The sequence below is a fragment of the Lysinibacillus sp. GW823-FHT06C08 genome (assembly GCF_058795135.1).
On the sequence record NZ_JBXAHN010000003.1, the window covers coordinates 115,344 to 173,014 of the forward strand.

The window sequence follows — 57,671 nt, forward strand, 5'->3', positions numbered from 1 at the left end:
CAGCAGGGTACGTTTGACATTCAAGATTTTATCGTAGCAAATTATTCAGCAGAACAAGCTATGTGGCGTTACATGACATCTCATGCAGCGAGTGTCAGTAGTATGAAAGGGGTTACTTCCAATCATAGGCCATTTGGCTTTTATTTCGAAGAGCCACAATTTAAAAAGGAAGTTAAACAGGATGTGATGGTCAGAGTAGTAGATGCTCATGCATTTATGAAGCAATATCCATGGAAGGATATTCAAGAAACATTGTATGTCTGTATTGAAGATAAGTATTGTCCTTGGAATGAACAGATCTATCAAATAAATAAAAGTGGCCATGTCTCAATAATTGAGACAAATTCGATCAGTGACATGCATATGTTAACATTACCTATTAATCTTTTTTCTGCAATGATGGTTGGCTATCTGTCAGTAAAAGATGCTGTTATATATGCCAATCAACCTATAGAAGAGAAGATTATCCAGCAATGGCAGTGGGCATTACCTACTGAAAAACCAGCGTTTTATGAGTATTTTTAAGGAATGAATAGTCAGGAAAATTAAAATTTTTTTGAATTCTTTTGTGGACTATACCAGTTAAGTAGAATCGTTTATTTTTCTATAAAAGTGCAATAGCCCAATTTTGTAAACACTTTCATAAGGAGAAAATTACTGTAAAAAATATATTGTGGTATATACCAATAGGTGCTATTCTCAGATTAAGTAAGCGATTACACTGTTGGAAAATGAAAAAAAGGAGTGTTTGAAATGAAAAATATTATGTTAGTGTGTGTAGCTGGTATGAGTACTAGTTTATTAGTATCCAAGATGCAAAAAGCTGCACAGGAGCAAAATATTGAGGCAGATATTTATGCAATTGCAGAAGGCGAGGTTGAAAAAGTACTAGCGACTAAAAAAGCTGATGTGCTGTTATTAGGTCCTCAAGTACGCTATTTAAAGGGCTCATTTGAAACAAAATTCAAGGACATGGATTTCCCAATCGATGTTATTAATATGGCAGATTACGGCATGATGAATGGCGAAAAAGTCTTACAGCAAGCATTACAATTAATAGGTTAAAGGAGGCTCAAGGGGGATGGAAGAAACTGCATTAATGGAATCCATTATGGGGCTTATCGTTCATAGTGGACATACAAAAAGTGAATGCATGGAAGCTCTACAATTGGCAAAAAAGGGACAGATAGACGCAGCAAAGGAAAAAATTAAATTAGCGAATGAGGCATTAATCGAAGCACACCATTCTCAAACAGGTTTATTATCGCAGGAAGCAAGGGGAGAAAAAGTCGAAGTATCGATGTTATTAATTCATGCGCAAGATCATTTAATGAACGCTATTACATTTCGTGATCTAGCGCAGGAAATGATCGAATTATATGAACGAATCAAAGGGGAGTAACATCAAATTTTGATGTCACAATAAAAAGCAAAGGGAGTGTATGAGAATGTTCCGTTTTTTAGAAGAAAAATTTGTACCGGTTGCTGCTAAGGTTGGGAATCAGCGTCATTTAGTTGCCATTCGTGATGGATTTATTACGATCATGCCTTTGACGATTGTAGGATCACTGGCTGTACTTATTAATAATTTGCCTATCAAATTTTATCAAAATGCACTCGATGCCATTTGGAAACATGAGACATGGACACAGTTTGGAGGCAATGTCTGGGGCGCAACATTTGGAATCATCTCACTATTATTAGCGTTTTCCGTTGCCTACCATTTGACAAAAAGTTATGACAAGGATGCATTATCCGGAGGGGTTATCGGACTTGCCGGTTATATGACATTTGGTACGTTTGGGGAAGGTGGTTTAACGGGATTAACGACAGGTACGGGAGGAATATTTGTTGCCCTCATAACGGCCTTAATTTCCGCGGAGTTGTTCTCACGATTATCTGGCAACTCTAAACTATTGATTAAAATGCCTGCAGGTGTACCATCGGCTGTATCCAAATCTTTTGCTGCTTTACTGCCTGCAATTATTACGATTGGATTATTTGCATTAGTTCGGACGATCATTTCGGCTGGCTTTGATGTACCAGATATTATTGGATCGTTTTATTCATCAATTCAAGAGCCATTTATGGGCTTAACAAATACATGGGTAGCTGGTCTTATTTTAGCTTTCATTCCTACGTTTTTATGGTCATTTGGTATACATGGCGCAAATATTATCGAGCCATTTATGCAATCCATTAATCTTCAAGCAATCGATGCGAATGTTGCAGCTATTTCTGCTGGCAAAGTAGCACCGTATATTATTAATAAACCGTTCTTTGATGCATTTATTAATATGGGTGGTTCAGGTACAACGATTGCCTTAATTATTGCCATCTTCATTATTGCTCGTAAAAACAAACAGTACAATACAGTAGGTAAGCTATCAGCTGCTCCTGGATTATTTAATATTAACGAGCCATTATTATTTGGTTTACCAATTGTATTAAATCCAGTTTTATTTGTACCATTTATTTTAACACCAATGGTCAATGTGACGATTGCATTCTTTGCAACAAAATGGGGGTTTGTGCCTGCAGCAACAATTGCGGTCCCATGGACGACACCACCGATTATTAATGGTTTCTTAGTAACACAATCTTGGCGTGGAGCAGTATTGAGTATCTTATTAATCTTAGTAGCTATATGCATTTACCTGCCATTCCTGTCTATGGCAAATCGCATGGCGAAGCAAAACGAGCAAAAAGCTGCTTTAGCGGCACAGAATGAACAATCAACTGTAGCCCAATCAGAAGGTCAAAAGGTAGAAGTATAAGCGTTTACTAACGGAGGGTTTGAAGTGAAGAGATTAGGTATTTCGCTGTATCCACAGCATAGTACATTAGACGAAATGAAGCGCTATGTTCAGCTAGCTCATGACAACGGTTTTGATCGTATTTTTACATGTTTGATGTCATTAAAGCAGGAAGAAGAACGGCAGAAATTACAGCAAATTAATCAATTCGCACAGCAGTTAGGGTTTGACATCTCTGCCGATATTGCGCCAGCCGTTTTTCAAGAGCTAAATTTAACCTATAGAGATATAGGGTATTTGAAAGAGCATTACCATTTGGCAGCATTACGTTTAGACATGGGTTTCTCAGGTCAGGAAGAAGCATTCATGTCACTTGATGAAAGTAATCTAAAAATTGAATTAAATATAAGCAATGGTACGAAATATGTAGACAACATTTTATCCTACCGTCCAAATAAAGAAAATATTATCGGCTGTCATAATTTTTATCCAAGACAATTTACAGGCTTATCTCGTCAGCATTTTTTACAAACCTCTCGACAGTTTAAAGCAAACAATATTCGAACGGCTGCAATGATTTCCTCACAGTATGGAAAGTTTGGACCATGGGAAGTAACGGAACAAGGTTTACCAACATTGGAGGAGCACCGTCACCTTTCTATTACGGTGCAAGCAAAAGATTTATGGCACACGGGGTTAATCGATGATTGCATCATTGGTAATATGTATGCATCGGAGGAAGAAATACGAGCTTTAGGACAATTAAATCGCCATAAGCTTGAATTAAAACTTGTTCAGTCAGCTGACACGAGTATTTTAGAGGAAACAATCCTTTATAAGGAACCACATTTTAATCGAGGGGATGTATCTGAATATGTGATTCGGAGTACACAATCTCGCGTGAAATATAAAAATGGGGACTTTCCTGTACATGATACACGACCATTAAAGGTGGGCGATGTCACGATCGATAATAATTTGGATGTTCGTTATAAAGGAGAGCTACAAATTGTACGAAAGGAAATCCCGAATGCTGGGTCAAGTAATGTTGTTGCAAGTGTTGTGGAAGAAGAACAGTTTTTACTAGCACACATTCAACCGTGGTCGTCATTTGGGTTTACGAAATGAAAATAAGAGAGGAAGGGATTGAGTCATCAATCTCTTTTTCTTTATGAGAAAGGATATGGTGTTATGTATGTTTTAGCCATTGATGGTGGTGGCACAAAAACGGCGGCGGTTATTTGTGATGAAAAAGGTCAATGTTTTGCCCAAATCGAAACGACTCGCAGTAACCCTACAGCTATGGATCAACCATATTTCGAAGCAACTATCCATTCAATCATGCAAAGCTTGCAGCAACAAAACCATCAAATAGTGGCAGAGATTACTAGCTGCTTTGCGGGTATGGCGGGTGTCAAGGAGCTTCAAGCCGAGAGCATTGTGGAATCTATATTGCGGCAATATGTATGTAGCTCCGCGTCCATTACAGTCGATAATGATGCGTTGATCGCTCTTTATGCGGGTACACTTGGAAAGGCAGGAATTGTGCAAATCGCGGGGACAGGCGCTATAACGATGGGATATGATAAGCAGCAGCATTTTCATCGAGTAGGTGGCTGGGGGTATCTTTTTGATGATGAAGGAAGCGGCTATGATTTAGGCGTCCAGCTACTAAAGGCTGTGCTACAAAGCTATGATGGCAGAGCACCAAGTACTATATTGACAGAAGCTGTGCTGAAACATTTCTCTGTAGAACATGTGCCACAATTAATCGCCTCTGTTTATGGAGAAGAGCATCCACGCACAATTATCGCGCCATTGAGTGCCTATATTGTTGCAGCGGCTGAGGATGGTGATCTAGTAGCTAAGAGAATTATTGAAGAAGCCTGTAAAAACTATTTTAAGGCCATTAAAGCATGTTATTTACGAATGGTGTGGGGGCAGGAAGAAGTGCCTGTCGTCCTATGTGGGGGCGTGTTTACGAATGAAAATTATTTTGTTCCAAGGCTTCAAGCGATGGCAAGGGAGGAAACATTACCGTTCCGTTTTAAGACCCCTGTATTACCCCCAATAGGAGGAGCTGTTATTGCGGCACTTCAACAAATGAACGTCCAATTTAGTAGTTCTTTTGTAGAGACCTTTCAAAAAAATTATGTATAATGAAGCATAGAGCAATTGAATCGATTCAATTGTTCTATTTTTTTCTTTATAATTTTCACTTGATGAATAACATGATAAAATGTAATATAGGTTTTGATTTTATCTTAGTATTTAACTAGGTTTACTAATAAAATTTCATAGATGGAGAGTGTCAGGATGTTACATCAATTTTCACGTAACGAGCTCGCTATAGGAACAGAGGGTCTCGAAAAATTAAAAAATACAACGGTTGCTATTCTTGGTGTAGGTGGCGTCGGTTCATTTGCTGCTGAAGCATGTGCACGAAGTGGTATCGGCCGAATTATATTAGTCGATAAGGATAATGTAGATATTACTAATGTGAACAGACAATTAGTGGCGTATCTATCTACAGTTGGACAATCTAAATCAGCTATTATGAAAGAGCGCATTGCAGATATTAATCCTGACTGTGAAGTCATTGATATGCATATGTTTTATACGGAAGAAACGTATGAAGAATTTTTTGCACAAGGCATTGATTATGTAATCGATGCAAGTGATACAGTCATGTATAAAATTCATATTATGAAGGAATGCTTAAAGCGTAATATTCCTATTATTGCTAGTATGGGTGCAGCGAATAAGATGGACCCTACTCGCTTCCAAATAGCAGATATTTCTAAAACACATACAGATCCACTAGCAAAAATTATTCGTACAAAGTTACGTAAAGAAGGCATTCATAAAGGTGTGACGGTTGTGTTTTCAGATGAAAGTCCGATTGTTGTACGTCCAGATGTTGTTGAACATGTAGGGAAGCCGGATGCTGCAATTCGTAAAGCGAAGATGCCGCCTTCTTCCAATGCCTTTGTGCCATCAGTAGCTGGATTAATTGCAGCAAGCTGGGTTGTTAATACGATTTTAAAAGATGTGAAAATCACACGCGTACAAGGTTATTAGTCTATAGGATTTCACAAAACAGCATAATGAATCAAATTCATAGAAGTAGCCGCCTTTATTGTTTGTAGGGGGGCTACTTTTTCTATGTTACAATAAGACCGTTATAAAAAGGAGGCGTATACAGATGGATAAAATTTATCAAATGGAGTATAGAGGTTTAAACCTTTTCGATGAAATAAGCACTGTCGAGTTAGCTATAGATGAAGAAAAGCAAACGATACATATTTATGATATTGGACAGGTTGTAAGCCCCATTTTTAATTTTGATGTATCTGCCTATGAATTGTCAGATGGCTTTTATAAAATGGCCGATATTTTGCGGCATAAGAACATATTAACGAATCAACAAGCTGATAGCGACCTAACATTAAGTGAATGGTTAATAAAAAACAATGCTTATTTTTATATCCCTAATAAGCGTATTAAAAAATATGTCCAGGGAAGCATTGTGGAAATTGTTGATCGAACTATGGAACAAGCGTTATTTGACGATTATGTACAAAGGGTATAATTTTACCAAAATAGTTCTTCTTATGTGCATAAAATGCTATTAATTCACGAAATTGTCTTATTTTTTTCATGTCTCCACTACTCTAATTGGTTTATTGCTATAATTTGAATAATTCCAATAGATAATCGATCAGTTTGTTTGGGATGCTTTGAGCTAATCAAAAATAGCCATTAAGTGCGGAATCAACAAATGACAAATGGGAGAGTGGGAAAATGGAAATTCAAATTATTCGAGATCATTTAGATATTGTCAAGCTTCAAGAGAAAATGAATGCCATTGTATTTGATTACTTAGACACATCTGATAATTATCCGAAAGCGATGCGAGAATTAAATCCTTTATATATACAAGTAACAACTTTTTATAAGGAATATATCGATCATCGGGCAGGGGAGATTCCTAGTGCAAATACGTATTGGCATTTGTTTATCGACTGTAGTGCCAAGTTATGTTATTTTTTAGCGGCTTCAACGTTCTATTCATCTAATGCTTTACAAAAGACGCCAGACAAAATCGAGAAGTTATTACATATTGCTGCTACTTCTTTACCTAGTATCGATCAAGAGGAAAATGAGCAATTATTAACAGATATTTTTGCCCTCATGTCTGAAGTCGTAGAGGATAAAGAAAAAGTGACTACGTTGCGCAATGAAGTGCTTGTACAAAAGGGTGATGTGAAGCAATGTCTTCAACAGTTTAAATTATTTGTTGATCATGAAATGAATGTCTAGACAGTGGAAGACACTCTATTGTCTGAAAATAGACTATACAAATAGGAATCTACGTGAACTTTTGTAATTATTTCTAGTTTTTCAACCGTGGTAAGTGTTGGAAAGTGGATGTATTTGCCCATTAAAGTTTCGTGGGTTCTTTTTTTATGGTATCGCTAAAAAAAGCAAAGTCTCTTCTAATGGTAGAAGTAATGACTTTGCTCTAGGAAAACTACTTTATATTTTGATGAAAAGATTTAAGTTTTTCATAGATACTAGCCATACGTTTTTCCTCACCAGCAATAACGGGTTTATAAAACTCGGTTCCTACCAGCTCATCAGGTAAGTATTGCTGATCTACCCAGCCGCCAAAAGTCCCGATTGGTGTGTTATGAGGATATTGATATCCAACATGACCTAAATCTGTTGCCCCAGCGTAGTGAGCATCACGCAAATGATGAGGTATATCACCCGTTTTACCATCATGAATCGCCTTTATCGCGTCATCGATTGCCAGGATAGCTGAATTAGATTTTGATGCTAAACACATTTCAATAACTGCACTTGCAAGTGGGATGCGTGCCTCTGGTAATCCAAGACGTTCTGCTGCCTGTATCGCGGCGAGCATATGAGAACCCACCTCAGGGTTGGCAAGGCCAATATCTTCATACGCCATGACAAGTAAACGTCTGCTGACAGCCACTAAATCACCCGTTTCTAATAAATGTGCTAAATAATATAGCGCGGCATTCGTATCACTGCCACGGACAGACTTCTGCAAGGCAGAAAGTAAATTATAAAAATGTGAGCCCTTTTTATCACCATAAACACCAATTCGACTAATTAAGTGATCAATAATATGGTCGGCTGCAATCGTTTGCCCCTCTACTTCATCACTTGCGTAGTAAATGGATTCAAGTAACGTTAATGCCTTTCGGGCATCTCCGTTAGCTGCCTCTGCAATATGCTCAATTTGTGAAGGTGTTAAGACAAAATGATATTTACCTAAACCTCGTTTTTCATCTGCAAGTGCTTTTTCTACAAGCTCCATTAGATTTTCCTTCGTTAATCGTTTAAGTTGATAAATCTCACCACAGCGAGAACGAATCGCTGGATTGACATCGTGGTAAGGATTTTCAGTTGTTGCACCGATTAAGACAATCGAGCCATTTTCCACATGTGGTAGCAAAGTGTCTTGCTGTAATTTATTGAAGCGATGAATTTCATCTAAAAAAAGTAGAACTTTTCCTGAGATTCTAGCTTCTTGGACAATATCTTCCACATCTTTTTTGCCAGCTCGTGTCGCGTTGAGTGCAAAGAAAGGGAGCTGAGAGCTTCCTGCAATTGCATTTGCAATAGAGGTTTTGCCGATGCCGGGTTCTCCGTAGAGCAACATGGAAGGGACATGTTCATTTTGAATCATTTTATATAGAGCTGTGTTTGGACCAATAAAATCTTGATGACCTACAATTTCATCAAGTGTTAAAGGACGCATTCGAAAAGCAAGTGGTTCATTGTGCAAAATAAATCCCCCTTTCAGTCGTTGTCATTTTTTATTTATCCATTTTTTTGCACTTAAATTCAGCGCTACTAGTGGATCGTTGAACAATGTTGAATCGCATTATTTAGTATATCATATCCTTCTAGGTGTATTTCCGAGTTCATCAAGAGGAGATTATGATATACTGTTGGTAGTAATTTTGACTAGACTAATTGAGGGTGATAAAATGAAAATTTCAACAAAGGGCCGTTACGGGCTTACGATTATGATTGAATTAGCAAAGCATTACGGAGAGGGTCCTATCCCTTTACGTAAAATTGCTGCCGAAAAGGAGCTTTCAGAGGCGTATTTAGAGCAATTAGTGTCACCGCTTCGTAATTCAGGCTTAGTAAAAAGTGTACGTGGCGCTTATGGTGGTTATATGCTAGCAAATCCACCGAGCGAAATTTCTGCAGCCCATGTTATTAGTGTACTAGAAGGGCCAATTCAACCAGTAGAGGGTATTGAAAACGAGGAAGCACCACAACGTGAGTTATGGTTGCGCATTCGTGACGCAGTAAAAAATGTGTTAGATACAACAACAATTGAAGATTTAGCACAATACACAGAAGAAAATGTAGCGGAAGGCTATATGTTCTATATTTAAAATGTTTAAGCTAAAGCGCTGCTCCCCATACGTATCATAGTTGAGTTGAAAAATAAACGGTGAAATCAAACACTTAGCTGTTTGTATTGAATTTCATGCTGAATGTTTTTCATAAAATTATGATAAATAATGTGGGTTCCAGCGTTTTTTATTAAAAAGGAGTTTTCAACATGAATTCATATATCTATCTCGATCATGCTGCCACATCACCGATGAATGGCCAAGTTATAGAAGCGATGACGTCTGCTATGCAACACGTATTTGGCAACGCATCCAGTATCCATGGGGCAGGTCGAGAGGCGCGCAAATATCTTGATGATGCTCGCGACATTTTAGCCAAGTCTATTGGTGCTCATGCGGGAGAAATAATCTTTACAAGTGGTGGTACTGAAGCTGATAATACGGCCATTCTGGGGACTGTCTATGCACGAGCTAAAGAGGGAAAGCACATCATTACAACACAAGTAGAGCATCATGCGGTGTTACATACATGTGAGAAACTTGAACGAGATGGCTTTGATGTGACTTATTTACCCGTGGATAAGGCAGGGCGTGTAGCTGTAGAGGATGTCCAAAAAGCACTTCGTGATGATACGATTTTAGTGACAATTATGTATGGGAACAATGAAGTGGGTACTATTCAGCCTATTGCAGAAATTGGTGAGCTATTACAAGGACATCAAGCTACCTTCCATACAGATGCCGTTCAAGCATATGGTTTAGAACAAATTGATGTGGCTCAATTAAAAGTAGATTTATTGAGTGTGTCCGCTCATAAAATTAATGGGCCTAAAGGAGTTGGGTTCCTTTTCCAAAAGGCTGGAACACCTTTAGCTACTTATGCATTAGGCGGTGCACAAGAAAAAAAACGTCGTGCAGGAACTGAAAATATACCAGCAATTATTGGCTTTGCGACGGCTATACAAGTTGCAAATAAGTTGCGTGAAGAAAAGCGTTCACTATACAATCACTTTAAGCAAATTATGCTGGATGTATTTTCACAGGAAAAATTAGCGTTCCATGTTAATGGTGATGAAGAGCAGTCATTGCCACATGTTTTAAATATTAGCTTTGAGGGCATGGAAGTAGAATCATTTTTAGTGAATCTTGATATGGCAGGAATCTGTGTATCTAGTGGTTCTGCATGTACCGCTGGGTCGATTGATCCATCACATGTGTTAGTAGCGATGTTTGGGCAAGGTACAGAGGAATTACGAAACTCGATCCGATTTAGCTTTGGTCAGGATTTAACGGAAAAAGATATACGTGACGCAGCTGAAAAAACAGCACAAATCGTGAAAAAACTAGCTAAAAGATAATTTGTGAAGAACATGTTAGGTTTCTACAATTTATGAAGCATTAACTGTAAATAGATAAAAGAAAAGGTGACCACAATGAAAGAAACACGTGACCCCTCTCAAATTCGCGTTGTTGTCGGCATGTCTGGTGGGGTAGATTCGTCGGTGGCTGCGTATTTGTTAAAACAACAAGGGTATGAAGTAATCGGGATCTTTATGAAAAACTGGGATGATACTGACGAAAATGGTGTTTGTACAGCAACAGAAGATTATGATGATGTCATAAAAGTATGTAATCAAATCGGCATCCCCTATTATGCTGTGAATTTTGAGAAGCAATACTGGGATAAAGTTTTCACATACTTTTTAGAAGAATATAAAGCAGGACGTACACCAAATCCTGATGTAATGTGCAACAAAGAGATTAAATTTAAAGCGTTTTTAGAGCATGCGATGAGCCTTGGCGCTGATTATTTAGCAACAGGTCATTATGCACGTATCGATCGTAGCGGTGATGGAGAAGTGCAAATGTTACGCGGTGTGGATAATAACAAAGACCAAACATACTTTTTAAATCAACTATCACAGGAGCAATTGGCTCATGTGATGTTCCCGATTGGCGATATTGAGAAAAAAGAAGTACGTAAAATTGCTGAAGAAGCAGGATTGGCAACAGCGAAGAAAAAAGATTCTACAGGGATTTGTTTCATTGGGGAACGTAATTTCAAAGAATTTTTAAGTCAATTTTTACCAGCTCAACCAGGCAATATGGAAACAATGGATGGCGTTGTCATGGGAAAACATGACGGTTTAATGTATTATACACTTGGGCAACGACATGGTCTTGGTATTGGTGGAGATGGTGAGCCGTGGTTTGTGTTAGGGAAAGACTTAGAGCGTAATGTTCTACTTGTTGGACAAGGTTTTGACAATGAGCATTTATATTCTACTTCATTATCTGCTGTAAAAATGAACTATACTTCGACAAAAAAATTGCCTGGGAAATTTTCTTGTACGGCGAAATTCCGTTATCGTCAAACGGATACACCAGTAGAAGTTGAAATATTAGCAGATGGACGTACTCATATTACATTTGCAGAGCCTGTCCGTGCTATCACTCCAGGACAAGCAGTTGTTCTCTATGATGGAGAAGAATGTATTGGTGGCGGAACGATTGATGAAGTCTTTAAAAGTAATGAAAAACTAACATATGTTGGATAACTTGCGCTAAGACTGCTTTTATTGCCGTATGGCTTCATGGAAGCAGTCTTTCGCTACATAGAGGTGAAGAAATAATGAATTATAATGAACAGGGCATTCAAGCATTTCAAGATAAGCGTTATGAAGAGGCTGCACAACTATTTACAAAGGCGATAGAAGCTGAGCCAGAAAATGCTATTGGTTATGTAAACTTCGGCAATTTATTAGCAGTCTTAGAGGATACAGAACGTGCAGAGCGTTTTTTCCAAAAGGCTATTACGGTAGATGAGACAGCAGCTACAGCTTATTATGGCTTAGCAAACCTTTATTACAATGCGGAACGCTATGCTGAGGCTGTAAAGCTTTATGAACAAGCACTTAAGCATCATATCGAAGGCGCAGATGTGTACTATATGATGGGGAAATGTTTTGAGCGTATGGAGAATCCAAAATTAGCATTGCCTTATTTACAAAGAGCCGTGGAAATTGCTCCCGAAGATACACAGATTCGATTAGCCTATGCAATTGTACTATGTGCATTAGAGATGTTTGAGCAAGGGAAGAAGGAACTGGATCTTTTAATTGAACAGGACTGGAACAATGCAGATGCCCACTATAATTTAGGTGTACTGTATGCAGTGTCTACAGAGCAAACAGAGGATGCGATGTATCATTTAAAACAGGCCTTTACCTTACAGCCAGAATACGATCAAGCTCGTTATATTTATGATATGATTGCTCAGCGATTTAACTAATAGATAAAAGCAGCAAGTGTGATTGGATGAACTTGCTGCTTTTTTATGCAGTTCTATAGTAGGGTGTCGATGTATTGTGGATCAAATTTTTATGATCATTCGATATTTTTTATAAAAATTATCCCATCCTCTTTTATTTTCAGGTTAAATTTGTTAGTGTATGTCATGCAGGAAAGGAATAGGTGACACGATGAATAAAGTATTTATGGCACTATTACTTGTAACAGCGCTTGCGGCAATTGAAGGAACGATTGTTAGTACAGCTATTCCAAGTATAACGGCAGATTTGTTAGGCGTAGACTTAATAAGCTGGATTTATTCCGCTTATTTATTAGCCTCTGCTATCGCTGCGATTATTTTTGGTAAGCTAGCCGATTTATTTGGGCGTAAACGGATGATTATTACGGGTATTATTATTTTTTTATTAGGTTCCATGTTATGTGGGTTAGCACAGTCAATGGAACAATTAATTGTCTTTCGTGCGATCCAAGGGATAGGTGCAGGCTCGATTTTACCAATTACATTAACGATGGTTGGTGAACTATTTACGACTGAAAAAGCACGTGCTAAAGGACAAAGCTATTTAAGCATGGTATGGGGCGTATCAGGCGTAGTTGGACCACTATTTGGAGGTTTTATTGTTGACCAAGTATCATGGCACTTTATCTTTTTCATTAATGTACCATTTGGTTTAGCTTCTATTTATCTAATTGTTAAACATTACAAAGAACAGCTTGAAGCAGTGAAGCGGAAAATTGATTATTTAGGTGCTGGCCTATTTACGGTCGGAATGGTTTCGCTCTTATATGTCATTATCGAAAACAGTAAGACACAAGCATGGTTATCGAGTCAATCGCTCATTATGTATGCCGTTGCAGCTGTATTTTTAGGCGTTTTTATTTGGGTGGAGCTACGTGCAGAAGAGCCAATTATTCCGTTAACATTGTTTAAAAATGGTCGTCTTATGGTGATTAATTCACTCACATTAAGTACGATGTCAATTGTCATTGGTGTGACGGTCTATATTCCGATATATGCGCAAAGTGTTCTTGGAAAAAATGCCACGCAAGCTGGCCTACTTCTAACTCCCATGTCCATTTTCTGGACGATGAATTCCATTGCAGCTGGCTATTTAATCGGACGTTTAACGAATAAACGAATTATCCAAATGGGGACGATTTTATTAGTTACGGGAACGATTATGCTGGCTAGACTATCTTCAGGCTCTAGTGATTTAAGCGTGTATCTTGGCTCTTCATTAATCGGGCTTGGTATGGGCTTTATAATGCCAATGTTGATGATTTCCATTCAAAAGGTGGCTAATCCGAAGCAACTTGGTATTTCAATTGGCCTCAATTCCTTCACCAATACATTTAGTCAAGCGGTAGGTGCAGCGCTATTTGGTATGGTTTTTAACCTTGCGACGAGTGAAAAAATGGCTTCATTAGGCAAAGGAGAAATTCAGCTTAATGGTGAGTTTGCAAAAGGTGGCTTTAGTCTAGAAGAAATAAGCTTTTTAAAGGGAACCATTGCGAATGGTGTAAGCTATGTATATATAACAACTTTAGTATTTGCCATTTGTGCCCTTATTTTATCTTTCTTTATTGTGACGAAATCCAAAGAAAAGGCTTGATTATGAATGAAAATCCACTTTGCTTCCAAGCAAGGTGGATTTTTTTGTTCAAGAGGATTTAATCATTATGATTCAGGTTTGGAAGTTGTGCAAAATATTTAGCTAGCTGTGATATAGGTGTACTATCTAATAAAGTGGGCTCGGCCTCATTTTCCTTTAATATATTAATCTCTTTATTGAGTCGCTCCATTTTTCGATCTAACTCAGCAGCTTGTAGTGCGGCTTCTTTTAATTCAACACGAATATGTTCTGGCACTTCTTTATTATATTTATAATAAATTTTATGTTCCAGGCTGGCCCAAAAGTCCATCGCAATGGTCCTGATTTGAATCTCTGTATAGACCTTCTCCATATGATCTGACATGAAAATAGGGATTTTTATAATAAGGTGTAAGCTTTGATAGCCATTGTCTTTAGGACTAGCAATATAGTCCTTCACCTGTACAACCTCAATGTCATGCTGTGCCTGCAACATGGCACTAACTTTATAAATATCCTCGACAAATGAACAAGTAATGCGAGCACCTGCAATGTCACGAATGTTTTCGCGTACGTCTTCCATCGTAGGAGGAAGTTCCTTTTTTAACATCTTTGTTAAAATGCTTTTTGGTGACTTTACGCGTGTTGAAATATGCTCAATGGGATTATATTCATGAATAAGCTTAAATTCTTCTTGCAAAATATTAATTTTAGTTTCCACTTCCTGTAAAGCAAATTTATAAGCTAAAAAGAAGCGTGTTAACTCAGTTTGAAATGATTTTAAAGAGTTTACTTCGAGTTCGGTTTTCATATTTAAAAAATCCTTTCCCTTATGTCTGTCGATACTTAATTATGTTCCACTTCTCATTCTATGTAGAATAGTCCTTCATCTCAATAAAATAGCAGCCAAAGAATTGGCATGGTTTAAATGTTAGGATAGTTTTTCATAAGGATAAAACCTTTCTACATCATATATAACTCACATAAGAGGTAAAAGGTTTCAAAAAGGCTAAAATGGATTGTAAAAGGTGAAGGAGGGGGAGTATTGTTGCAAACAAAGGGGAGAAAACTACCCCTTTGTGTTAACTAATAATTTCAGCATTTAAGTTATACCGTTTATTAAACTCATCCACAAATATTTGTAAGTCAATAGAGGTTCCTATATAGGGCTCTGTTTCTTGATCGCGTAGGAAACCACAAGTTGCCTTTAACGATTTAGAAAACTCTAGTAGCATTTGTTCATTATCAAGTTGAACATGAATTGCAAGAGAATGATCTTTTTTATTTACTTTGAAATACTTGCCATCAATGATACGTTCTAAATTCGTTTCTTGAAATGGAAAAACATAATCTTTATAAATGAGGTTCACATAATCCCGCCTTTTTTACAATATTTCACGACATCTGTATAGGGCAACTCTCCTCCAAAAATAGAGAGAGCACTCCCGATTGTGATATGAAGCTTTCCGTTGGCTAATTGTTTAAACTTTTCTAAGTCTTCTATTGAACGAATGCCTCCTGCATAAGTGGTTGGGATGGAGGTCCAGGCTGCAAGATCACGTACCAAACTTTCCTGCATCCCCCCTTTTTTTCCTTCCACATCGACTGCGTGAATTAACAGTTCATCACAATAATTTTCAATATCTTGAATAGAGGCCGCATTGACTTCGAAGTGACTAAATTTTGTCCATTTATCCGTCATGACAAACCACTTACCATTTCGCATTTTGCAGCTGAGATCAATGACAAGATGTTCTTTACCGATCAATTTGTTTAAATGTTGTAAACGTTCTAAATCGAGTTTGCCATCATGAAAGATATAGGAAGTGACAATCACATGTGAGGCACCAGCATCAATATATTTTTGGGCATTTGCAGCAGTAATGCCACCACCGACTTGTAACCCTTGTGGAAATGTAGCTAAAGCAGCTAGGGCAGCATCTTCATTTCCCTGACCAAGCATGATGACGTGTCCACCTGTTAAGTGATCCTGTGCAAACATTTGTGCATAGTAGCTAGAATCATAACTAGAAATAAAATTCTCAACGACTGTTTGATTGGTAGTACCTAAAGTACTCCCGACAATTTGTTTTACTTTGCCTTCATGTAAATCGATGCAAGGTCTAAATTCCAATAACTTCACGATCCTTCCGTGCCACTAATTCTTATTTATCATAGCATGGAAATATGGATAAAAGCTGAGAATTGTCATTTGTCGAAATAATGTAAAAATAATAAAGAGGAAATATTTTTATCAACGATATTTCGAAAGGTCTATGGTAAAATAAAAAGATTGAAAACAATTAGAAAGGGCGGACCGAATATGACAGATCATCTCGATTTATTTGAACTCAATAAATTTTTTATTCTCGGACGTCCGATTGTCTCTATTTTTCATAACACACAAAATATGTATTCCATTATACGAGTAAAAATTCAAGAGACAAACTTACAGTATGAAGATAAAGAAATTATTGTTGTTGGCTATTTTCCACCGTTACAAATGGATGAGCAATACCGTTTTACAGGTATATTAAAACAGCATCCTAAATATGGTGCACAATTCCAAATCGAGACATTTACAAAAGAGGTACCCGCTACTGAACAAGGAATTATTCATTATTTATCTAGTGACTTATTTGTAGGAATCGGGAAAAAAACGGCTGAAACCATTGTTGAAAAACTAGGTGCTAATGCATTACGTCTTATATTAGAAGATCCGAGTGCACTGGATGCTGTTCCACGTTTATCATCTGAAAAAAAAGAAGTGATCCATCGCACGATTGAGCAAAATCTTGGTTTAGAACGGGTAATGATCCAGCTAAATGAATGGGGCTTTGGTCCACAGCTTGGAATGAAAATATATCAAACCTACCGAACTGAAGCCATTGAATTACTAACCGAAAACCCATATCGCTTGATAGAAGATGTGGAAGGGGTAGGGTTCTTACGAGCAGATGAGCTTGGTGCCAAATTAGGCATTACCGGAAAACATCCTGATCGTGTTAAAGCAGCGATTTTCCATATTTTAAATACGGCTGCACTATCTGACGGGCATGTTTATCTAGATGCGGAGCATGTTCTACCACTTGTAAAGGAAATGCTTGAACAAAGCCAACGTCAGGAAATTCCGTTTGAAGACATCTCAAAAGCATGTATCGAGCTACGAGAAGAAGGCAAAATTTGTGGGGAAGAAACAAGATTATATTTACCCTCTCTTTATTTTTCAGAGGTTGGAATTGCCTCCAAAATATTGACGCTTGTTGAACGAAATAGCAAGGCTGAACATTTTAGCAAAGATGAGATTCGTAAAGCGATTGGTGAAACTGAGGAACTACTCCATGTGACTTATGCTGAAACACAAGCAAATGCCATTGAACAGGCTTTAAATTCAGCCGTAATGATTTTAACAGGTGGCCCTGGTACGGGTAAAACGACTGTTGTACGTGGGGTTGTTGAAGTTTATGCGAAGCTTCATGGCTTATCATTAAATCCAAAAGAGTATGCTCAAAAAGAGGAGCCTTTTCCTATTATCCTTTGTGCACCTACTGGTCGAGCTGCTAAGCGCTTAGCTGAATCGACTGAACTACCAGCTATGACTATTCATCGTTTACTCGGCTTTACTGGTCAAGAAAAAGAAGAAGAGACTGAACGAGAGGTCACAGGTAAGCTTATTATTGTAGATGAAATGTCAATGGTGGATACGTGGCTTGCTCATCAATTATTAAAAGCTTTACATGAGGATGTACAGGTTGTCTTTGTAGGGGACCAGGACCAATTACCGCCTGTAGGACCAGGACAGGTGTTAAAGGATTTATTAGCATCCAAGCAGCTTCCAACGGTGGAATTGACAGATGTTTACCGACAAGCAGAGGGCTCTACAATTATTGAACTAGCCCATCAAATCAAAAAAGGAACCATTCCGAAAGATTTAACATCGAAAACTACTGATCGCTCGTTTATTAAATCATCCGTCAATCAGGTTGGAAATGTTGTGACACAGGTAGTAAAAAGTGCTGTTGCTAAGGGGCAAGAAATTCGTAATATACAAGTATTAGCGCCGATGTATAAAGGTCCTGCTGGCATTGATAATTTAAATAAAATGATTCAAGAGCTTATTAATCCTAATGATACAGGGACAAGAAAGGAACTTGTCTTTGGGGACGTAACATATCGAATAAAGGATAAAGTTCTGCAGCTCGTTAATCAACCTGAAAGTAATGTTTTTAATGGTGATATGGGAGAAGTCATTAGTATTATTAAGGCAAAAGAGACAGTAGAAAAACAAGATTTACTGATTGTCTCCTTTGATGGCATTGAAGTGACCTATCAACGAAGTGACCTCAATCAATTAACCCTAGCTTATTGTTGCTCCATTCATAAATCTCAAGGTTCAGAGTTTCAAACCGTCATTATGCCTGTTGTCAAAGGGTATTCAAAAATGCTGCGGCGTAATCTTTTATACACAGGGATTACAAGAGCGAAAAACTTTTTGATTTTATGTGGGGAACCAGATGTCCTGGCAGAGGGCTTGCAGCGCACAGACGATTTACAGCGTTTTACTTCGTTGCGCGCTCGATTAAATCCAATGGATGTCGAAGAAGTCATTGTTGAAGTCGAGGCAGTTCTAGTAAAACAAGAGATTGTGCAAGAAGCGGCTATCGAGGACCATAAATTAACAGTAGAAACAGCTCCTTATATTCATCCAATGATTGGTATGGATGATGTCTCCCCTTATGATTTTTTGGAAAAGTAAAGATTGTACCCGATTAGATTTGTTGCTAATCGGGTTTTTCTAATTAACAGTATCGTCACCTAATATTTTGACATTTCATATACTACATAAGTACAAAAACATAGGAAATGTTTAGGAGTGACAACATGCCAATAATGACAGGACAGCAGTATATGGAACGTATCGATGCTTTAAACACGTATATTTCGATTGATGGGGAAGTTGTGACGGGCAAGGTGTCAGAACATCCTGCATTTAAGGGAATCATGCAAAGTCAGGCAAAGCTTTTTGATTTACAACATCAAGAAGCATATCTTGAAAAAATGACATATGAATCGCCAACTAGCAAAGAGAGAGTCGGCATGTCTTTCCTTCAAGTCATGAGTCCTGAGGATCTAGTAAAAAGACGTATGGCCGCAAGAGAATGGGCTTTACAAACAAACGGTTTGATGGGAAGAAGTCCTGACTACATGAATACGACATTGATGGCTTTGGCATCAGCATCGAACTTTTTGAAAGATAAGCCAAATTGTTTTCCAGACCATTTGCTGAAGTTTTATGAATATGCCCGTGAAAATGATATTTCCATGACACATACCTTTATAGAGCCGCAAGTAAACCGCAAGCGTTATTACTATGAGGATGAAGAAGTAACAATAGCTGCTAAAATTGTTGCAAAAACGGGCGAGGGCTTAGTCATTAAAGGAGCTAGATTACTAGCCACACAGGGAGGAATAACGGATGAACTTCTTGTTCTATCAACAAATGGCTATGATGAAGGAAAAGGTTTTGGCTTTTCTATACCGAGTAACACAAAGGGCTTAAAGTTTTTATGTCGGCAATCTTTTGTCGGAGGGGATTCTAAGTTTGATCATCCTTTAAGTGCACGCTTTGAAGAAATGGATGCAATTGTTGTTTTTGATGATGTAGTTGTTCCGTGGGAGCGTGTATTTTATTATGAAAATGTTGAAGTAGCCAATCAATTTATGAATGTTAGTGGCTTTCAAGCGTATACATTGCATCATGTGCTGTCACGTCAAATTGCTAAGACCGAATTCATCCTAGGGATTGTACAAACGATTGTGGATACCATAAATATCGGGGATTACCAGCATGTCCATCAAAAAGTGGTAGATGTCATCGTAGCATTAGAAACGATGAAAGCACTGCAATTAAAATCAGAGATTGAGGCACAAAGGGATTCCTTTGGCTTTATAAGACCAGACCTATCGACATTACAGGTTGCTATTCATATTTTTCCGAAAGTATATCCTACCTTTACAGATATCATCCAGTTACTTGGAGCAAGTGGATTAATGTCCATCCCGAGTGCAAAAGCTTTTGCAACGGATAATGGAGATCTTGATCATTATCTGCAATCATTTCAAGATAAAGGGGAGGAACGAGTTAAAAAGTTCCGTTTAGCTTGGGATTTAACGATGAGCAATTTTGGCACAAGGCAAACTCTATATGAACGATTTTTCTTTGGCGATCCTGTTCGTCTGTCAAGCCTACTCTATCAATCGTATAAGCGCGATCATTTAGTACAAAGAGTAGAAGACTTTTTGAAAAATGATTGATTAAAAGTTTGACAGTTGTGAAACTATCCGTTATTATGTACAGGAATAAAAAAATAAGACTCCCTTCGTTAGGTGAGGCTCCTATGTGGAGATACGCTACTACCCAAAAATGTCGAGAGACGCCAATGGGTCAACAGAAATCATCGAAATAAGGTGTTTTTTAACGTAGCTGGATAATTTCCTATGCCGCATAGTGCTAAAACTCAACGTTTGAAGGTAACAAATATGCAAAGTTTTTTTGCTATTTTTTGATATGTGTATTCAACACGCCTTCATTCGTAGAAGGCGTGTTTTTGTTATGAAAGGAAGGTGATGAGAAATGGATAGTAGTCCTGAACCGAGTAAGCATGGGGTAGATAGTCAGCATTTATGGAGACAGCCGTCGTTTCTTATCGCCGGCACCGACAGAAGGTTTTAAACAATGACCTTTTGTTACTTTTTATAATAAAACACGAGGTGAAGTAACATGATTAAAATTCATTATTTCAATCACAATAGCAAAACAGTTCAACACGATTTCAAAATGAATGATTTAAGACTTCCCATTCATAGCGAGGATTTATTATGGGTGGATTTATATGCGTATAGTCATAATGAATTAAATAATATAGCAGATGTATTTGGCTTTCATCCACTAGCAGTGGAAGATTGCTTACATGAAGGCTCACGCCCGAAAATGGATAGTTATGGGGATTATAAATTTTTCGTTTTCCATGCACCTATCTACAATGAAAAAAGTAACAATGAAATTACAACGGTCGAGTTAAATATTTTTATGGGACCCAATTATATTGTTACCGTCCATAAACAAAAATTACAATGGCTTGGCCATATAGAAAAAGTTTGTTTAAATAGTGCGAAATATTTGGAAAAAGGCACTGATTTTTTATTGCATACGATCATTGATGGAATTACAGACGAGTATTTCCCTGTATTAGAGCGAATTCGGGCACGGATTGATGAGCTAGAAGAAGAAGTTTATGATTATCAACCGAAAGTAGTTACAGAAGAATTCCTTTCATTAAAACGAACAATTATTTTAATTCGTCAGGCTATCATGCCGCAACGAAGAATTTTTTCTACAATTAATGGACAATGGAAATTTGATATACAAGAGGAAAATATCCCTTTCTATAAGGATTTAAATGATCATCTTGAACGGATTGTCGACTCCACTGAAACGTATCGAGACTTAGTTAATAGCACATTAGATACGTATTACTCGATTATTAGTGGCAAGTCTATTGAAAAGCTGAACTTATTAACCGTTATTTCTACAATTATGTTGCCTTTAACTGTTATTACTAGCTTCTTTGGCATGAATGTACCATTACCTTATCAAGATTCACCTATTACAACGATTGCACTGAGTGCCTTTTTAGTGTTATTTACTTGGGGAATGTGGGCATACTTCAGAAGAATGATTGCTTAGTTATGATTTGTCGTATTAGTGCCAATTGACAGGTGAATAGATTTTTCTTATAATTTCGTTAGAAAAAGTAAACACGACGATGGAAAAAGTACGTAATTGCACGTGTAGAAGAAAAGGATTTCTTGGCTGAAAAAATCCTCACAGTGCAAATACCGAAAGCTACTCCGGAGTGCAGTTAATCCCTGCCGTTCACTGACGTTACAAGTGCTAAAGAGGTAAGTAAGAATTTTTACTTACAACTAGGGTGGTACCGCGAGACAGATGATAAGTCCTCGTCCCTTTTTGGGGATGAGGGCTTTTTTATTTTCATTTAGTAAAATAATTCCATTTATAGTGGTTGGTACCAATCTTTGTTTGCAGAGAATAGATGGGGCGTCAAGGTCTGATTCATATCGTGATTTTACAATATAAACTAGGAGGAATTTATCCAATGAAAGCAGTAGATATTCGTCAAATGTATTTGGAATTTTTTAAAGAAAAGGGGCATCACCATGAACCGTCTGCGCCTCTAGTGCCAATCAATGATCCATCCCTACTTTGGATTAACTCAGGTGTTGCTACACTTAAACCGTATTTTGACGGTCGTGTTATTCCTGACAATCCTCGAATTACAAATGCACAAAAATCAATTCGTACTAACGATATTGAAAATGTAGGTAAAACGGCGCGTCACCATACTTTCTTTGAAATGCTAGGAAACTTTTCTATTGGGGATTACTTCAAAAAAGAAGCTATTCATTATGCTTGGGAATTTTTAACGGATAAAAAGTGGATGGGCTTTGATCCTGAATTACTATCTATCACAATCCATCCTGAAGATCAGGAAGCGTATGATGTTTGGCATCAAGAAATTGGTATTCCTGAAGAACGTTTAATTCGTTTAGAGGGGAACTTTTGGGATATTGGAGAAGGTCCATCTGGTCCAAACTCAGAGATTTTCTATGACCGCGGCGTAGAATATGGCTCTGACGAAAATGACCCAGAAATGTATCCAGGCGGGGAAAATGAACGTTATCTAGAAATTTGGAACCTAGTGTTCTCTCAATTCAACCATAATCCTGATGGAACGTATACACCACTACCAAAGCAAAATATTGATACTGGTATGGGACTAGAACGTATTGTTTCCGTGGTTCAAAATGTACCAACGAATTTCGATACGGATTTATTCATGCCTATCATTGAAAAAATTGAGGAATTTGCCAACCGTAAATACAAACGCCCAAGTGAAGTAGATTTAAATGAAATCTTCGGCTCTGAAGAAGATATAAATACGCCATTTAAAGTTGTTGCAGACCACATTCGTACGGTAGCGTTTGCTATTGGTGACGGTGCCCTTCCTTCAAACGAAGGCCGTGGCTATGTATTACGCCGCTTACTACGTCGTGCTGTACGCTATGCAAAACAAATTGGTATTGAGAAACCATTTATGTTTGAATTGGTCCCAACAGTGGGCAAAATCATGGAAGGCTTCTATCCAGAGGTAACGGAAAAAAGTGAATTTATTCAACGCGTTATTAAGAATGAAGAAATTCGTTTCCATGAAACATTAGATGGTGGTCTTGCAATCTTTAATGAAGTAGCAGAATCACAAAAAGCGGCTGGTCATGATTTTATCCCAGGAGCAGATGCTTTCCGTTTATATGATACTTACGGTTTCCCAATCGAGTTAACGGAAGAATATGCAGAAGAAGTAGGAATGAAAGTCGATCATGAAGGCTTCGAAACGGCGATGGAGGAACAACGTGAACGTGCGCGTGCGGCTCGTCAAGATGTTGACTCTATGCAAGTACAAAATGAAGTATTAGCAAACTTAACGGTTGCCAGTGAATTTGTTGGCTTTGACACATTAGTAGCTAATACTGAAATTGCTGCAATGATTGTGAATGGTCAAGTAGAAAAAGTAGCATCTGAAGGCCAAGAAGCTTTAGTTATTTTAGCTCAAACACCATTCTATGCTGAAATGGGTGGTCAAATTGCCGATAGCGGTATCATTTCTAATGATAGCTTCACTGCTGTAGTAAAGGATGTTCAAAAGGCACCAAATGGTCAGCCGCTCCATACAGTAGTTGTTGAATCAGGTGAAATGCATGTGGAAGATGCTGTCCAAGCAATTGTTAATCGTGATGATCGCAATTTAATTATTAAAAACCATACAGCGACACATATTATGCAACGTGCGTTAAAAGATGTATTAGGTGATCATGTCAACCAAGCTGGATCATATGTAGGCCCTGATCGTTTACGCTTTGACTTCTCTCACTTTGGTCAAGTGACTAAAGAGGAATTACAGCAAATTGAACGTATTGTAAATGAAAAAGTGTGGGATGATATAGAGGTCGTTATTGAAGAAATGGCTATCGATAAAGCGAAAGAAATGGGTGCAATGGCGTTATTCGGCGAAAAATATGGCGATGTTGTACGTGTCGTTTCAATCGGAGACTATTCCATCGAGCTATGCGGTGGTATCCATGTAAAACGCTCTTCTGAAATTGGTTTCTTTAAAATTGTTTCAGAAGGTGGAATTGGTGCGGGTACTCGTCGTATTGAAGCAGTTACAGGTAAAGTGGCTTATGAAGTAGTCAAAGAAGAAGAAGCTCTTTTAAATGATGCGGCAGCATTGTTAAAAGCAAATCCTAAAGATATCGTAACAAAAGTACAAGCCTTACAAGGTGACTACAAAGAATTACAACGTGACAATGAAGCATTATCTCAAAAAATTGCCAATGCTCAGGCTGGGGCAATTGTTGATGCAGCACAAACAATTGGAGATGTCACAGTTCTTTCTACAAAGGTAGAAGCAAAAGACAATAACCAACTGCGTCAGATGATGGATGATTTGAAGGTGAAAATGCCAAAGGCTGTTATCGTTCTTGGAGCAGTGGATGGTGATAAGGTTATGCTATGTGCTGGAGTATCCAAAGAATTAGTTGGTGGCAATTACCATGCTGGAAATATCGTGAAAATGGTTGCAGAAGCTTGTGGTGGTAAAGGTGGCGGTCGTCCTGATATGGCGATGGCAGGAGCAAAAGAAGCTTCAAAACTTGATGAAGCACTACTTTCTGTGTATGATTATGTTAAATCCATTTAATTAATTCACCAAAACATGTTATAATAAAGAGAAATTGGAGATGAGCTTGTTCGCACATCTCCTTATTTCTGAAAGCGAGGTGCTGGTCATGAGTTCATTTGATCAAACGATGAAATTTAATTTTCCAGAAGAATCAATGGAACAGGAAGTCAAGCAGGTAATGTTGAAAGTTCATTCTTCATTAGAGGAAAAGGGATATAACCCTATCAATCAGATTGTTGGTTACTTACTTTCTGGTGATCCGGCGTATATTCCTCGCCATCAGGATGCTCGTAATTTAATTCGCAAGCTTGAGCGTGACGAAATTCTAGAAGAGCTTGTTAAATTTTATATCAAAAAGAATAACGAGGATTAGAAATGAGAATTATGGGATTAGACGTTGGGTCGAAAACCGTTGGCGTTGCTGTCAGTGACGCACTTGGCTGGACTGCCCAAGGTATTGAAACCGTAAAAATTGATGAGGCTAATGGCGAGTTCGGTATCGATCGTATCGCTGAGCTAGTAAAGGAATATGCAATAACAGAATTTGTTGTAGGCTTCCCGAAAAACATGAATAATACGGTTGGACCGCGTGGAGAGGCTTCTGAAAACTATAAAACGTTATTGGAAGAAACGTTCTCACTACCGGTTAAATTATGGGATGAACGTTTAACAACGATGGCAGCAGAACGTATGCTAATCGAAGCAGATGTGAGTCGCAAAAAGCGCAAGCAAGTCATTGATAAAATGGCAGCTGTGATGATTTTACAAGGCTATTTAGATAGCAAAAATTAATTGAAGAGGTGACTATACATGGCAAACGAGCATAACCATGAAGAAGAATTACACGTTCAACACATTACAGTGATTGATGAAAACGGAAATGAACAGCTTTGTGAAGTGATTCACGTACATGAATCTCCAGAGTTTGGAAAATCATACGTATTTTACTCAATGGTAGGCGCAGAAGAGGATGAAGATGGCTCAGTTGAAATTTTCGTTTCTTCATTCGTACCGTCTGATAACGGTGAAGATGGTGAACTAACACCTATCGAAACGGAAGCAGAATGGGATATGGTAGAAGACGTATTAAACGCTTTAGAAGATGAAGACGAAGAATAAGAATAATCTTCTTTCTTAAAGCTTGGAACAAGGATCGCAGCTTGCAGTCCTTGTTCCTTTTTTATTGAAAGTATGTAAATATCCGAATAATGGTGAGAATCTGCTCGAAGATATTTAGTACGTGTAGAAGTAACTACTTAGTATATGACATTATACTGTCAGAAGGAGATAATCGAATGAATGAAGAAACACAAGAATTTATGATAATTGATGAAAATGGAAAGGAACAACGTTGCCATGTGGTCTTTACATTTGATGCAGAGGATAAATCCTATGTGCTATTCTCTTTGTTGGATGCCAATGGTGAAGAAATTCCAGGAGATCTATCAGCGATGACTTTCGATTATGACGATAACAATGGCGAAATGACCAATCTACAGCCTGTCGAAACGGATGCTGAATGGGAAATGATTAATGAGGTGGTATTAACACTTCTAGATGAATTTGAAGAAGATCCGCAGCTTATTACCGTGACAAATGAAGATGGAACGGATCAAGTTTGTGAGGTAATTCATACTTTTGCATCCGAGCAATTTGGTAAATCGTATGTATTATATGTGCCTGCAACAGATGAGCCAATGGATGAGCGTGAAATTTTCGCGGCTCAATATCTGGCTGGAAATGACGGTTCCATCGAAGAGCTATTACCAATAGAAACAGATGAAGAATGGGTGTACGTTGAAGATATATTAAACGAACTATAAGAACGCTGAGTGGTTAGGAGCCACTCGGAGTTTTTTAGTTTTAGTAAAGAATCTTTCCATCAAGTTTAAACATTTCTATTACAATAATCGAACATCTTAGAAGAGCAATAATTACAGTCTGATAGTATTGTAAAGTAATGATATTAAAGCTATTTCACAAAGCTTTTAGCAAGACAATCTGCTGGCAAAAATAGCTGGCAGATTTTTTTATTTATGCAAATTCTCCTGAATTGTCGATTTCTGTTTGTCGTGATAGTTGATTTCTAGTATGATATTGGATAGTGATAGGGGGGAAACCCGTGGATAACGGTACTAAAAAACAAGAAATGTTTTCAAAAATGCAAGAAAAAAAATCAGAGGTAAAAATCGTGAGAAAAATCGTTGCCATTGTGGCAATTGTTTTTGTCCTCGTTATAGGGATTGTCGGTTTATTTGGGTACAATTATGTTAAGGGTGCTTTAAAACCACTGGATCCTGACGCGACAAAAGCAATTGCAGTAGAAGTACCAATCGGTTCTAGCTTGAGTTCAATTTCTACATTATTAGAGAAAAAAGGTGTTATTAAAGATGCGCGTGTTTTTAAATACTATGCAAAATTTAAAAACGAATCTCAATTCCAAGCAGGGAATTACGATTTAACGCAAGCGATGACATTTGATGAACTTATCGAAAGCTTAAAAACAGGGAAGGTATACCGAAAACCTGTCTTTACAATGACGATTCCTGAAGGCTTAACAATTGAGCAAATTGGGAAAGTTATTGAAAAGAAAACGCCATATACACAAAAGGAATTTATGGATTTAGTAACAAGTGACACATTTGTTCAACAAATGATGGCCAACTACCCTGAGCTAGTAACGGATGCAGTGTTAGCTGACAATATTCGCTATGATTTAGAAGGCTATTTATATCCAGCTACTTACTCGTACTATGAGGAGAAACCATCTCTAGAAGCGATTGTTGAAGAAATGATAGGGGCTATGAACAATGTGGTGAAAAATTACAGTGATGTTTTAGTGGAAAAACAAATGTCCGTTCACCAACTGTTAACATTTGCATCATTATTGGAAGAAGAAGCTACGGCTCAAACAGATCGAGAGACAATAGCAAGTGTCTTCTATAATCGTATTGATGAAGGGATGCCACTACAAACAGACCCAACTGTTTTATACGCGCTTGGTGATCATAAAGATCGTGTGCTGTATGAAGACCTAGAAGTAGATAATGCCTATAATACTTACAAAAATAAAGGCTTACCACCAGGCCCAATTGCGGGTGCTGGAAAGACTTCTATTGAGGCGACATTAAACCCTAGTCAAACAGATTATTTCTATTTCTTAGCAGATAAAGAGGGTGTCAACCACTTCTCGAAAACATATGATGAACATTTACAGAAAGTAGCAAAATATTTACGAAAAGAAGAATAAGCGTTAGCAAAGAGTAAATGGCATAGAGCAAACATAGGGAATAGAAGGAAAGAAAAATAGCTTTCCTTCTATTTTCATGCTATTATAAAGTGTGATTTTTGATCAATCCGTTTATTCGGGACAAATATGCGTGGTGGCAATTGTTTGAGCATGTCAAAAACAATTGCTCATTTTTGTATGGCAAAGTACCAAGACATCACGTTTGGTCTTTTTCTTTTTGTTGATAAATGATGAAGTACGGACAACGGCTACATGCGCACGTTGCCTTTTAATTGAGGGTGGAACAATGGAATTATCAGATGCATATATACAATCATTTATACAGCCACGTAATGAATTGCTTTTAGAAATGGAAGCATACGCGGAGGAGAATCATGTACCGATTATGCAACTTGCAGGTATTGATGCTTTAAATCAATTGTTGCGCATTCAAAATCCGCAAAAAATTTTAGAAATTGGCACGGCAATTGGTTATTCTGCTATTCGCATGGCAGAAGCTTTACCAAATGTCCATATCGTTACGATTGAACGCGATATAGAGCGTGTGACAAAAGCTAAAGCCTATATTGAACGGTCAACCGTATCTGATCGAATTAAGGTCATTGAAGGCGACGCTTTAGAGGTAGAAGATAAGGCCATTGACACAGAGTTCGATGCAGTATTTATCGATGCCGCAAAGGGACAATATCAGCGCTTCTTTGAAAAGTACGCGCCTCTCGTAAAATCAGGCGGAGTCTTGTATATCGACAATATGTATATGCATGGCTTGTCAGATCTAGATTTGAAGGATGTCCCACGTCGAAAACGTACAATGATCCGCAATTTAAAAAACTTCACAGAATGGATAATGCAGCACCCAGATTACACTAGTGCTTTTTTACCAGTAGGTGACGGTTTATTACTATGTTTGAAGAGGTGACTACTATGAAAAAACCAGAATTGCTTGTGACACCACAATCATTAGAACATATTAAAGCACTTTTAGACGCTGGAGCGGATGCTTTTGTTATTGGTGAACAACAATTTGGTCTACGTCTAGCAGGAGAATTCTCAGTAGATGAGGTGGAAGAGGCAACGAAGCTCATTCACGCGGCAGGTAAAAAAGTTTATGTTGCAGTGAATGGCCTTTTCCATAATGAAAAACTGGAGGCGCTTGCCGACTATTTAAAAGAAATGCAACGTATCGGTGTGGATCGTTTAATTTATGGCGACCCAGCAGTATTAATTATTCGTCGTGAGCAAGGCGTAACAATTCCATTGCATTGGAATCCTGAGACGACTGCAACAAACTGGTTTACGGCTAATTATTGGGGAAAACGCGGCGCGACTCGTGCAGTGTTAGCACGTGAGCTTTCTCTTGATGAGGTTTTAGAAATTAAAGAAAGTGCAGAATTAGAAATTGAAGTACAAGTACATGGTATGACTTGTATGTTCCAATCAAAACGCCCGCTTCTTGGCCATTATTTCTTATATCAAGATAAAGTGATGGAAATTGAAAATCGTAAAGATAATCGTAACATGTTCCTACATGATGATGAGCGCAATAATAAATATCCAATTTACGAAGATGTAAACGGTACACATATTTTTAGTCCTAATGACATGTGTGCTATTGATGAACTTGGCGAATTATTCGAAGGTGGCATCGATGCCTTAAAAATTGAGGGTGTGCTACAAACTCCAGAATATGTGGTAACTGTGACGGAGGCCTATCGCAAAGCCATCGATGCATATTTTGACTTATCCGAAGAAGCATATGATGACATAAAAGATGAATTATTAGCAAAAATTGAAGATATTCAACCAGCCATTAGACCATTAGATACAGGCTTTATCTTCAAGGAAACTGTTTACTAAGAGGGGGCAATAACATGGCATTAGCGTTAGAACAAAATGACAAAATCCGTGACATTGTCGACGGTAAACGTGTCATTACAAAAAAACCAGAGCTACTTGCCCCAGCGGGTAGCTTAGAAAAATTAAAAGTAGCCGTGCATTACGGAGCGGATGCTGTATTTATTGGGGGACGAGAGTTTGGTCTACGTTCCAATGCAGATAATTTCTCTATAGATGAAATGCGTGAAGGGGTAGAGTTTGCTAATCAATATGGTGCGAAAATTTATGTAACGACAAATATATTTGCACATAATGAAAATATGGCAGGCTTGGAGCGATATTTAAAAGATATTGAGTCGGCAGGTGTGACAGGTATTATCGTTGCAGACCCACTAATTATCGAAACATGTCGTACAGCTGCCCCTAAACTTGAAATTCATCTTTCTACACAGCAGTCATTGTCCAACTGGAAGGCAGTGCAGTACTGGAAGGAAGAGGGCTTACATCGTGTTGTATTAGCACGTGAGGTAGGCGGAGAAGAAATGAAAATGATGAAGGAAAAAGTCGATATTGAAATCGAGGCTTTCGTTCATGGCGCCATGTGTATTGCTTATTCTGGCCGTTGCGTTCTATCTAACCATATGACTGCTCGTGACTCTAACCGTGGCGGTTGCTGCCAATCATGCCGTTGGGATTACGATTTATATGAATTAGAAGATGGGGAAGAAAAAGCACTGTTTGATGATAATCACGCATCCTTTGCTATGAGTCCAAAAGATTTAAAATTAATCGAAGCGATTCCACATATGATCGAGCTTGGTATCGATTCTTTAAAAGTAGAAGGGCGTATGAAATCGATTCACTATGTGGCAACCGTTGTATCCGTATACCGCAAAGTTATCGATGCTTACTGTGCTGATCCTGATAATTTTAAAATTAAACGTGAATGGCTAGAGGAGCTAGATAAATGTGCAAACCGTGATACAGCTGAAGCATTCTTCCATGATGCACCTGGCTCAGAGGAGCAAATGTTTGGTATTCATGGCCGAAAAACAACATATGAATTTGCTGGTTTAATTTTAGAACATGATCCAGAAACAAAAATGGTTACGATGCAGCAACGAAATTATTTTAAACCTGGTGACGAAGTAGAGTTCTTTGGCCCAGAAATCGAGAATTTCCGTCTGACAATGGGAGAAATTTGGGATGAAGATGGCAATAGCCTAGATGCAGCACGTCATCCATTACAAATTGTTAAATTTAAATGTGACACACCATTAATGCCGCATAACATGATGCGAAAGGAGAATAACTAATGGAAGTGAAGCGTCCTGTTGTTATCGGTATCGCTGGTGGCTCATGCTCAGGTAAAACGAGTGTGACGCGCGCCATCTATGATGTTTTCCGAGAGCATTCAGTTGTTGTTATTGAACAAGACTTTTATTATAAAGATCAAAGTCATTTAACATTTGAAGAGCGATTAGGAACAAACTACGATCATCCGTTAGCATTCGATAATGATTTATTAATACAGCACATCAAGAAACTTTTAGTGCGGCAACCAATCGAGAAGCCAGTTTATGATTATGTGCAGCATACTAGAGCAGCAGAAGTGATCCATGTTGAGCCGGTAGATGTTATTATTCTAGAAGGAATTCTCGTGCTAGAAGATGCTGATCTGCGTGATTTAATGGATATTAAATTATTTGTAGATACCGATTCTGATTTACGAATTATTCGTCGTATTATGCGCGATATTAAAGAACGTGGACGTACAACAGATTCAGTTATCGATCAATACTTATCAGCGGTTCGACCAATGCATAATTTATTTATTGAACCTACAAAACGTTATGCTGATATCATTATTCCTGAAGGTGGGGATAATGAGGTAGCAATTGATTTAATGGTAACGAAAATTAAAACTATTCTTGAAACCGACAACGTATTGTAATAAGATAGAGTGGTATTGACAATATTTACATGCATATTTAAAAAAAGCATGCATACTATTAGGTCAAAGCGTAATTTGAAAAACGTTTAAAAATAATAAAATTCGATTAAATGCACCTACCAAGCATTTAGTCGAGTTTTATGTTTTTATATTGAAGAAACAAGGAGTGAAGGACTTTGGCAAATGAAAAACAGTACCCTATGACAGCTGAGGGAAAACGTAAATTAGAAGAAGAATTAGTGAAATTAGAAACTGAAACACGTAAAGAAATCGTTGAACGTATAAAAATAGCTCGTGATTTTGGTGATCTTTCTGAGAATGCTGAATATGATTCAGCAAAAGAAGAACAAGCCTTTTTAGAAGGTCGTATTTCAACTTTAAAATCAATGATTCGCAATGCAGTGATTATTTCTGAGGATGAAACAGATAACAGTGTGGTATCACTTGGGAAAACGGTTACATTTGTAGAAATTATTAATGGTAAACCATCAACTGATGAAGAATCTTATACAATTGTAGGTTCGGCTGAGGCAGACCCAATGGAATTCCGTATTTCAAACGAATCACCAATTGCGAAAGGCTTACTTGGCCGCGCTGAAGGCGAAGAAGTAGCTGTTCAAACACCTGGTGGCGAAATGAAAGTTAAGATTGTTTCAATTAAATAATATGTAAGTGGACAAGCAGCTGGTCTTTCTAATTCAGGGAGGCTAGCTGCTTTTATATTTCAGGCTGAAATGCCACGAAATAAATTAATGAGTATAATTGTTTTGCAAGTGCTGTCGAACTTGATAGAATATTTGCTAGAGAGGGGGAGGAAATATGAGTGAACGACAAACTCGTAGTAGTCGTCATTTGCAGCCATCTCGTAATAAAAAGCTAGATAAACTATTGAATGTTTTAATTGGTGTAGTAGTTGTACTAATTATTATCACAGCAACTTATGTGTTTAAATGGCAAGATGATGCAGAACAAACAGTGAAAGATGAACCGGCTCAAGAGGAAAAAGACGACAACAAAGAAGTGGATAAAGAGCCTGTGAAAGAGGATGAAAAGGATCTGGCAGTAGAAGAAGATCAAGCTTCAGAGGAAGAGGATGGATCACACCCTGAAGAAAATCAGCAGGAACAAGGTGTGCCAGAAGAATCAACTTCAGATAATCCAAACGTAGAGAAAGTTATCACAAATAAAAATTGGCAGCCAACACCTACAACTCAAACGGGACAGCATGTGTCTTCCTACGACTCTTCATCCATAGACTGGTCTGAAAAAGTAGCAACTGTTACAGGTGTAACGGGTATTAATCAAGATAATTTGATTATTTGGCGTATGCAAAATAACGGTGGTCCTAATTCTTCAATTGCCACAGTTTCAACAAAAGATAAATCACAGATGTACCGTGTCAGTATGGAATGGGTGGATAATGAAGGATGGTTGCCTGTAAAGCTTGAGCAGCTGAATACATTAGAAGGCGCCTATTGACGAAAATCACTCTTTTGATTATTTTTAATAGAGTTGATAAAGAAGGGAAGTAACATTACATGAAAATTGCAGTAATTGGCGCAATGGAACAGGAAGTAGAATTACTACGAGCATCTTTAAGCAATGCACAAAGTACAACAATAGCAGGTAGTGAGTATACAACAGGAACATATGAAGGCAAGGAAGTCGTGTTATTAAAAAGTGGTATTGGTAAAGTCAATTCGGCTATGTCCACTACCATTCTTTTGCATGAGTTTAAGCCCGATGTTGTGATTAATACAGGTTCTGCAGGTGGTTACGACGAAGCCCTTGAGGTGGGAGCTATAGTCATTTCGGATGAAGTCCGTCACCATGATGTGGATGTCACAATTTTTGGTTATGAAATTGGACAAATGGCTGGTATGCCAGCAGCTTATAAATCAGATGAACGATTAATGAAAGTAGCTGAGGAAGCTGTTAAGGCAGTTGGAGAGCATCAATACGGTATTGGTTTAATTTGCTCAGGGGATGCATTTATGAATGATCCTGTGCGTGTAGAAGCAGTTCGTCATCATTTCCCTCAAATGAAAGCAGTGGAAATGGAAGCGGCTGCGGTTGCGCAAGTTTGTTATCAATTTGCTACACCTTTTGTAGTAATTCGTGCTTTATCAGATATTGCAGGTAAAGAGTCAAACATTAGCTTTGATGAGTTTTTACCAGTTGCTGCAAAACACTCGACACAAGTTGTCTTACAAGCGATCGCCTCACTATAATACACAAAACGGTCAAAATGGGTAGTTTCTAATGTGAGAAAAATCACAGTGAATGAATAGTATAAATGCTACACTAGCTGTAATAAATCTCTTCATATTAGAATGGGAGGCATTCATGATGCTATTATTAACAGTAGGTGTAGTGATTATCACTACTTTAATAGGTACATTGATTACGGCAGAATTATCAGAATCAGCACATTCATAAAATGTAAAAAGTTCCTTTGCGACATAGCAATGTCGCAAAGGGCTTTTTTTATGCCATAAAATCGGCACATTCTCCGCCAAAGATACATTGAATTTTCCTAGTGAACATTTTACAATATATTACTCAATTGACTTTTGGTCTCGTTTGTATAATTGATAGAGTTTAATGAGTGCCCGTTTTTCAATCCGAGATACATAACTTCGAGAAATATTTAAACGAGCTGCAATTTCCTTTTGTGTGAGGGCATCTTGTTGATTTAATCCATAGCGAAGTGTCACAATTTCTAGTTCTCGTTCATCAAGCATGTGCAAGTAATGATATAGCTGTGCCACATGCTCTTTATGTTCGATTTTCTCGGTTGCACTTTCTTCATCACATTGAAGTAAATCTCGAATTTGAAGCGCATTGCCATCTTTATCTGTTCCGATGGGCTCAAATAAAGAGACGTCCTTCTGCACTTTTTTCTGTGTGCGTAGATGCATTAAAATTTCATTTTCAATACATCGAGCTGCATATGTGGCAAGTCTTGTTTTTTTGTCCGGGGTATAGCTTTCTACTGCTTTCATTAGCCCGATCGTCCCGATGGAAATATAATCATCTAGTTGTTCATGTTTTGGATGGAATTTTTTTACGACGTGTGCGACGAGCCTCATATTGCGTTCTATTAGGTCCAGGCGTGCTTGCTCGTCGCCACCTAAAAATCGTTCAATACAAGCAGCTTCCTCTTCTTTTGAAAAGGGTTTATGGAATGTTTGCCCCTTTAAATAGCCAAGTAACGCTGGGATCTCAAGCCATAACTGCAACATTGATGTAAAAATTCCGCTCATTGAATGATTTCATCCTTTCCCCATTTTTCGACAGTATATGTTTCAAAGCTGTGGGAAATGAAAAAAGTGCAACAGCAATTGTGCTGTTACACTTTTTTTAACGTAAATGTACTAATCATGAGGAAAGCTAAAATTGGAAAAAGGAAAAGATAAAAGGCCGGATGGAACGTAGTCGCTACAAAATACGTTAAAGTTAAGAACGTACCAGCAGCTGTAATAGGTAAACCTGTGAAATAGCCATTTGCTTCACTAATATTAAAGCGGGCTAATCGCATCGCACCACAAACGATAAACAGGACGGCCATCATCATGCCGACAAAACCAAAATCAACTAGAACAACTTCGTACATTAATAATGCAGGCGCCACGCCAAATGATATAATATCACTCATAGAATCTAATTGTTTACCTAACTCAGACACTTGTCCGAGTGCTCTAGCTACCTTACCATCATAGCGATCAAGTAGAGCTGCAATAAAGATAAACAAGACACTATAGCTATAGTATTCATGTAAAGTGGCCATTATAGCCGCGCCTCCAAAGGACATATTACTAATTGTAATGAAGTTAGCTGCGTGCGATTTCATTTTCTTAACCGTGGTATCCACCAACTTGTGATAAAAAAACAAGGGGGATCACTCCTTTGCACTTAAGATATTGTACCATTATACTTCGAATGCGAAAAAATTGACAGTCTAAATTAATGGATAGGGGTTTTTACTAATGAAAGAAAAACTATATCAACGCTTGATAGAACTAACGAATGGTAAGCAATCCTCCAACCTTTTGCAAGCTATTGCGAAAGCTAAGTGGAGTAAACGTATAATTCCAAGCTACATGAAGTTATACGATATAAACCTTGAAGAAGTTTCAAAAAAACAACAACAATTTGCAAGTTTACATGATTTTTTTACAAGAGAGCTTTTAGAAGAAGCACGACCAATTGAAAAAAATCCGATGGTGTATGTAAGTCCTGTAGATGCCAAGGTAGAATCCTTTGGAAGGATTGAATGGGATATGACTTTTCTTGTAAAGGGTAAGCCATATGCACTTGAGGATTTACTTGGTCATTCGGAGCGAGCAGCCAACTATGTAGACGGCCATTTTATTGTCTTTTATTTAAGTCCTGCTGATTATCACCGTATTCACAGCCCGATTGATGGGGAAGTACTAAGACAGTATACGCTTGGTCAGAAATCTTATCCTGTGAATCAAATAGGTCTTACATACGGTAAAAAGCCAATTTCCCATAATTACCGTTTAGTGACAGAGTTGAAAACTGCACATAATCAGCAAGTAGCGTTTATAAAAGTGGGTGCGACCTTCGTGAATTCAATTGTGCTCACGAATAGAACAATACACTGGTATAAAGGGCAGGAAGTCGGTTATTTCTCATTTGGTTCAACAGTTGTGATGCTGTTTGAAAAGGATTCAATTGAGTTTACTGAAAATGTTGTTCAGGGCAACCCAATTCGAATGGGTGAAGCCTTTGCAAATATGCTATAATGGTCGAATAATACGTTAAGATTAGGGGTCGCTATTTTGTATAATTTTTTATTACCAAACGAATTTGTGACGAATATTTTCGAAATTACACCTGAAAAACTACAAGAATTAGGTATTAGAGGGATCATTACCGATTTAGATAATACCCTTGTGGAGTGGGATCGTGAGGATGCAACAGAGGAACTGATTATCTGGCTGCGCATCATGAAGGAATCCGGTATTCGTGTTATTATTGCGTCTAATAACAAGGAGGCACGTGTTAAACGCTTCGCAGAGCCTTTAGGTATTCCATATATTCATAAGGCAAAAAAGCCAATGCGAAATGCTTTTTATAATGCCCTTATTCAATTAGGCTTGCGTCCTAATGAAGTAGTCATGGTAGGCGATCAGCTTCTTACAGATGTAATGGGTGCGAATCGCTTAGGCTTGCATACAGTGCTAGTAAAACCTGTTGCACAGTCTGATGGCCTTGTAACAAAACTGAATCGATTCATTGAACGTCGAGTGTTTAATGATTTGAAACGAAAAGGAATTATAACTTGGGAGGAACAAGAATGATTGAAATGCCAAATTGTATTGGCTGTGGTACAACAATTCAAACAGAAGATAAAACAGCAGTTGGGTATGCACCCCCATCATCACTAGAAAAGGATGCGGTCATTTGCCAACGTTGCTTCCGTTTGAAAAATTACAATGAAATTCAACCAGTGTCATTAACTGATGACGACTTTTTACGCATTTTAAATGGCCTTGGTACACAGCAAGGCTTAATCGTAAAAATTGTTGATATTTTTGATTTTAATGGGAGCTGGCTACCTGGCCTACACCGTTTTGTAGGGAAGAATCCTGTGCTTTTGATTGCGAATAAAGCTGATTTATTACCGAAATCGGTTAAACCGAAAAAAGTTATCAATTGGTTAAAACGCGAAGCAAAAGCGTTAGGACTTCAGCCTGTTGATGTGCTGTTAGTAAGTGCCCATAAAGGTAAGGGAATGGCCGAAGCAATGGAAGCCATTGATGAATATCGACAAGGGCAAAATGTTTATGTTGTGGGTTGTACCAATGTAGGAAAATCCACATTCATTAACCGCATTATTAAGCAGGCAACAGGAGAGGGTGAGGTTATTACTACATCCCATTTCCCAGGTACTACATTAGATATGATTGAAATTCCATTGGATGATGGAAGTGCATTATATGATACGCCTGGTATTATTAATCACCATCAAATGGCCCATCATATTGATTCAAGTGAATTAAAATACATTATGCCAAAAAAAGAAATCAAGCCTAAAGTCTACCAACAAAATGCGGGACAAACCTTATTTATTGGGGCATTGGCGAGATTTGATTTTATTCAAGGAGACCGTTCTGCCTTTACCATCCATGTGGCAAATGATTTACCGATTCACCGAACAAAGCTTGAGAAGGCAGATATGCTGTATGCAGAACATAAGGGAGAACTTTTGGCACCACCGACTGAAGAGTTTATTGACCAACTTCCACCTTTAGTTCGCCATGAGTTTTCCATCAAAGAAGCCAAAACAGATGTTGTATTTTCTGGGCTAGGTTGGATTACTGTACAGCATGCAAATGTCGTAGTAGCAGCATACGCGCCTAAAGGTGTACAAGTTTCAATACGTCCATCACTTATATAGAAGGTGAAGGATGAAGGAGAGAAGAGGGACTAGGAAATGAAGAAGTGGTTTGCAGTTATTGGTGATCCGATCGAACATTCAAAATCACCAGCCATGCACAATGCTTGGTTTGAGGAAATGTCCATAGATGCGACATATATTCCAATACATGTATCTTCTGAGCAATTAGAGTCAGCAGTTGCTGGCTTGAAAACTTTAGGGGCAAGTGGCTGGAATGTAACAATTCCTCATAAAACAGCAATCATTCCCTATTTAGATGAGCTAGATGAGTTGGCGCAAAAAATGGGAGCAGTGAATACAGTTGTACGAACAACAAACGGAAAGCTGAAAGGCTTTAATACAGATGGTGTCGGCTTTGTGCGTTCACTAGAAGAAGCAGTAGGTTCATCACATAAAGACAAGCCTGTATTACTTGTTGGTGCAGGTGGCGCTGCCCGAGGTATAGCATTTGCTATGCAGCAGCAAGGCTATAATGATTTGACCATTACCAATCGTACAGTAGCCAATGCCCAAGCTATTGTGGATGAAATGGGTATTGGCCGTGCCATTTCATTAAAGGAAGCGGAAGAGACATTGGCTGAATTCAGCATCATTGTGCAAATGACTTCGGCAGGTCTTGCTACGGGCAATTTTTCAATGGCATTTTCCTTAAATCGTCTTGAGAAAGGAGCAATTGTTGCGGATATTGTGTATAATCCATTAATGACGCCTTTTTTACAAGCGGCTGAGGAAAAAGGGGCAACAATTGTGACAGGTTTAGGGATGTTTGTGCATCAAGGAGCCATATCTTTTGAGCACTGGTTGGGCAACTATCCAAATACAAATTCAATGATTGCGCAGCTAAAGGCGCAATTAGGAGGAAACTAATTTTTATGTTAACAGGTAAACAAAAACGTTTTTTACGTGCAGAAGCACACCATTTATCACCAATTTTCCAAGTGGGAAAAGGTGGCGTAAATGATGAAATGACTAAGCAAATTCGTGAGGCATTAGAAGTACGTGAGCTAATTAAAGTGCGTATTTTAGATAATTGTGAAGAGGATAAACATGAAGTGGCAGAAGCACTTGCAAAAGGTGCACATGCAGAGCTTGTCCAATTAATCGGCCTTACAGTTGTTTTATATAAAGAATCACGCAATCAAAAAAAGATTGTATTACCAAAAGCAACGAAATAAGGTGAGACGATGAAAAGGGTCGGTTTACTAGGAGGTACGTTTAATCCTCCACATATGGGGCATTTATTAATGGCAAATGAGGTATTTCATGCATTGCAACTCGATGAAATACGCTTTATGCCGAATGCCATACCGCCACATAAGCATGCACGGTATGATGCCAGTAATGTGGAACGACTTGAAATGGTGGAGCTTGCAATTCGCCCATTTCCTTATTTTTCGGTAGAGTCGTATGAGGTAGACAAGGGTGGCGTATCCTATTCCTATGAGACACTTTCGGCATTATGTAGAAAGGAACCTTCTGTAAAATTCTACTTTATTATCGGTGGCGATATGATTGATTCGCTACATACATGGCATTGTATAGATGACTTAGTAGAGCTTGTCCAATTTGTTGGTGTCAAGCGTCCAGGAACGGCAGCCACTACAGAGTACCCTATATGCATGGTGGAGGTGCCTCAAATCGATTTATCGTCCACGCTGATTCGTGAACGCCTAGCGACTGGAGGAACGGTGACACTTTTACTACCAGAAGCGGTAGAGTCGTTCATACGAGAGGAAGGTCTTTATGGAACGCGAACAGTATTTAGCGGCGATTAAGCCCAGAATGCCGGAAAAACGTTATATTCATACAATCGGTGTTATGGAAACGGCCATCGATCTTGCACGAATGTACGGCGAGGATGAGAAAAAGGCTGAAACAGCTGCAATCCTTCATGATATTGCTAAATATGCAGAAATAGAATGGATGGAGCAAATCGTCCGAACGGAAAAGTTAGATGAACGTCTCATTGGCTGGGGCAGTGAACTACTTCATGGCCCAGTTGGTGCATATATTGCAGAAAGTGAATTCCGCATCAAAGATGATGAGCTGTTGAATGCTATTCGTTTCCATACGACAGGACGACCTAATATGAGTCGTTTAGAAAAAATTATTTTTGTCGCAGATATGATTGAACCAAATCGCCAATTTGCTGGTGTGGATCGTCTGCGCAAAAAGGCGCAAAAAAATTTGGATAAGGCCATGAGTGCATGTGTCCGTCATACATTGGCATTTTTAATCGACACAAGGCAGCCTATTTATCCGTTATCAATAGAATGTTATAACGATATGATGAACAGAGAGGATAGTGAAGGATGACTTCAACTTTATTACAAGCAGCTTACAAAGCGATCGACGACAAACATGGTGAGGATATTGTCGTTTTAAATATGCAAGGAATTTCTCTTTTAGCAGATTACTTTATCATTGCCCATGGTAACTCAGATCGTCAGGTGCAAGCAATTGCACGCGAATTACAGGATGTAGCCGAAAAAGATGGCTATGAAATTCGCCGTGTCGAAGGTTTTGATGGAGCTCGTTGGGTTCTAGTAGACCTAGGAGATGTAGTAGCACACGTATTCCATAAAGATGAGCGTGCTTATTATAATTTAGAGCGTCTATGGGGCGATGCACCACAATTAGACATGCCAGAGGCCTAAGTGAGTAGTTACGAACGCTTCGCCCATGTCTATGATGAGCTACAAACTGATATTCCTTACAATCTCTATGTAGATTGGGTTGTACAGCATGCACCTAGCGGCCAATACAAAAAGCTATTAGATATTGGTTGTGGAACTGGTGTGCTTAGCTTGTTATTTGCACAGGCTGGCTACAAAGTCAGCGGCGTTGATTTATCAGAAGAGATGCTTTCCATTGCGACTGAGCGTTTTACTGATGCAGGATACGAGGCTCCATTTTATTGTATGTCCATGGACGAACTCGATGGCTTTGAGGAAGTCGATGTGGTCACAATTGCCATTGATTCTCTGAATTATGTTGTAGAGGAGCAAGCAGTCTATACGACATTAGAACGGATCTATAAAGCACTACGAGATGGGGGCCAGCTATTTTTTGATGTCCATTCACTATTTAAAATGACAGAAATCTTTTTAGATGGTCCATTTACGTATGACGATGGAGACATTAGTTATGTATGGCATACAGAGCCCGGAGACTTTGAGCATTCCATTATCCATCAAATGACCTTTTATGTGCGTGATGCTACGAGTGATTTATATGAACGCTTTGATGAGGAACATATTCAACGCACGTTTCCTATCGACCAATATATGACTTGGCTTCACGACATCGGCTTTAGTGATCTGGAAGTAACATCAGATTTTACAGACGAAGCACCCGAATATGAAAGCGAACGCATTTTCATCCGTGCGGTAAAGTAAATATGGGAAAGTACCACACTGCCGATTGGTAGTGTGGATTTTTTTTGTGAAGCTGGTGGAGAGAGCATTGAGGGTGATGGATAAAACAGCGAAAGTGACGGATAGAACAGCGAGAGTGACGGATAAAGCGAAAGCGATGGATAAAGTAGTCAAAGTGACGGATAGAATCACAAAAGTGACGGATAGCACAGCAAGAGTGACGGATAGAATCGCAAAAGTGATGGATAGAGCATCGAGGGTGAAGGATAAAAGCGAAAGCGATGGATAAAGTAGTCAAAGTGGCGGATAGAATCGCGAAAGTGACGGATAGCGCAACAAAAGTGACGGATAAAACAGCGAGGGTGAAGGATAAAGTAGTCAAAGTGACGGATAGAACCGCAAAAGTGGCGGATAGAACCACAAAAATAACCAATCGAGCGATCAAATGAGAGCTTTCCGTCCCTGCTTTCAGGTTTGCAATTCAGGTTTGTTAGTGTATGATGAGGGTACCTCCATATGATGACCTTTTGCATTGAAAGGATGGTACTATGTTGCAATCTTTATGGCAAAAGTACAAAAAAGGTATGCTAATCCCTGGCGTACTAGTAATCAGTGGACTATTTTTTTACTTCTATTTTTCGAGTTCTGACTCTTCACTTCCCCAAGAAGAGCTCATCGAAACCATCCAACCTATTGAAGAAATAAATCAAGTGGTATCTACTGTGGAAGAGGCGGTCCAACAGCAGATATTTGTTGATATAAAGGGTGCTGTTATGTATCCGGGCGTTTATGAGCTTCAGCCAGATAATCGTATTATCGATGCCATTCAGCTTGCAGGTGGTTATATTGAGAATGCGGATACGCAACTTGTTAATCATGCGCAAAAAGTTCAGGACGAAATGGTCATTTATATTCCCATCAAGGGTGAGCATCTTGTAGATGCATCTACAAATCTGCTCATTTCACCTATAGAGAGCGAGAATAAGGATCAAAAAATTAATATCAATATCGCTGATACGGAGACTCTTGCCACATTACCAGGAATTGGCCCCTCAAAAGCTCAAAGTATTCTTAGTTATCGGGAGGAAAACGGACACTTTCAAACTATTGATGACTTAAGAAATGTTAGTGGTATTGGTGAGAAAACATTTGAGAAATTAAAGGATTCTATTACAGTTAAGTAAAGCTAATAGCATATGACATATTGACGCCCCTTTTCCAAAAGGGCTACACTATAGTAGAAAAGCAACGTGATCGAAAAACTTGTAAGGCAAAATTTTGGAGGTAGTCATATGGAGCGAATTACTTGGGATCAATTTTTTATGGCTCAAAGCCATTTACTCGCATTGCGTAGTACATGTACAAGACTAGCGGTAGGAGCGACTGTTGTCCGCGATAAGAGGATTATAGCAGGGGGATATAATGGGTCCATTACGGGTGATGAGCATTGTATCGAAAAAGGCTGCTATGTGGTGGACAACCATTGTGTGCGTACGGTGCATGCTGAAATGAATGCGTTACTACAATGTGCTAAATACGGCACACCAACAAAAGGTGCAGATTTATATGTGACTCATTTCCCATGTCTCCCCTGTACAAAATCTATTATTCAAGCAGGCATTGAGCGTGTTTGTTATGCAACTGATTATAAAAATAATCCATATGCTCAAGAATTATTTGAAAAAGCAGGTGTGACAGTCGTCCATGTACCATTTGATGAACGGAAAATCGATTTTTTACGAGATGAAAAACTAGCCTTGTATACAGAGATGCTTCATGAACTTCGCGAGAACGGATTGCCAGCAGAAAAATTGCTTCCGTATGAACAGAAGGTGAGTGCACTATTTGGTATAAAGCTTTAAGGCATAAATGGATTTATATAGCTCTCGCTGTACTTGTCGCTTCCTTAGCTGCTCACAAGTCGGCATGGCTACTCGTATTAGTACTTCTTTTAGCCCTGTGGCTCATCTTAAAGGGTGAGTCACGTTTCTTAGTGATAATTGTGTTAATAGGTGGCTTATTATCGCATATTTTTTTTGTGACAATTCAATTAATAGCACCTACCCCACTGCCATCCTCTTTCCCTTTAACTTGGTCAAACGACTATAAAATAAGCGGCCAAAAGCTCCGTGGATTTGCTACAACTACAAATGGTCAAAAGTTATATGTAGTATATACATTTTCCTCAGAACAAGAAAAAGTTAATTATGAACATACATCTATAGCAGGAATGACGTATCTTGCGAAAGGTGAGTTTGTGACTCCTTCTCCATCAGCCCATGATTACGCCTTTTCTATGTCAACTTATTTAACGAGTAAGGGGGCAACTGGTATCGTTGAAATCACTAGTTGGACCTTTATGGAGAAGCGCAGTTCCCCCACCATATTTCTCGCTAAACTGAGACAACAGATGAAAAGACATATAGAAATGACATTTCCCCAAACACTAGTAGCGGAGGCTCAAGCCCTTCTCATTGGAGAGCAGGATCAAATGGATGATGAGCTACAACGAGCCTATCAAAAGCTAGGAATCACTCATTTATTTGCAATCTCTGGTTTACATGTAGCACTGATGTCATGGTTATTTTTTGAAGGCTTGCTACGCATACGTATTCGCAAAGAGATGGCGACTGTGGCCTTGCTCATTTTACTACCGATCTACGGGGTCATTGCGGGGGGTGCTCCGTCTGTATGGCGAGCAGTCTCAGTCGTAGAATTAATGATGTTGCTCCGTTATTTGAAATGGGAGCTGTCAATCGATGACGCACTTGCTATCAGCTTTACAGGGTTTGTTTTACTTGAACCGGGAGTAATCTTTCAAATTGGTTTCCAACTGTCCTATTTAGCAGCGGCTAGTCTAGTTTATTCTAGTTTTATTTTTACCCAGACTAGCAATTGGATATCCCGTTCTTTTTTCGTCACATTCGTCTGTCAGCTACTCGTCTATCCTTTATTACTTCATCATTTTTATGAACTTTCCATTTCCTCGTTTTTTGTCAATATTATCTTCGTTCCTTTGTTTTCCTTCGTTATTTTACCTTTTAATATGGTAGCGTTAGTTCTTACGTATATTTCCTTACCATTAGCAAACCTTTTATTTGCAGGCTACGAGCCTCTGCGAAATGGGCTAACGAATGTCATTTTTTCAATACAAGCACTGCCTTTTCAATTATGGTCACCAGGTAAACCATCCATCTGGCTTTGTTGTTTAGCGATGCTAAGCGTTCTCGCGTGTTTCTATTTCTTAGAAACAAAACGTTTTGGGCATGCGATTGTTGTTTTAGTCATCCCAGCGATCTGGATTCATGTTTACCCAATGCTTTATAGTGACACAAAGATAACGTTTTTAAATGTAGGGCAGGGTGATTGCATTGTGATTGAATTGCCATTTAGGGAGGCTGTATATGTCATTGATGCTGGTGGCCTTTTACGCTTTGAACAAGAGCAATGGAAGAAGCCAAATAAAGTTTACGAGGTGGGGAAACAAGTGGTAGTCCCATTTCTGAAAGGGAAAGGAATACGAACCATTGATATTTTTATTGTTTCGCATGCAGACGCTGATCATGTGGAAGGAGCCGAGGAGATTTTACAAGAGATTGGGATGAAAGAAATTCACGTTACACCTGGTTCGTTGGGACAGCCTATTATGAGAGATTTGTTAAGGGAAGCCCAAAAGCAAAACGTTCCTATAAAAGAAAAGATGAAGGGCACTTCATGGCAGAAAGGCGAGACTAGCTTTTCTTATTTATGGCCTCAGGATACCTATTACGAGGGTAATGATGACTCCCTTGTTTTATACATGCGTCAGAAGGCGTTTACAGCGTTATTTACAGGTGATTTAGAGAAATATGGCGAACAACAGCTTATGATGCATTATGGACCTCTAATAGCTAATATAACCCTTCTGAAGGCTGGTCATCATGGCAGTAAAACATCTAGTATCGAATCATTTGTAGAGCTCGTACAACCTCAATTCACCGTTTTCAGTGCTGGGCTTCAAAATCGTTATGGTCATCCACATGAAGAGGTAGTTGAGCGATTTGTCAATCGGAATTTAGCTACTTGGACAACGGGGGTGGATGGCACAATCGAAGTACGTATTCAGGGTAATCGTTGGACAGTCACAGCAAAAGAAAAAGACCTTGTCCAATGATCAAGGTCTTTTTCCTTCGTATTTAAGTCTGATTACTGTGATACGAACTCTACTATTGTCGCGATAATAAACATTAGTGTGAAAACGCCAAATGATACACCGAAACCAACACCTGAATCGATTGCATCGTTACGTCGACATTGTATGTTTTTTCCTTCAAATGGATTCATTGTTATCCCTCCAATTCTGTTATTTATTATAAGACAACATGTACATAAAAGCTATATCGAAAAGGAGAATTCCCCGGCTGGCAAGGAATCGACACAATTCGGTCAAACTCACTACAGGACACCTAAGATAGCTTGGTGATTGCTCGACAGAGCCGTAATCTTGGATTGGCTTACCAAATGAACGCCATATAAGTATGGCATCTATCAAGGTTGTAGCCTGCTCAATCCAGATAAAATCATGTATACTTATAGTATTGCTAGATGGAGGGAAAATTATGATTTCAACGGTTTGGAAAACAATAAAAAAAGGTGAGCTGGCACCAGTATATCTACTAGTTGGTGAAGAAAGCTATTTTATAGATGAAACCATTAAGCGTATAAAAGAAGCAATGGGACCAGAAGACGAGCTGGAAATGAGTACTTTTGATTTAGATGAAGTGCCTGTTGATGCTGTTATGGATGAAGCGGATACCATTCCCTTTTTCTCTGCGCAAAAGCTCATTATTGCCAAAAATGCTTCATTTTTAAAGGCGACAGAGAAAGGCAAAGAAAAGATTGACCATGATGTGAAACGACTGGAGACATGGTTGTCCAACCCTTCTGATTTTTCCGTAACCGTTTTTATTGCTCCATATGAAAAGTTAGATGAGCGTAAAAAAGTGACAAAAATGATGAAAGAGCATGCATTACTGGTCGAAGCAGAAACACCTAAAGAGCAGGATTTAGCTGTTTGGATTCAAAGTAATGTTAAGGCACAGGGCAATAGCATTACACAGGATGCGATCGAGCTTCTTGTGACGATGGTTGGGGCGAACATGCTTCAATTACAAATGGAAATAGACAAGCTTACCCTTTATCTTGGTGAAGGCGGAGAAATTACGGTATCGCTAGTGGAGGATTTAGTGGCAAAAACATTGGAGCAGGACGCCTTTAAAATGCTCAACGCCTATTTGGCCAATGATTCGGTCAGCGCTTTGTCGATTTATCATGATTTATTGCGACAAAAGCAAGAGCCGATTATGCTTGTTGGACTACTAGCATCCAATGTTCGCACGATGTCGAATGTTTTTTATTTATTGAAAAAAGGGTACCATCCGCAGCAAATCGCCAAAAATTTAAAAATACATCCGTATCGTGTCAAATTAATGACGGAGCAACGTAATCGTCCGTCAGAAGAAAGCTTACTGAGAGCATTATATCAACTAGCGGAGGTCGATTTACAGTTGAAATCAACAGGTGGTAATCGCGAACGATATTTGGAGCTCTTTTTACTTCGTCAACTTTAATACAAAAGCTGTCCAATAGCGGACAGCTTTTATGTTTTCGATAAAAATTAAAAAGACCAGCTACTCTTAATAGAGTATCTGATCCTTTAAACAATTACGCTTTTTTAGCAAGGCGAGACTTTTTACGAGCCGCCGCGTTTTTGTGGATAAGTCCTTTTGAAGCTGCTTTATCTAATGATTTGAAAGCTGCTTGTAAAAGTTCTTGTTTGTTTTCAGCATTGTCAGCAACAGCGTTTTCAGCTTTTTTCACTGTAGTACGCATAGCAGATTTAGCTTGAGAATTAGCAATGTTAGCTTTTTCGTTAACTTTTACGCGTTTAATCGCAGATTTAATGTTTGGCATATATTTCACCTCCTAAATTAGGTACGAGATGATATCTTCTCATTGATTTCTTGTGTCAATACAACAAAAATCATTTTAACAAACGCTTGGCTAAATTGCAATAGATAAATGCAAAGAATATTTACTTGACAGTTTGAACAAACTACTGCTTGAGGTGATTTGTATGCAAAATTTTAACTGGTATCGGACAGATTTAATCGATGAATCTGAAGAGGTAGTTGTCCATCAGACGAAAGAGCAAAAAGAAAAGCTTAAACAATCGAGTGGCGTTCAAATTGAGGACCGAACAGCCGGACGAGTGAAAATTACGGATGTGCTAGTGGATGGAGAGGGTGAGAAGCAAATTGGCAAAAAAGAAGGCCAATATATTACCCTTTCTGTTCCGACACTGACATTAGAAGATCAGGACGGATTTATACAGCTGGAGCAAGAATTGCTAGAGAATTTTAAAAAATTACATGAATCGCTCTCCTGGCAAGAGGACGATAAAATTTTAATTATTGGTTTGGGTAATCGCACGATTACACCTGATGCGATTGGTCCGTATCTGATTGATCATTTGCATAGTTTAGATGTGATTGATGATAAATTTGTTATGTATGCCCCAGGTGTCACTGGACAAACGGGCTATGAAACGGGAGAGTTTGTAGCCGCAATTGCTGAGCGATTAAAGCCAAAATTAGTCATTGTCGTTGATGCGCTTGCGACAAGAGCTAGTAATCGACTTTGCAAAACCATTCAATTAACGAATACAGGTATACATCCAGGGTCAGGTGTAGGGAATCAAAGGCAAGAAATCTCCTATGAAATGCTTGGCATTCCTGTAACAGCCATTGGTATACCGACAGTGGTAGATGCGCCTGTTTTAATTGCTGATGCGGTAGAAGTTATGCTGCGATCAATAGCGGCTCGCGTAGCTGAACGTAGTAATCCTTCATCGAAGCTATCATTATCCTCATGGCAGCCAAATATCGACAAAGAGCTAGATATGTCATTGGTAGAACCTATTTTCGGGGAATGGGCAACATGGACGAGAGAGGAACGTCAGCAATTGTTTGAAGAAACTTTTGCAGCCTCACATAGACAATTGATGGTAACGCCTAAAGAAGCGGATTACTGGATTGATCGTTACGCAAATTTAGTCGCTTCAATGCTGATGAACTGGGCCAGTGATTTATAAAAATTAGCTAACATTATGCATAAATCAGGAAAAATTTTTACGTTCTAAATGACACCCCCCCTCCATACGATATGGGGAGGAGGGTGTGACTTTGCTAAAAAAACTACAATGGTCATTTGGTATATTATTGTTCTTTTTCGTATTACCTGTCATTGCTGGGCAACTTCCGTTCAACAAGCAAGCATCGACTCCGATTAAACAACCTGAAGATAAACAAGTCGTGTTTGCCGCTACTAATCTAGAAGAACAGAATGTACTTGAACAAACGAAAGAGCCTGAACCAGATTTAGATCCGTTTAAGGTGTTAGTATTATTTACGCATACGCATGAAGCATACGAACCGATGGTGAAAGCTGTGAGTGGTAAGGTAGCGACTTCTCATGAAACGGTCAACATTATGAGCTTGAAGGATAAGATTGTGAATCATTTTAATGTCAATGGTTTAAAGACGGATATTCTTGATGTAGATACTATGAAGGAATTACAAGCACAGGGGAAGGGCTATCATCAATCCTATGATGTGATAAGACCTTTTCTTAGTAAACATTTAGAAACCAATAATTATGATTTAATACTAGATTTACATCGTGATTCCTTAAAACATGATCTTACAACGATCTCATATAATGGGGAAAACTATGCGAAAATCGCTATCGTCGTTGGGGCAGAGCATGCTAATTACCGCTGGAACACAGCTTATGCAGAGAGTTTATCTTCCACATTGAATGCCATCGTTCCGAAAATATCAAAAGGTGTTATTTCCAAAAGTGGAGATGGTGTCGATGGGAGATATAATCAAGATTTAGCAAAGCAAATGATGATTATTGAAATCGGTGGGATTGGCAATACAGAAGAAGAGGTAAATCGAACGATTGCGGTAATCGGGAAAGCCATATCAAAGGCATTTGTTAATGATTCAAAAAAATAAACATAGTAATCAAAAAGTGAGTCTCCTATAGGCTCGCTTTTTGATATTTTATTATAATAAAAATTTCCAGAAAAAAATCTAATTATTGGGCTTTCCATTGCTCAATTCTTGCCTTATAATTTTCAAGTTGGCTCACGATTTTATAATGAATGAAGGCATATGCTAACAGGGTGAAAGAGCTTTTGTAGTATCTACCATTTATGGTAATGCCTTTTTAGAAATACATATGTAGAGAATGAATTTTATAAGAGACTAGAAAAGTAATGACATTCAATATTTCTCTAAAACTTTTATCGTTTCTCAAACGTCAAACATATAAGTGAACAAACTAATCATTTGAGAGGGGATGGTTTTCAATCAAGGTTTCACAATACTTGACAATAGGTTTTATAGATTATTGAAGGAAGGAATAGTATGTCAGGCAAGTCATTAAATCATCGTTACATTCCTGGACTAGACGGGATTCGAGCATTAGCTGTATTAGCAGTTATTGCTTATCATTTTAACTTCAGTTGGGCTAGAGGTGGCTTTTTAGGAGTTGATATCTTTTTTGTGCTATCAGGCTATTTAATCACCTCTACCATGTTACCTTTAAAGGGCAACCAATTAACAGTCAGTCTAAAGAAATTTTGGATTGGACGATTTAGACGGTTACTACCGGCTGCCTACGTTATGATTATTACATCATTTGTTTGGGCAATGCTCTTTCATAAAGAGCTCCTTCATACATTACGTGGAGATGCACTGTCTTCTATTTTCTATTCAAGTAATTGGTGGTTCATTTTTCATAAACTTTCTTATTTTGATAGTTTCGGTTCTCCATCACCCTTAAAAAATTTATGGTCATTAGCCATTGAAGAACAATTTTATGTTATTTGGCCATTACTTTTAATGATAGGACTGTATGTTGTAAAAAAACAAAGTAAACTAGCAAAGATTGTTTTTATTGGAGCTATTTGCTCGGCCCTATTAATGGCAATACTTTACCAGCCAGGTGCTGATCCGAGTCGTGTATATTATGGAACGGACACACGCTGTTTTGAATTATTAATTGGCTGCTGGTTAGCGCTTATTTGGCCAATGAAAAGACTATCATCACAAAAATTATCAATAAACCATATGAAGAAATTAAATAGTATTAGCTTTATTTCGTTTACTATTTTTCTTGTCAGCATTATGTATGTGGATGAATTTCAAACATTCCTTTATAGAGGCGGAATGTTCCTATTTTGCTTGAATGCAGCCGTATTAATTGCTTGTGTTTGTCATCCAGTTAGTATTTTAGGAAGAATACTTGCGTGGAAACCACTATGTTGGATTGGCTCACGATCCTACGGTATTTATCTTTGGCACTACCCCGTCATGGTATTAGGCACACCTATTCATGAAATTGGAAACCCCTCCTATTGGCGAATTGCGCTTCAGTTAGTACTCATCGTGACGATTGCAGAATGCTCCTATCGCTTTATTGAAATGCCGATCCGTAAAGAAGGATTCTGGGCATATTATCGGAAATATTTCGTATTCAATAAAAAGAAATGGGGGAGCCTCACATTTTCAAGAAAAGTATCTACTGTCATGGCTCCACTTTTCCTTCTTGTATTTTTCACAGGGATTACAGGGGTCGTGGGAGAAGGCCAGCAAAGTTCAAAGGATTCGTATCCAACTGCCATTAAAATTAATGGTGATGAACCTACTGCTAATCCAATAAAAGAACCGGACAAAACAACTGACAATCCTTCACCTAGTAAGGAAGAAGAAGTTGATGTTCCAGATATAGAAACACCAAAGCCAGAAGAACACGAAACAAATGTTGTGCCTGAGAAAGAGGATGCTTATCAAAACATACTAGCAATTGGTGATTCTGTTATGATCGATATAGCAACGAGCTTACATAAGGTTTTTCCGAACATTACAATTGATGGGAAGATAGGTCGTCAAGTTTCACAAGCTGTCAAGCTAGCACCAAATTATGCGAGTTTTAATCAATCTAATAATGCGATAATAATCCAATTAGGGACAAATGGCTATTTTACGAATGACCAAATAGATACACTTCTTGCTGCATTTGCTCATGCAGATATTTATTTAGTAAATACACGTGTGCCTCGTTCATGGGAAGGGAAAGTGAATGCGTCTTTACTCCAAAAGTCAGAGGAACATGAAAATATTACACTCATTGACTGGCATGCGGCAGCCCTTAATCATCCAGAATACTTCGCTCCAGATGGTGTTCATTTAGAGAAAAAGGGTGTAGAAGTTTTAACAAATCTTATTCAACAATCCATCAACAAATAAATGAATAAAAAAGTCAGTATATACAGCTTTTGTCTGTGTAGCTGACTTTTTTTATTTCGTAGAATATAATGTTTTTTTCAATCAATTCTTATTGAGGAGTCCAATCCCACTGTATTTATATACTTAAAACTATGAAATTTAATTGCGGTAGCAAACATCCAAAGTATTGATATTATAGGCTTTCTAGTCTAGTTGCTGTTGTACTTTGAGTAGCGTTCATAGTATAATTCATTATAGTTTAATTAGGAGTGGAAAAGATGAACCGAGAAGCACGTTTAAAACGACAAGAGAATATACGGAATTTCTCTATTATTGCACATATTGACCACGGGAAATCAACGCTTGCAGACCGTCTTTTAGAGCAAACAAAATCATTAACATCCCGTGAAATGAAAGCACAGCTCCTCGACTCAATGGATTTAGAGCGTGAGCGAGGCATTACGATTAAATTAAATGCAGTTCAATTAAAGTACGAAGCAAAAAACGGTGAAGTATATACATTTCATTTAATCGACACACCAGGACATGTCGATTTCACATATGAGGTTTCCCGTAGTTTAGCTGCTTGTGAGGGCGCCATTTTAGTAGTGGATGCTGCACAAGGTATTGAAGCGCAAACACTGGCAAATGTTTATTTAGCTCTTGATAATGATCTAGAAATATTACCTGTTATTAATAAAATTGATTTACCAGCAGCAGATCCTGAACGCGTACGTCAAGAAGTGGAGGATGTCATCGGGTTAGATGCATCTGAAGCAGTATTAGCTTCTGCTAAGGCAGGAATTGGGATTGAGGATATTTTAGAGCAAATCGTTGAAAAGGTACCAGCACCAACAGGTGATCCAGATGCACCTCTACAAGCCTTAATCTTTGACTCAATTTATGATGCCTATAAAGGTGTTATCATCTCCATTCGTGTTATCAATGGAACTGTAAAGCCTGGAGATAAAATCCGCATGATGGCAACAGGAGCGGAATTCGAAGTTATTGAAGTTGGGGTACATACACCAAAAGTTGTGCCACAATCTGAATTAACGGTTGGGGATGTAGGCTATTTAACAGCATCTATTAAAAATGTAGGGGACACACGAGTAGGGGATACAGTAACCTATGCAAACCGTCCAGCTACTGAGCCACTAGCAGGGTACCGTCGCTTAAATCCAATGGTATACTGTGGTTTATACCCAATCGATACAGCCAAATACAATGATTTACGTGAAGCTTTAGAAAAATTAGAGTTAAATGACTCGGCTCTACAGTATGAGCCTGAGACATCTCAAGCACTTGGTTTTGGTTTCCGTTGTGGATTCTTAGGATTACTACATATGGAGATTATTCAGGAGCGAATTGAGCGTGAATTTAATATTGACCTAATTACAACTGCGCCTTCGGTAATTTACGAAGTCCATATGACAGATGGCTCTTCCATCAAAGTAGATAATCCTTCCTTTATGCCAGATCCACAAAAAATTGATCGTGTAGAGGAGCCCTATGTAAAAGCTACAATTATGGTGCCAAATGATTATGTAGGAGCGGTCATGGAGCTATGTCAAATGAAGCGCGGTAATTTCATGACAATGGATTATATTGATACAACTCGTGTAAGTATTATTTATGAAATGCCTTTATCAGAAATCGTGTACGATTTCTTTGATTATTTGAAATCAAATACAAAAGGCTATGCATCATTTGACTACGAATTAATCGGTTACAAGCAATCAAAATTAGTGAAAATGGATATTTTACTAAATGCTGAGCAAGTCGATGCACTAAGCTTTATCGTACACCGTGATTTTGCCTATGATCGTGGTAAAATTATCGTTGAAAAATTAAAAGAATTAATCCCACGTCAACAATTTGAAGTTCCAATTCAAGCAGCAGTTGGCCAAAAAATTGTGGCACGTTCAACAATTAAAGCTATCCGTAAAAACGTGTTAGCGAAATGTTACGGTGGGGATATCTCACGTAAACGCAAGCTTCTTGATAAACAAAAAGAAGGTAAAAAACGTATGAAACAAGTAGGTTCAGTCGAAGTCCCACAAGAGGCATTCATGGCTGTACTGAAGATGGATGATACGAAGTAAGGTTGATGTAACAGCGTTTATAGGGGTTTTAATTGTGCTTTTTTATACCTGTATGGTGGAGGTGGCCACCGATTTGCCACCGCTTCAAAATTGTTCCAGTAATTTATAAATCATTTGCGATGGAATCAAACATATCGGCAGCATCTCTTGCCATCTTTTGAGTTAAATGGACATAGCGGTCTTCAGTTGTTGCTGATCTGCTGTGTCCAAATCTTTTTTATACAGGTTTTATAGGTTGTCCACTTTCAATCAACATTGTTGCATTTTTTGAAGAACTATTAACATTCCTCAATATTTTATATATAGTTAAAGTGGGGAAATAAGTTTTAGATATCTATTGTTGACGAATCGCCGTGTGCGATGAAAGTCGCCTGCTCGGTGAAGGCTCGTTATAAAACTGAAATATATAGAAGGTATAAGACGAGAATAGCAACGGAAATGTAAAGGTGGTTCCATTAACCATAGGTTCTAGTTCTCGTTCTCGTAATATTTATCAAGTAGTTAGTAATACACCTTTTGTATTTAGCTTTAATGATGATATAGCTTGGAGAGCTGCATTTACAAGCTTAACTTATACTCATAGTAGTACTGGATTACAGGGACAATTCGTTGTTTCAGGACATGGATTCATGACAGATGGAACATAGATAATAAATATTAAAGCTACGGGGTACCCAGATACAATTGTCACGGTTATTTCAGGCCCATAGAGAGTTAATTTAGTATTATTAAGTTTTAGCGCACTCTCAATTGAGGGTGCTTTTTATATTGCCTTCCACAGATAATTGTGGAGGGCTATTTTTATACAACAAGACCTAAGCAATGCACTGTGCCGAACAGTGCTATTTTTATTTGTGAGGTGTTGACATGGATCAACGAATAGAAAGATTAGAAACAGATATGACCGATGTGAAAACACGTCTTGCTGTAGCTGAACCAAATATCAAGGAAATTCGAGAAGATTTAGGCAGGATTAAAGACAATACAACTTGGATATTGAGATTGTTAATTGGTGGTCTGGCAAGTGCAGTATTGGCTTTTATTATTAAAGGAGGATTGATGTAATATGAAAATCAACTGGAAAGTACGCTTACAACATAAACAATTTTGGGTTTCATTAATCGCATTACTATTAGTGCTCGCTAATCAAACAGCGGGCATTTTTAATGTCGATATTACGATTTACAATGCACAAATCACAGCCATTTCAGAGACTGTATTAAGCATTTTAGGTTTACTTGGTATTATTATCGACCCTACTACCAAAGGTACCTCAGACAGCGAGCAAACATTGAATTATGACAAGCCAAAGGGTGATGTGAAATGACAAGCATTACAACAACTTGCCGAGATATTTCGGAACTATTACCGGCTGCACAAACAGCCTGTCGATTGTTATTCCAAGAGTGCTTTAAAGCAGGTATTAAGAACGTCTTTATTACTGAAACATATCGCTCACAAGAACGACAGAAGTACCTTTATGCACAGGGAAGAACTCGACTAGGGCAGATTGTCACTTGGACACTAGACAGTAACCATAAGTCACGCTTAGCATGGGATATTGCTGTTGGTCCTCCACAGTCTTTATATGATGTAGCAACCCTAAGTCGAGTAGGGGCTATTGCACGTAAGCTTGACATTGAATGGGGTGGGGATTGGACAGGTAATATTGATCGTCCTCACTTTGAAGTTAAGCCAAATTGGATTATGCCAAAGGGATACAAAATTGAAGGACAAGTAATTATACCAACCAATAGTAAATACCAAGTGCAATTAACTGTGGAAGGCAATACAACTAAACCAATAGCAAAGGATGATGATAAAATGTTATTCACTAATGACACAACTAAAGCAGCTGTACGTGATTACATTAAACAATCAGTGGATAAAAAGAAAATCGATAAGTCGTGGCTTGATAAATTCGATCAAGGTACGATGACAAGTGGTGATTTTGAAGGTTTAAAGATTATTATCTCTCAACGATAAAGCAGATGCCCGTTACATTAATTGGTAATGGGCTTAAAAAAGAAATAAAAATTACATTTTGATAAATATTTTTTTAAGGCGAAAAAACAAACTTAATAAAATATTTCAAGAGTTTTAGTTAGAATTTTAAAAAAACATTACTTTAGTTATATCTGTTAAATAAAAATACGCCAAATAATGACGGTTATCTTGGCGTGTTTTGGCGTAATTTGTTAAAAACCGAAAAAATATGAAAACTAAGTTATAAATCGCGCCAAAAAAGTGGCGTTAAATTTCCATTGAAATGGATATAATGGTAATGATAGGATTGTTATGACTCGAGTGAAAGAAATTTAGATTATAATCTACATATTTATTTACGTAAATAAAAAATACTTACATTACAGTAACGTCAATTCCAAGTTGGTGTAAGTAATAATTTATGGAGTTAAAAAATTAAGAATGTATAGATTTAAATAGTTCCAATAGTAGAAATTAGATGTTAATATACAGGGAGAGAAAAGAATGAAAAATGTAAATAAGTTATTTTCAATTTTTGGTTTTGTAGCTTTAATTTTCACGTTATTTTTTGTTACTTCTACAGAATCGTCTGCAAGTGAATTAGATGCAGATGTCAATTCTGGATTAGCAGAAGGGGAAGTAGTTGTTGATTTTACAGAGGTTCTTGATGATGAAGTAATAGGTACAGAGGTTCCTTTTGAAGATTTAATTTCTCCATCTAATCCTAAATTACGTGAAAGACACTTAATGTGGTTTGCTACGGCTTCAACTTATGAAGGTTTAGTATATGGCGAATGGAATTATGCTGGCGCTTCTACGGTAAGTGGAGGAGCATTGACTGCATCTCACACTTCAACTGTTGCTCATAGGTATTCTGGTACATTTAAGGTTCCACTAAAATCATTAGAAAGTGTATTAGGTTTTGATGTTACTAAATCGTGGTCGGAAACAGTAAGTTATACTTCTCCGAATTATCCGAAAGGAAACTACCGTTTAGAATATAGACATGTGTACAAAAAGTATAAAGTTACACAAGAACAAAAATATGATAGTCGTGGACCATCTTATGATTATACTTTTAATTTCGTTGATAAGTGGGTAGAACGTCAGTATAGAGTAGTTCAATTTTAAAAAGAAAGAGTAAACAATTTATGATTAAAGGTATTTTTGGTTCCATTTTTTTATTAATATCAACTATGTTTTATTTGACCCGATATATTTGTGCTTCAATTGGTGTTTCAAAAAGTAGTACTTGGTCCACAGAAGAATTCAATGTTTTTCTTAAGAATGTTCCAAATAACTTATTGATATTAAGTATTATTTTTTTATTAATAGGGTTGTTATTTATTGTGTGTGGTGTCGTAGATCATCTAAAGAATAAAGATAATAATTGAATTATTCAGGATTGAGTGAAGTTGGAATCAAGATGACTTAGGGTAGCAGACGCTACCCTTTTTCTTTTTGGCTCGGTGGGTACTGGAGGGAGAAGGTGAAACGTGGCGGTTG

The 57,671-nt window shown here is 38.1% G+C and carries 62 protein-coding genes, 1 riboswitch and 1 other annotated feature (1 of these 64 only partly in view); of the genes, 54 read left to right on the forward strand and 8 right to left on the reverse strand.

Annotation, left to right across the window (positions count from 1 at the left end):
- The 9 genes from AC1Q6O_RS10605 to AC1Q6O_RS10645 all read left to right on the forward strand — a co-directional run.
- Positions 1-525, forward strand: the final stretch of a protein-coding gene (locus AC1Q6O_RS10605) for a GNAT family N-acetyltransferase (RefSeq protein WP_089986671.1). 651 nt of this gene lie to the left of the window's left edge; the window shows 525 of its 1,176 coding nt (coding positions 652-1,176); the start codon falls outside the window, past its left edge; the stop codon is at positions 523-525.
- A 228-nt stretch (positions 526-753) separates the two neighbouring features.
- The gene (locus AC1Q6O_RS10610) at positions 754-1,065 is read left to right on the forward strand and encodes a PTS sugar transporter subunit IIB (RefSeq protein WP_029986797.1); all 312 of its coding nucleotides are present in this window, start codon (positions 754-756) and stop codon (positions 1,063-1,065) included.
- A 16-nt stretch (positions 1,066-1,081) separates the two neighbouring features.
- Complete coding sequence (locus AC1Q6O_RS10615; protein WP_008181140.1) at positions 1,082-1,402, forward strand: PTS lactose/cellobiose transporter subunit IIA; 321 nt, start codon at positions 1,082-1,084, stop codon at positions 1,400-1,402.
- 46 nt (positions 1,403-1,448) lie between these two features.
- Positions 1,449-2,777 (forward strand): PTS sugar transporter subunit IIC, encoded by a 1,329-nt coding sequence (locus AC1Q6O_RS10620; RefSeq protein WP_089986670.1) that lies wholly within the window; start codon positions 1,449-1,451, stop codon positions 2,775-2,777.
- Positions 2,778-2,801: 24 nt separating this feature from the next.
- Entirely contained in the window at positions 2,802-3,884 is a 1,083-nt protein-coding gene (locus AC1Q6O_RS10625) for a DUF871 domain-containing protein (RefSeq protein ID WP_008181136.1), read from the forward strand.
- A gap of 18 nt (positions 3,885-3,902) precedes the next feature.
- Positions 3,903-4,916, forward strand: coding sequence for an N-acetylglucosamine kinase (locus AC1Q6O_RS10630; RefSeq protein ID WP_342530181.1), 1,014 nt, complete (start codon positions 3,903-3,905; stop codon positions 4,914-4,916).
- A 156-nt stretch (positions 4,917-5,072) separates the two neighbouring features.
- The gene (locus AC1Q6O_RS10635) at positions 5,073-5,837 is read left to right on the forward strand and encodes a tRNA threonylcarbamoyladenosine dehydratase (protein ID WP_008181132.1); all 765 of its coding nucleotides are present in this window, start codon (positions 5,073-5,075) and stop codon (positions 5,835-5,837) included.
- 124 nt (positions 5,838-5,961) lie between these two features.
- Positions 5,962-6,348 carry a hypothetical protein gene (locus tag AC1Q6O_RS10640; RefSeq protein WP_008181131.1) on the forward strand — a complete coding sequence of 129 codons (387 nt, stop codon included), beginning with the start codon at positions 5,962-5,964 and terminating at the stop codon, positions 6,346-6,348.
- Positions 6,349-6,560: 212 nt separating this feature from the next.
- Positions 6,561-7,079, forward strand: coding sequence for a hypothetical protein (locus tag AC1Q6O_RS10645; protein WP_043990781.1), 519 nt, complete (start codon positions 6,561-6,563; stop codon positions 7,077-7,079).
- 211 nt (positions 7,080-7,290) lie between these two features.
- Here the strand turns inward: AC1Q6O_RS10645 and AC1Q6O_RS10650 are convergent, their stop codons facing one another.
- Complete coding sequence (locus AC1Q6O_RS10650) at positions 7,291-8,580, reverse strand: replication-associated recombination protein A (protein WP_043990780.1); 1,290 nt, start codon at positions 8,578-8,580, stop codon at positions 7,291-7,293.
- 205 nt (positions 8,581-8,785) lie between these two features.
- Here AC1Q6O_RS10650 and cymR point away from each other — a divergent pair, with 205 nt between their 5' ends.
- From cymR to AC1Q6O_RS10675, 5 genes are all read left to right on the forward strand, one after another.
- Entirely contained in the window at positions 8,786-9,205 is a 420-nt protein-coding gene (cymR, locus tag AC1Q6O_RS10655; protein WP_008181126.1) for a cysteine metabolism transcriptional regulator CymR, read from the forward strand.
- Positions 9,206-9,375: 170 nt separating this feature from the next.
- Positions 9,376-10,524: a cysteine desulfurase family protein gene (locus tag AC1Q6O_RS10660; RefSeq protein WP_089986669.1), complete on the forward strand. Its 1,149-nt coding sequence runs from the start codon at positions 9,376-9,378 to the stop codon at positions 10,522-10,524.
- Positions 10,525-10,599: 75 nt separating this feature from the next.
- The gene (mnmA, locus tag AC1Q6O_RS10665; protein ID WP_089986668.1) at positions 10,600-11,724 is read left to right on the forward strand and encodes a tRNA 2-thiouridine(34) synthase MnmA; all 1,125 of its coding nucleotides are present in this window, start codon (positions 10,600-10,602) and stop codon (positions 11,722-11,724) included.
- Between the two features lie 74 nt (positions 11,725-11,798).
- Positions 11,799-12,458 carry a tetratricopeptide repeat protein gene (locus AC1Q6O_RS10670; protein WP_069482099.1) on the forward strand — a complete coding sequence of 220 codons (660 nt, stop codon included), beginning with the start codon at positions 11,799-11,801 and terminating at the stop codon, positions 12,456-12,458.
- Positions 12,459-12,648: 190 nt separating this feature from the next.
- Positions 12,649-14,091 (forward strand): MDR family MFS transporter, encoded by a 1,443-nt coding sequence (locus tag AC1Q6O_RS10675; RefSeq protein WP_089986667.1) that lies wholly within the window; start codon positions 12,649-12,651, stop codon positions 14,089-14,091.
- A gap of 58 nt (positions 14,092-14,149) precedes the next feature.
- On the opposite strand, the gene AC1Q6O_RS10680 is transcribed toward AC1Q6O_RS10675, so the two are convergent.
- The 3 genes from AC1Q6O_RS10680 to hisA all read right to left on the reverse strand — a co-directional run bounded on the left by AC1Q6O_RS10680 (position 14,150) and on the right by hisA (position 16,204).
- On the reverse strand, positions 14,150-14,881 hold the full coding sequence (locus AC1Q6O_RS10680) for a GTP pyrophosphokinase (RefSeq protein ID WP_089986666.1): 732 nt from the start codon (positions 14,879-14,881) through the stop codon (positions 14,150-14,152).
- 271 nt (positions 14,882-15,152) lie between these two features.
- Entirely contained in the window at positions 15,153-15,440 is a 288-nt protein-coding gene (locus AC1Q6O_RS10685; protein ID WP_008181526.1) for a hypothetical protein, read from the reverse strand.
- Complete coding sequence (gene hisA, locus AC1Q6O_RS10690) at positions 15,437-16,204, reverse strand: phosphoribosylformimino-5-aminoimidazole carboxamide ribotide isomerase (protein WP_089986665.1); 768 nt, start codon at positions 16,202-16,204, stop codon at positions 15,437-15,439. Before hisA ends, AC1Q6O_RS10685 begins: the two co-directional genes overlap by 4 nt.
- Positions 16,205-16,393: 189 nt before the next feature.
- On the opposite strand from hisA, the gene recD2 reads away from it, so the two are divergent.
- The 16 genes from recD2 (at position 16,394) to mtnN (ending at position 34,161) form a co-directional block, all read left to right on the forward strand.
- Positions 16,394-18,826 carry an SF1B family DNA helicase RecD2 gene (gene recD2 / locus AC1Q6O_RS10695; RefSeq protein WP_096365187.1) on the forward strand — a complete coding sequence of 811 codons (2,433 nt, stop codon included), beginning with the start codon at positions 16,394-16,396 and terminating at the stop codon, positions 18,824-18,826.
- A gap of 125 nt (positions 18,827-18,951) precedes the next feature.
- Positions 18,952-20,385, forward strand: coding sequence for a 4-hydroxyphenylacetate 3-monooxygenase, oxygenase component (gene hpaB, locus AC1Q6O_RS10700; RefSeq protein WP_492401158.1), 1,434 nt, complete (start codon positions 18,952-18,954; stop codon positions 20,383-20,385).
- 57 nt (positions 20,386-20,442) lie between these two features.
- Positions 20,443-20,607, forward strand: a riboswitch (M-box (ykoK) riboswitch).
- A 244-nt stretch (positions 20,608-20,851) separates the two neighbouring features.
- Positions 20,852-21,817, forward strand: a complete 966-nt coding sequence (gene corA / locus AC1Q6O_RS10705) for a magnesium/cobalt transporter CorA (RefSeq protein WP_008181522.1) — start codon at positions 20,852-20,854, stop codon at positions 21,815-21,817.
- A gap of 67 nt (positions 21,818-21,884) precedes the next feature.
- Positions 21,885-22,100 (forward strand) — a binding site (T-box leader).
- Positions 22,101-22,247: 147 nt separating this feature from the next.
- Positions 22,248-24,908: an alanine--tRNA ligase gene (alaS, locus tag AC1Q6O_RS10710; protein ID WP_096365189.1), complete on the forward strand. Its 2,661-nt coding sequence runs from the start codon at positions 22,248-22,250 to the stop codon at positions 24,906-24,908.
- 88 nt (positions 24,909-24,996) lie between these two features.
- Complete coding sequence (locus AC1Q6O_RS10715) at positions 24,997-25,263, forward strand: IreB family regulatory phosphoprotein (RefSeq protein ID WP_004226839.1); 267 nt, start codon at positions 24,997-24,999, stop codon at positions 25,261-25,263.
- Positions 25,264-25,265: 2 nt separating this feature from the next.
- On the forward strand, positions 25,266-25,682 hold the full coding sequence (gene ruvX / locus AC1Q6O_RS10720; RefSeq protein WP_008180957.1) for a Holliday junction resolvase RuvX: 417 nt from the start codon (positions 25,266-25,268) through the stop codon (positions 25,680-25,682).
- Between the two features lie 18 nt (positions 25,683-25,700).
- Positions 25,701-26,009, forward strand: a complete 309-nt coding sequence (locus tag AC1Q6O_RS10725; RefSeq protein WP_008180955.1) for a DUF1292 domain-containing protein — start codon at positions 25,701-25,703, stop codon at positions 26,007-26,009.
- A gap of 176 nt (positions 26,010-26,185) precedes the next feature.
- Positions 26,186-26,713, forward strand: coding sequence for a DUF1292 domain-containing protein (locus AC1Q6O_RS10730; protein ID WP_008180953.1), 528 nt, complete (start codon positions 26,186-26,188; stop codon positions 26,711-26,713).
- Between the two features lie 299 nt (positions 26,714-27,012).
- On the forward strand, positions 27,013-28,140 hold the full coding sequence (mltG, locus tag AC1Q6O_RS10735; RefSeq protein WP_025114354.1) for an endolytic transglycosylase MltG: 1,128 nt from the start codon (positions 27,013-27,015) through the stop codon (positions 28,138-28,140).
- Positions 28,141-28,426: 286 nt separating this feature from the next.
- The gene (locus tag AC1Q6O_RS10740; RefSeq protein WP_036127267.1) at positions 28,427-29,059 is read left to right on the forward strand and encodes an O-methyltransferase; all 633 of its coding nucleotides are present in this window, start codon (positions 28,427-28,429) and stop codon (positions 29,057-29,059) included.
- Between the two features lie 5 nt (positions 29,060-29,064).
- Positions 29,065-29,997 (forward strand): peptidase U32 family protein, encoded by a 933-nt coding sequence (locus AC1Q6O_RS10745; protein WP_492401161.1) that lies wholly within the window; start codon positions 29,065-29,067, stop codon positions 29,995-29,997.
- Between the two features lie 14 nt (positions 29,998-30,011).
- Positions 30,012-31,292, forward strand: coding sequence for a peptidase U32 family protein (locus AC1Q6O_RS10750; RefSeq protein WP_008180945.1), 1,281 nt, complete (start codon positions 30,012-30,014; stop codon positions 31,290-31,292).
- On the forward strand, positions 31,292-31,930 hold the full coding sequence (gene udk / locus AC1Q6O_RS10755; protein ID WP_008180943.1) for a uridine kinase: 639 nt from the start codon (positions 31,292-31,294) through the stop codon (positions 31,928-31,930). The genes AC1Q6O_RS10750 and udk overlap by 1 nt, the downstream gene beginning before the upstream one ends.
- Before the next feature lie 176 nt (positions 31,931-32,106).
- Positions 32,107-32,595 (forward strand): transcription elongation factor GreA, encoded by a 489-nt coding sequence (gene greA / locus AC1Q6O_RS10760; protein ID WP_008180941.1) that lies wholly within the window; start codon positions 32,107-32,109, stop codon positions 32,593-32,595.
- Positions 32,596-32,749: 154 nt separating this feature from the next.
- The gene (locus AC1Q6O_RS10765; RefSeq protein WP_096365193.1) at positions 32,750-33,409 is read left to right on the forward strand and encodes a YrrS family protein; all 660 of its coding nucleotides are present in this window, start codon (positions 32,750-32,752) and stop codon (positions 33,407-33,409) included.
- A gap of 59 nt (positions 33,410-33,468) precedes the next feature.
- Positions 33,469-34,161, forward strand: coding sequence for a 5'-methylthioadenosine/S-adenosylhomocysteine nucleosidase (mtnN, locus tag AC1Q6O_RS10770; protein WP_375106115.1), 693 nt, complete (start codon positions 33,469-33,471; stop codon positions 34,159-34,161).
- 327 nt (positions 34,162-34,488) lie between these two features.
- Here mtnN and sigK read toward each other — a convergent pair whose 3' ends face one another.
- Entirely contained in the window at positions 34,489-35,196 is a 708-nt protein-coding gene (gene sigK, locus AC1Q6O_RS10775) for an RNA polymerase sporulation sigma factor SigK (RefSeq protein ID WP_008180932.1), read from the reverse strand.
- Positions 35,197-35,282: 86 nt separating this feature from the next.
- Positions 35,283-35,783: a CDP-diacylglycerol--serine O-phosphatidyltransferase gene (pssA, locus tag AC1Q6O_RS10780; RefSeq protein WP_008180930.1), complete on the reverse strand. Its 501-nt coding sequence runs from the start codon at positions 35,781-35,783 to the stop codon at positions 35,283-35,285.
- Positions 35,784-35,919: 136 nt separating this feature from the next.
- Between pssA and AC1Q6O_RS10785 the strand changes: the two genes are divergently transcribed.
- The 14 genes from AC1Q6O_RS10785 to AC1Q6O_RS10850 all read left to right on the forward strand — a co-directional run bounded on the left by AC1Q6O_RS10785 (position 35,920) and on the right by AC1Q6O_RS10850 (position 45,890).
- Positions 35,920-36,702: a phosphatidylserine decarboxylase gene (locus AC1Q6O_RS10785; RefSeq protein WP_008180928.1), complete on the forward strand. Its 783-nt coding sequence runs from the start codon at positions 35,920-35,922 to the stop codon at positions 36,700-36,702.
- 36 nt (positions 36,703-36,738) lie between these two features.
- Positions 36,739-37,260: a YqeG family HAD IIIA-type phosphatase gene (locus AC1Q6O_RS10790; protein ID WP_089986658.1), complete on the forward strand. Its 522-nt coding sequence runs from the start codon at positions 36,739-36,741 to the stop codon at positions 37,258-37,260.
- Positions 37,257-38,360: a ribosome biogenesis GTPase YqeH gene (yqeH, locus tag AC1Q6O_RS10795; protein ID WP_089986657.1), complete on the forward strand. Its 1,104-nt coding sequence runs from the start codon at positions 37,257-37,259 to the stop codon at positions 38,358-38,360. Before AC1Q6O_RS10790 ends, yqeH begins: the two co-directional genes overlap by 4 nt.
- Positions 38,361-38,396: 36 nt before the next feature.
- On the forward strand, positions 38,397-39,227 hold the full coding sequence (gene aroE / locus AC1Q6O_RS10800) for a shikimate dehydrogenase (RefSeq protein ID WP_492401165.1): 831 nt from the start codon (positions 38,397-38,399) through the stop codon (positions 39,225-39,227).
- A gap of 5 nt (positions 39,228-39,232) precedes the next feature.
- Positions 39,233-39,535: a ribosome assembly RNA-binding protein YhbY gene (gene yhbY / locus AC1Q6O_RS10805; RefSeq protein ID WP_008180921.1), complete on the forward strand. Its 303-nt coding sequence runs from the start codon at positions 39,233-39,235 to the stop codon at positions 39,533-39,535.
- Between the two features lie 9 nt (positions 39,536-39,544).
- Entirely contained in the window at positions 39,545-40,135 is a 591-nt protein-coding gene (locus AC1Q6O_RS10810) for a nicotinate-nucleotide adenylyltransferase (protein ID WP_089986656.1), read from the forward strand.
- Entirely contained in the window at positions 40,104-40,676 is a 573-nt protein-coding gene (gene yqeK / locus AC1Q6O_RS10815) for a bis(5'-nucleosyl)-tetraphosphatase (symmetrical) YqeK (RefSeq protein WP_089986655.1), read from the forward strand. The genes AC1Q6O_RS10810 and yqeK overlap by 32 nt, the downstream gene beginning before the upstream one ends.
- Positions 40,673-41,017, forward strand: coding sequence for a ribosome silencing factor (rsfS, locus tag AC1Q6O_RS10820; RefSeq protein WP_008180916.1), 345 nt, complete (start codon positions 40,673-40,675; stop codon positions 41,015-41,017). The genes yqeK and rsfS overlap by 4 nt, the downstream gene beginning before the upstream one ends.
- Positions 41,018-41,758 (forward strand): class I SAM-dependent DNA methyltransferase, encoded by a 741-nt coding sequence (locus AC1Q6O_RS10825; protein ID WP_089986654.1) that lies wholly within the window; start codon positions 41,018-41,020, stop codon positions 41,756-41,758.
- Positions 41,759-41,834: 76 nt separating this feature from the next.
- Positions 41,835-42,026, forward strand: a complete 192-nt coding sequence (locus AC1Q6O_RS10830) for a hypothetical protein (RefSeq protein ID WP_258954979.1) — start codon at positions 41,835-41,837, stop codon at positions 42,024-42,026.
- The gene (locus AC1Q6O_RS10835) at positions 42,019-42,186 is read left to right on the forward strand and encodes a hypothetical protein (RefSeq protein ID WP_164908733.1); all 168 of its coding nucleotides are present in this window, start codon (positions 42,019-42,021) and stop codon (positions 42,184-42,186) included. The genes AC1Q6O_RS10830 and AC1Q6O_RS10835 overlap by 8 nt, the downstream gene beginning before the upstream one ends.
- A gap of 99 nt (positions 42,187-42,285) precedes the next feature.
- A complete protein-coding gene (locus tag AC1Q6O_RS10840; RefSeq protein WP_089986653.1) occupies positions 42,286-42,921 on the forward strand; it encodes a helix-hairpin-helix domain-containing protein in 636 nt (211 codons plus the stop codon).
- Positions 42,922-43,029: 108 nt separating this feature from the next.
- Complete coding sequence (locus tag AC1Q6O_RS10845) at positions 43,030-43,599, forward strand: ComE operon protein 2 (RefSeq protein WP_008180909.1); 570 nt, start codon at positions 43,030-43,032, stop codon at positions 43,597-43,599.
- 176 nt (positions 43,600-43,775) lie between these two features.
- Positions 43,776-45,890, forward strand: a complete 2,115-nt coding sequence (locus AC1Q6O_RS10850; RefSeq protein WP_342530146.1) for a DNA internalization-related competence protein ComEC/Rec2 — start codon at positions 43,776-43,778, stop codon at positions 45,888-45,890.
- Between the two features lie 32 nt (positions 45,891-45,922).
- Here AC1Q6O_RS10850 and AC1Q6O_RS10855 read toward each other — a convergent pair whose 3' ends face one another.
- A complete protein-coding gene (locus tag AC1Q6O_RS10855; RefSeq protein ID WP_004226902.1) occupies positions 45,923-46,060 on the reverse strand; it encodes a YqzM family protein in 138 nt (45 codons plus the stop codon).
- A gap of 275 nt (positions 46,061-46,335) precedes the next feature.
- On the opposite strand from AC1Q6O_RS10855, the gene holA reads away from it, so the two are divergent.
- The gene (gene holA / locus AC1Q6O_RS10860; RefSeq protein WP_096365201.1) at positions 46,336-47,346 is read left to right on the forward strand and encodes a DNA polymerase III subunit delta; all 1,011 of its coding nucleotides are present in this window, start codon (positions 46,336-46,338) and stop codon (positions 47,344-47,346) included.
- A gap of 94 nt (positions 47,347-47,440) precedes the next feature.
- On the opposite strand, the gene rpsT is transcribed toward holA, so the two are convergent.
- Positions 47,441-47,689, reverse strand: coding sequence for a 30S ribosomal protein S20 (gene rpsT, locus AC1Q6O_RS10865; RefSeq protein WP_008180898.1), 249 nt, complete (start codon positions 47,687-47,689; stop codon positions 47,441-47,443).
- 163 nt (positions 47,690-47,852) lie between these two features.
- Between rpsT and gpr the strand changes: the two genes are divergently transcribed.
- The 9 genes from gpr (at position 47,853) to AC1Q6O_RS10910 (ending at position 57,296) form a co-directional block, all read left to right on the forward strand.
- Positions 47,853-48,869: a GPR endopeptidase gene (gene gpr / locus AC1Q6O_RS10870; protein ID WP_312144038.1), complete on the forward strand. Its 1,017-nt coding sequence runs from the start codon at positions 47,853-47,855 to the stop codon at positions 48,867-48,869.
- 85 nt (positions 48,870-48,954) lie between these two features.
- Positions 48,955-49,797: a stage II sporulation protein P gene (gene spoIIP / locus AC1Q6O_RS10875; RefSeq protein ID WP_225316126.1), complete on the forward strand. Its 843-nt coding sequence runs from the start codon at positions 48,955-48,957 to the stop codon at positions 49,795-49,797.
- A gap of 414 nt (positions 49,798-50,211) precedes the next feature.
- A complete protein-coding gene (locus tag AC1Q6O_RS10880; RefSeq protein WP_008179544.1) occupies positions 50,212-52,095 on the forward strand; it encodes an acyltransferase family protein in 1,884 nt (627 codons plus the stop codon).
- A 257-nt stretch (positions 52,096-52,352) separates the two neighbouring features.
- The gene (lepA, locus tag AC1Q6O_RS10885) at positions 52,353-54,179 is read left to right on the forward strand and encodes a translation elongation factor 4 (protein WP_008179541.1); all 1,827 of its coding nucleotides are present in this window, start codon (positions 52,353-52,355) and stop codon (positions 54,177-54,179) included.
- A 446-nt stretch (positions 54,180-54,625) separates the two neighbouring features.
- Positions 54,626-54,826: a hypothetical protein gene (locus AC1Q6O_RS10890; RefSeq protein WP_089986650.1), complete on the forward strand. Its 201-nt coding sequence runs from the start codon at positions 54,626-54,628 to the stop codon at positions 54,824-54,826.
- Positions 54,827-55,046: 220 nt separating this feature from the next.
- Positions 55,047-55,244: a hemolysin XhlA family protein gene (locus tag AC1Q6O_RS10895; protein ID WP_089986649.1), complete on the forward strand. Its 198-nt coding sequence runs from the start codon at positions 55,047-55,049 to the stop codon at positions 55,242-55,244.
- 1 nt (position 55,245) lies between these two features.
- Positions 55,246-55,506 (forward strand): phage holin, encoded by a 261-nt coding sequence (locus AC1Q6O_RS10900; protein WP_008179537.1) that lies wholly within the window; start codon positions 55,246-55,248, stop codon positions 55,504-55,506.
- Entirely contained in the window at positions 55,503-56,165 is a 663-nt protein-coding gene (locus AC1Q6O_RS10905) for a M15 family metallopeptidase (protein WP_492401174.1), read from the forward strand. The genes AC1Q6O_RS10900 and AC1Q6O_RS10905 overlap by 4 nt, the downstream gene beginning before the upstream one ends.
- A 504-nt stretch (positions 56,166-56,669) precedes the next feature.
- Complete coding sequence (locus AC1Q6O_RS10910) at positions 56,670-57,296, forward strand: hypothetical protein (protein ID WP_492401176.1); 627 nt, start codon at positions 56,670-56,672, stop codon at positions 57,294-57,296.
- The last annotated feature ends 375 nt before the right edge of the window (positions 57,297-57,671 follow it).

Coding starts and splice junctions, on each gene's coding strand:
- AC1Q6O_RS10610 (WP_029986797.1), top strand. CDS start 754: ATGAAAAATATTATGTTAGTGTGTGTAGCTGGTATGAGTACTAGTTTA.
- AC1Q6O_RS10615 (WP_008181140.1), top strand. CDS start 1,082: ATGGAAGAAACTGCATTAATGGAATCCATTATGGGGCTTATCGTTCAT.
- AC1Q6O_RS10620 (WP_089986670.1), top strand. CDS start 1,449: ATGTTCCGTTTTTTAGAAGAAAAATTTGTACCGGTTGCTGCTAAGGTT.
- AC1Q6O_RS10635 (WP_008181132.1), top strand. CDS start 5,073: ATGTTACATCAATTTTCACGTAACGAGCTCGCTATAGGAACAGAGGGT.
- AC1Q6O_RS10640 (WP_008181131.1), top strand. CDS start 5,962: ATGGATAAAATTTATCAAATGGAGTATAGAGGTTTAAACCTTTTCGAT.
- AC1Q6O_RS10645 (WP_043990781.1), top strand. CDS start 6,561: ATGGAAATTCAAATTATTCGAGATCATTTAGATATTGTCAAGCTTCAA.
- cymR (WP_008181126.1), top strand. CDS start 8,786: ATGAAAATTTCAACAAAGGGCCGTTACGGGCTTACGATTATGATTGAA.
- AC1Q6O_RS10660 (WP_089986669.1), top strand. CDS start 9,376: ATGAATTCATATATCTATCTCGATCATGCTGCCACATCACCGATGAAT.
- mnmA (WP_089986668.1), top strand. CDS start 10,600: ATGAAAGAAACACGTGACCCCTCTCAAATTCGCGTTGTTGTCGGCATG.
- AC1Q6O_RS10670 (WP_069482099.1), top strand. CDS start 11,799: ATGAATTATAATGAACAGGGCATTCAAGCATTTCAAGATAAGCGTTAT.
- AC1Q6O_RS10675 (WP_089986667.1), top strand. CDS start 12,649: ATGAATAAAGTATTTATGGCACTATTACTTGTAACAGCGCTTGCGGCA.
- AC1Q6O_RS10680 (WP_089986666.1), bottom strand. CDS start 14,881: ATGAAAACCGAACTCGAAGTAAACTCTTTAAAATCATTTCAAACTGAG.
- recD2 (WP_096365187.1), top strand. CDS start 16,394: ATGACAGATCATCTCGATTTATTTGAACTCAATAAATTTTTTATTCTC.
- hpaB (WP_492401158.1), top strand. CDS start 18,952: ATGCCAATAATGACAGGACAGCAGTATATGGAACGTATCGATGCTTTA.
- corA (WP_008181522.1), top strand. CDS start 20,852: ATGATTAAAATTCATTATTTCAATCACAATAGCAAAACAGTTCAACAC.
- alaS (WP_096365189.1), top strand. CDS start 22,248: ATGAAAGCAGTAGATATTCGTCAAATGTATTTGGAATTTTTTAAAGAA.
- AC1Q6O_RS10715 (WP_004226839.1), top strand. CDS start 24,997: ATGAGTTCATTTGATCAAACGATGAAATTTAATTTTCCAGAAGAATCA.
- ruvX (WP_008180957.1), top strand. CDS start 25,266: ATGAGAATTATGGGATTAGACGTTGGGTCGAAAACCGTTGGCGTTGCT.
- AC1Q6O_RS10725 (WP_008180955.1), top strand. CDS start 25,701: ATGGCAAACGAGCATAACCATGAAGAAGAATTACACGTTCAACACATT.
- AC1Q6O_RS10730 (WP_008180953.1), top strand. CDS start 26,186: ATGAATGAAGAAACACAAGAATTTATGATAATTGATGAAAATGGAAAG.
- AC1Q6O_RS10740 (WP_036127267.1), top strand. CDS start 28,427: ATGGAATTATCAGATGCATATATACAATCATTTATACAGCCACGTAAT.
- AC1Q6O_RS10745 (WP_492401161.1), top strand. CDS start 29,065: ATGAAAAAACCAGAATTGCTTGTGACACCACAATCATTAGAACATATT.
- AC1Q6O_RS10750 (WP_008180945.1), top strand. CDS start 30,012: ATGGCATTAGCGTTAGAACAAAATGACAAAATCCGTGACATTGTCGAC.
- udk (WP_008180943.1), top strand. CDS start 31,292: ATGGAAGTGAAGCGTCCTGTTGTTATCGGTATCGCTGGTGGCTCATGC.
- AC1Q6O_RS10765 (WP_096365193.1), top strand. CDS start 32,750: ATGAGTGAACGACAAACTCGTAGTAGTCGTCATTTGCAGCCATCTCGT.
- mtnN (WP_375106115.1), top strand. CDS start 33,469: ATGAAAATTGCAGTAATTGGCGCAATGGAACAGGAAGTAGAATTACTA.
- sigK (WP_008180932.1), bottom strand. CDS start 35,196: ATGAGCGGAATTTTTACATCAATGTTGCAGTTATGGCTTGAGATCCCA.
- pssA (WP_008180930.1), bottom strand. CDS start 35,783: ATGAAATCGCACGCAGCTAACTTCATTACAATTAGTAATATGTCCTTT.
- AC1Q6O_RS10785 (WP_008180928.1), top strand. CDS start 35,920: ATGAAAGAAAAACTATATCAACGCTTGATAGAACTAACGAATGGTAAG.
- yqeH (WP_089986657.1), top strand. CDS start 37,257: ATGATTGAAATGCCAAATTGTATTGGCTGTGGTACAACAATTCAAACA.
- aroE (WP_492401165.1), top strand. CDS start 38,397: ATGAAGAAGTGGTTTGCAGTTATTGGTGATCCGATCGAACATTCAAAA.
- yhbY (WP_008180921.1), top strand. CDS start 39,233: ATGTTAACAGGTAAACAAAAACGTTTTTTACGTGCAGAAGCACACCAT.
- AC1Q6O_RS10810 (WP_089986656.1), top strand. CDS start 39,545: ATGAAAAGGGTCGGTTTACTAGGAGGTACGTTTAATCCTCCACATATG.
- yqeK (WP_089986655.1), top strand. CDS start 40,104: ATGGAACGCGAACAGTATTTAGCGGCGATTAAGCCCAGAATGCCGGAA.
- rsfS (WP_008180916.1), top strand. CDS start 40,673: ATGACTTCAACTTTATTACAAGCAGCTTACAAAGCGATCGACGACAAA.
- AC1Q6O_RS10830 (WP_258954979.1), top strand. CDS start 41,835: ATGGATAAAACAGCGAAAGTGACGGATAGAACAGCGAGAGTGACGGAT.
- AC1Q6O_RS10835 (WP_164908733.1), top strand. CDS start 42,019: ATGGATAAAGTAGTCAAAGTGGCGGATAGAATCGCGAAAGTGACGGAT.
- AC1Q6O_RS10840 (WP_089986653.1), top strand. CDS start 42,286: ATGTTGCAATCTTTATGGCAAAAGTACAAAAAAGGTATGCTAATCCCT.
- AC1Q6O_RS10845 (WP_008180909.1), top strand. CDS start 43,030: ATGGAGCGAATTACTTGGGATCAATTTTTTATGGCTCAAAGCCATTTA.
- AC1Q6O_RS10855 (WP_004226902.1), bottom strand. CDS start 46,060: ATGAATCCATTTGAAGGAAAAAACATACAATGTCGACGTAACGATGCA.
- holA (WP_096365201.1), top strand. CDS start 46,336: ATGATTTCAACGGTTTGGAAAACAATAAAAAAAGGTGAGCTGGCACCA.
- rpsT (WP_008180898.1), bottom strand. CDS start 47,689: ATGCCAAACATTAAATCTGCGATTAAACGCGTAAAAGTTAACGAAAAA.
- gpr (WP_312144038.1), top strand. CDS start 47,853: ATGCAAAATTTTAACTGGTATCGGACAGATTTAATCGATGAATCTGAA.
- AC1Q6O_RS10880 (WP_008179544.1), top strand. CDS start 50,212: ATGTCAGGCAAGTCATTAAATCATCGTTACATTCCTGGACTAGACGGG.
- lepA (WP_008179541.1), top strand. CDS start 52,353: ATGAACCGAGAAGCACGTTTAAAACGACAAGAGAATATACGGAATTTC.
- AC1Q6O_RS10895 (WP_089986649.1), top strand. CDS start 55,047: ATGGATCAACGAATAGAAAGATTAGAAACAGATATGACCGATGTGAAA.
- AC1Q6O_RS10900 (WP_008179537.1), top strand. CDS start 55,246: ATGAAAATCAACTGGAAAGTACGCTTACAACATAAACAATTTTGGGTT.
- AC1Q6O_RS10905 (WP_492401174.1), top strand. CDS start 55,503: ATGACAAGCATTACAACAACTTGCCGAGATATTTCGGAACTATTACCG.
- AC1Q6O_RS10910 (WP_492401176.1), top strand. CDS start 56,670: ATGAAAAATGTAAATAAGTTATTTTCAATTTTTGGTTTTGTAGCTTTA.